The organism is Paenarthrobacter sp. C1 (assembly GCF_049315185.1).
In the GTDB taxonomy this organism is placed as follows: domain Bacteria; phylum Actinomycetota; class Actinomycetes; order Actinomycetales; family Micrococcaceae; genus Arthrobacter; species Arthrobacter nicotinovorans.
In genome coordinates this window covers 389645-443903 of the sequence record NZ_CP186052.1, presented here as the reverse complement: position 1 = coordinate 443903, position 54259 = coordinate 389645, and the positions used below count along the sequence as shown (strand labels likewise).

General features: G+C 63.8%; 61 protein-coding genes, 4 tRNA genes and 1 riboswitch (2 of these 66 cut by a window edge). Of the genes, 32 read left to right on the top strand and 33 right to left on the bottom strand.

What is annotated here, in order from left to right:
- The 6 genes from fdhA to ACNAOU_RS02240 all read left to right on the top strand — a co-directional run.
- Positions 1-983 carry the 3' portion of a formaldehyde dehydrogenase, glutathione-independent gene (fdhA, locus tag ACNAOU_RS02265; RefSeq protein WP_018779503.1) on the top strand. 235 nt of this gene lie to the left of the window's left edge, so the window shows 983 of its 1218 coding nt (coding positions 236-1218); its start codon lies beyond the left edge, outside the window; its stop codon occupies positions 981-983.
- Positions 984-1080: 97 nt separating this feature from the next.
- Entirely contained in the window at positions 1081-2346 is a 1266-nt protein-coding gene (locus ACNAOU_RS02260) for a molybdopterin molybdotransferase MoeA (protein ID WP_422757920.1), read from the top strand.
- A complete protein-coding gene (fdhD, locus tag ACNAOU_RS02255; RefSeq protein ID WP_422757919.1) occupies positions 2334-3212 on the top strand; it encodes a formate dehydrogenase accessory sulfurtransferase FdhD in 879 nt (292 codons plus the stop codon). The genes ACNAOU_RS02260 and fdhD overlap by 13 nt, the downstream gene beginning before the upstream one ends.
- A 128-nt stretch (positions 3213-3340) precedes the next feature.
- Positions 3341-4147 carry an IclR family transcriptional regulator gene (locus tag ACNAOU_RS02250; RefSeq protein ID WP_018779506.1) on the top strand — a complete coding sequence of 269 codons (807 nt, stop codon included), beginning with the start codon at positions 3341-3343 and terminating at the stop codon, positions 4145-4147.
- A gap of 267 nt (positions 4148-4414) precedes the next feature.
- Positions 4415-6433 (top strand): BCCT family transporter, encoded by a 2019-nt coding sequence (locus tag ACNAOU_RS02245; RefSeq protein WP_306879199.1) that lies wholly within the window; start codon positions 4415-4417, stop codon positions 6431-6433.
- A gap of 73 nt (positions 6434-6506) precedes the next feature.
- On the top strand, positions 6507-6683 hold the full coding sequence (locus tag ACNAOU_RS02240; RefSeq protein ID WP_422757918.1) for a hypothetical protein: 177 nt from the start codon (positions 6507-6509) through the stop codon (positions 6681-6683).
- A gap of 97 nt (positions 6684-6780) precedes the next feature.
- Here the strand turns inward: ACNAOU_RS02240 and ACNAOU_RS02235 are convergent, their stop codons facing one another.
- Together ACNAOU_RS02235 and ACNAOU_RS02230 are read right to left on the bottom strand one after the other, a co-directional pair.
- Entirely contained in the window at positions 6781-7473 is a 693-nt protein-coding gene (locus ACNAOU_RS02235) for a fasciclin domain-containing protein (RefSeq protein ID WP_026267414.1), read from the bottom strand.
- 224 nt (positions 7474-7697) lie between these two features.
- The gene (locus ACNAOU_RS02230; protein WP_039239413.1) at positions 7698-8072 is read right to left on the bottom strand and encodes a VOC family protein; all 375 of its coding nucleotides are present in this window, start codon (positions 8070-8072) and stop codon (positions 7698-7700) included.
- A 252-nt stretch (positions 8073-8324) separates the two neighbouring features.
- Between ACNAOU_RS02230 and ACNAOU_RS02225 the strand changes: the two genes are divergently transcribed.
- Entirely contained in the window at positions 8325-8897 is a 573-nt protein-coding gene (locus ACNAOU_RS02225) for a GNAT family N-acetyltransferase (protein WP_422757917.1), read from the top strand.
- 11 nt (positions 8898-8908) lie between these two features.
- On the opposite strand, the gene ACNAOU_RS02220 is transcribed toward ACNAOU_RS02225, so the two are convergent.
- Entirely contained in the window at positions 8909-9673 is a 765-nt protein-coding gene (locus tag ACNAOU_RS02220; RefSeq protein WP_039239412.1) for an IclR family transcriptional regulator, read from the bottom strand.
- Positions 9674-9860: 187 nt separating this feature from the next.
- Here ACNAOU_RS02220 and ACNAOU_RS02215 point away from each other — a divergent pair, with 187 nt between their 5' ends.
- Genes ACNAOU_RS02215 through ACNAOU_RS02205 form a run of 3 tightly spaced genes read left to right on the top strand, consistent with a single transcriptional unit; the run spans position 9861 to position 12504 of the window.
- Positions 9861-10592, top strand: coding sequence for a CoA transferase subunit A (locus tag ACNAOU_RS02215; protein ID WP_422757916.1), 732 nt, complete (start codon positions 9861-9863; stop codon positions 10590-10592).
- 17 nt (positions 10593-10609) lie between these two features.
- Positions 10610-11296, top strand: coding sequence for a CoA transferase subunit B (locus tag ACNAOU_RS02210; RefSeq protein ID WP_422757915.1), 687 nt, complete (start codon positions 10610-10612; stop codon positions 11294-11296).
- The gene (locus ACNAOU_RS02205) at positions 11293-12504 is read left to right on the top strand and encodes an acetyl-CoA acetyltransferase (RefSeq protein ID WP_210078271.1); all 1212 of its coding nucleotides are present in this window, start codon (positions 11293-11295) and stop codon (positions 12502-12504) included. Before ACNAOU_RS02210 ends, ACNAOU_RS02205 begins: the two co-directional genes overlap by 4 nt.
- A 10-nt stretch (positions 12505-12514) precedes the next feature.
- Here the strand turns inward: ACNAOU_RS02205 and ACNAOU_RS02200 are convergent, their stop codons facing one another.
- Positions 12515-13309, bottom strand: a complete 795-nt coding sequence (locus tag ACNAOU_RS02200) for an ankyrin repeat domain-containing protein (RefSeq protein ID WP_422758653.1) — start codon at positions 13307-13309, stop codon at positions 12515-12517.
- A 48-nt stretch (positions 13310-13357) separates the two neighbouring features.
- Positions 13358-13933 (bottom strand): GlcG/HbpS family heme-binding protein, encoded by a 576-nt coding sequence (locus tag ACNAOU_RS02195; protein ID WP_179128474.1) that lies wholly within the window; start codon positions 13931-13933, stop codon positions 13358-13360.
- A 222-nt stretch (positions 13934-14155) separates the two neighbouring features.
- Here ACNAOU_RS02195 and ACNAOU_RS02190 point away from each other — a divergent pair, with 222 nt between their 5' ends.
- The 5 genes from ACNAOU_RS02190 to ACNAOU_RS02170 all read left to right on the top strand — a co-directional run bounded on the left by ACNAOU_RS02190 (position 14156) and on the right by ACNAOU_RS02170 (position 18330).
- A complete protein-coding gene (locus ACNAOU_RS02190; protein WP_422757914.1) occupies positions 14156-15316 on the top strand; it encodes a sensor histidine kinase in 1161 nt (386 codons plus the stop codon).
- Positions 15313-15939, top strand: a complete 627-nt coding sequence (locus ACNAOU_RS02185; RefSeq protein WP_281445375.1) for a response regulator — start codon at positions 15313-15315, stop codon at positions 15937-15939. The genes ACNAOU_RS02190 and ACNAOU_RS02185 overlap by 4 nt, the downstream gene beginning before the upstream one ends.
- Before the next feature lie 27 nt (positions 15940-15966).
- Positions 15967-16533 (top strand): HdeD family acid-resistance protein, encoded by a 567-nt coding sequence (locus ACNAOU_RS02180; RefSeq protein WP_026267417.1) that lies wholly within the window; start codon positions 15967-15969, stop codon positions 16531-16533.
- A gap of 63 nt (positions 16534-16596) precedes the next feature.
- Positions 16597-17403, top strand: coding sequence for an exodeoxyribonuclease III (locus tag ACNAOU_RS02175; protein ID WP_422757913.1), 807 nt, complete (start codon positions 16597-16599; stop codon positions 17401-17403).
- 42 nt (positions 17404-17445) lie between these two features.
- Complete coding sequence (locus tag ACNAOU_RS02170; RefSeq protein WP_018779523.1) at positions 17446-18330, top strand: hypothetical protein; 885 nt, start codon at positions 17446-17448, stop codon at positions 18328-18330.
- Positions 18331-18373: 43 nt separating this feature from the next.
- Here ACNAOU_RS02170 and ACNAOU_RS02165 read toward each other — a convergent pair whose 3' ends face one another.
- The 5 genes from ACNAOU_RS02165 to ACNAOU_RS02145 form a co-directional block, all read right to left on the bottom strand.
- Entirely contained in the window at positions 18374-19447 is a 1074-nt protein-coding gene (locus ACNAOU_RS02165; RefSeq protein WP_018779524.1) for a LacI family DNA-binding transcriptional regulator, read from the bottom strand.
- 146 nt (positions 19448-19593) lie between these two features.
- Positions 19594-19866, bottom strand: a complete 273-nt coding sequence (locus ACNAOU_RS02160) for a hypothetical protein (protein WP_018779525.1) — start codon at positions 19864-19866, stop codon at positions 19594-19596.
- Positions 19863-20747 carry a carbohydrate ABC transporter permease gene (locus tag ACNAOU_RS02155; protein ID WP_018779526.1) on the bottom strand — a complete coding sequence of 295 codons (885 nt, stop codon included), beginning with the start codon at positions 20745-20747 and terminating at the stop codon, positions 19863-19865. The genes ACNAOU_RS02160 and ACNAOU_RS02155 overlap by 4 nt, the downstream gene beginning before the upstream one ends.
- A gap of 1 nt (position 20748) precedes the next feature.
- Positions 20749-21768 carry a carbohydrate ABC transporter permease gene (locus ACNAOU_RS02150; RefSeq protein ID WP_026267419.1) on the bottom strand — a complete coding sequence of 340 codons (1020 nt, stop codon included), beginning with the start codon at positions 21766-21768 and terminating at the stop codon, positions 20749-20751.
- A gap of 88 nt (positions 21769-21856) precedes the next feature.
- Positions 21857-23149: an ABC transporter substrate-binding protein gene (locus tag ACNAOU_RS02145; protein WP_018779528.1), complete on the bottom strand. Its 1293-nt coding sequence runs from the start codon at positions 23147-23149 to the stop codon at positions 21857-21859.
- Between the two features lie 255 nt (positions 23150-23404).
- Between ACNAOU_RS02145 and ACNAOU_RS02140 the strand changes: the two genes are divergently transcribed.
- Positions 23405-23806, top strand: a complete 402-nt coding sequence (locus tag ACNAOU_RS02140) for a helix-turn-helix domain-containing protein (protein ID WP_026267420.1) — start codon at positions 23405-23407, stop codon at positions 23804-23806.
- Between the two features lie 94 nt (positions 23807-23900).
- Here ACNAOU_RS02140 and ACNAOU_RS02135 read toward each other — a convergent pair whose 3' ends face one another.
- On the bottom strand, positions 23901-24869 hold the full coding sequence (locus ACNAOU_RS02135) for a cytochrome c oxidase assembly protein (protein WP_422757912.1): 969 nt from the start codon (positions 24867-24869) through the stop codon (positions 23901-23903).
- A 45-nt stretch (positions 24870-24914) separates the two neighbouring features.
- On the bottom strand, positions 24915-25340 hold the full coding sequence (locus tag ACNAOU_RS02130) for an ArsR/SmtB family transcription factor (RefSeq protein WP_035734213.1): 426 nt from the start codon (positions 25338-25340) through the stop codon (positions 24915-24917).
- Between the two features lie 215 nt (positions 25341-25555).
- On the opposite strand from ACNAOU_RS02130, the gene ACNAOU_RS02125 reads away from it, so the two are divergent.
- The 4 genes from ACNAOU_RS02125 to ACNAOU_RS02110 all read left to right on the top strand — a co-directional run bounded on the left by ACNAOU_RS02125 (position 25556) and on the right by ACNAOU_RS02110 (position 27770).
- Positions 25556-25693: a hypothetical protein gene (locus ACNAOU_RS02125; protein ID WP_156369785.1), complete on the top strand. Its 138-nt coding sequence runs from the start codon at positions 25556-25558 to the stop codon at positions 25691-25693.
- A complete protein-coding gene (locus ACNAOU_RS02120) occupies positions 25690-26601 on the top strand; it encodes a cation diffusion facilitator family transporter (protein WP_018779533.1) in 912 nt (303 codons plus the stop codon). The genes ACNAOU_RS02125 and ACNAOU_RS02120 overlap by 4 nt, the downstream gene beginning before the upstream one ends.
- Positions 26601-27290 carry a DsbA family protein gene (locus ACNAOU_RS02115; RefSeq protein WP_422757911.1) on the top strand — a complete coding sequence of 230 codons (690 nt, stop codon included), beginning with the start codon at positions 26601-26603 and terminating at the stop codon, positions 27288-27290. Before ACNAOU_RS02120 ends, ACNAOU_RS02115 begins: the two co-directional genes overlap by 1 nt.
- Before the next feature lie 117 nt (positions 27291-27407).
- Complete coding sequence (locus ACNAOU_RS02110) at positions 27408-27770, top strand: hypothetical protein (protein WP_275777586.1); 363 nt, start codon at positions 27408-27410, stop codon at positions 27768-27770.
- A gap of 21 nt (positions 27771-27791) precedes the next feature.
- On the opposite strand, the gene ACNAOU_RS02105 is transcribed toward ACNAOU_RS02110, so the two are convergent.
- The 8 genes from ACNAOU_RS02105 to ACNAOU_RS02070 form a co-directional block, all read right to left on the bottom strand.
- Entirely contained in the window at positions 27792-28466 is a 675-nt protein-coding gene (locus tag ACNAOU_RS02105) for a DNA alkylation repair protein (RefSeq protein ID WP_275780032.1), read from the bottom strand.
- Between the two features lie 41 nt (positions 28467-28507).
- Positions 28508-28816 (bottom strand): hypothetical protein, encoded by a 309-nt coding sequence (locus ACNAOU_RS02100; protein ID WP_422757910.1) that lies wholly within the window; start codon positions 28814-28816, stop codon positions 28508-28510.
- Between the two features lie 92 nt (positions 28817-28908).
- A complete protein-coding gene (locus ACNAOU_RS02095; protein ID WP_018779538.1) occupies positions 28909-29520 on the bottom strand; it encodes a hypothetical protein in 612 nt (203 codons plus the stop codon).
- Positions 29517-30164, bottom strand: a complete 648-nt coding sequence (locus ACNAOU_RS02090) for a DUF6286 domain-containing protein (protein ID WP_422757909.1) — start codon at positions 30162-30164, stop codon at positions 29517-29519. The genes ACNAOU_RS02095 and ACNAOU_RS02090 overlap by 4 nt, the downstream gene beginning before the upstream one ends.
- Positions 30161-30544 (bottom strand): hypothetical protein, encoded by a 384-nt coding sequence (locus tag ACNAOU_RS02085; RefSeq protein WP_018779540.1) that lies wholly within the window; start codon positions 30542-30544, stop codon positions 30161-30163. Before ACNAOU_RS02085 ends, ACNAOU_RS02090 begins: the two co-directional genes overlap by 4 nt.
- On the bottom strand, positions 30541-30732 hold the full coding sequence (locus tag ACNAOU_RS02080) for a DUF2273 domain-containing protein (protein WP_018779541.1): 192 nt from the start codon (positions 30730-30732) through the stop codon (positions 30541-30543). The genes ACNAOU_RS02085 and ACNAOU_RS02080 overlap by 4 nt, the downstream gene beginning before the upstream one ends.
- A complete protein-coding gene (locus tag ACNAOU_RS02075; protein ID WP_018779542.1) occupies positions 30729-31175 on the bottom strand; it encodes an Asp23/Gls24 family envelope stress response protein in 447 nt (148 codons plus the stop codon). The genes ACNAOU_RS02080 and ACNAOU_RS02075 overlap by 4 nt, the downstream gene beginning before the upstream one ends.
- An 80-nt stretch (positions 31176-31255) precedes the next feature.
- Entirely contained in the window at positions 31256-31828 is a 573-nt protein-coding gene (locus tag ACNAOU_RS02070) for a hypothetical protein (protein WP_018779543.1), read from the bottom strand.
- 353 nt (positions 31829-32181) lie between these two features.
- Between ACNAOU_RS02070 and ACNAOU_RS02065 the strand changes: the two genes are divergently transcribed.
- The gene (locus ACNAOU_RS02065; protein ID WP_235503047.1) at positions 32182-32613 is read left to right on the top strand and encodes a DUF6318 family protein; all 432 of its coding nucleotides are present in this window, start codon (positions 32182-32184) and stop codon (positions 32611-32613) included.
- The gene (locus ACNAOU_RS02060; protein ID WP_422757908.1) at positions 32613-33563 is read left to right on the top strand and encodes a hypothetical protein; all 951 of its coding nucleotides are present in this window, start codon (positions 32613-32615) and stop codon (positions 33561-33563) included. Before ACNAOU_RS02065 ends, ACNAOU_RS02060 begins: the two co-directional genes overlap by 1 nt.
- Before the next feature lie 323 nt (positions 33564-33886).
- On the opposite strand, the gene ACNAOU_RS02055 is transcribed toward ACNAOU_RS02060, so the two are convergent.
- The 3 genes from ACNAOU_RS02055 to ACNAOU_RS02045 form a co-directional block, all read right to left on the bottom strand.
- Positions 33887-33962 (bottom strand) — tRNA-Phe (locus ACNAOU_RS02055).
- Positions 33963-34008: 46 nt separating this feature from the next.
- Positions 34009-34082 (bottom strand) — tRNA-Asp (locus ACNAOU_RS02050).
- A gap of 84 nt (positions 34083-34166) precedes the next feature.
- Positions 34167-34239, bottom strand: a tRNA-Glu gene (locus ACNAOU_RS02045).
- A 316-nt stretch (positions 34240-34555) separates the two neighbouring features.
- Between ACNAOU_RS02045 and ACNAOU_RS02040 the strand changes: the two genes are divergently transcribed.
- Entirely contained in the window at positions 34556-35497 is a 942-nt protein-coding gene (locus ACNAOU_RS02040; protein WP_039239386.1) for a DMT family transporter, read from the top strand.
- Between the two features lie 8 nt (positions 35498-35505).
- Here ACNAOU_RS02040 and ACNAOU_RS02035 read toward each other — a convergent pair whose 3' ends face one another.
- Positions 35506-36429: a carbohydrate kinase family protein gene (locus tag ACNAOU_RS02035; RefSeq protein WP_422757907.1), complete on the bottom strand. Its 924-nt coding sequence runs from the start codon at positions 36427-36429 to the stop codon at positions 35506-35508.
- 90 nt (positions 36430-36519) lie between these two features.
- Here ACNAOU_RS02035 and ACNAOU_RS02030 point away from each other — a divergent pair, with 90 nt between their 5' ends.
- Together ACNAOU_RS02030 and ACNAOU_RS02025 are read left to right on the top strand one after the other, a co-directional pair.
- A complete protein-coding gene (locus tag ACNAOU_RS02030; RefSeq protein WP_422757906.1) occupies positions 36520-36981 on the top strand; it encodes a metallopeptidase family protein in 462 nt (153 codons plus the stop codon).
- 10 nt (positions 36982-36991) lie between these two features.
- On the top strand, positions 36992-37912 hold the full coding sequence (locus ACNAOU_RS02025) for a cation diffusion facilitator family transporter (protein ID WP_422757905.1): 921 nt from the start codon (positions 36992-36994) through the stop codon (positions 37910-37912).
- Between the two features lie 5 nt (positions 37913-37917).
- Here ACNAOU_RS02025 and ACNAOU_RS02020 read toward each other — a convergent pair whose 3' ends face one another.
- Positions 37918-40635 (bottom strand): PEP/pyruvate-binding domain-containing protein, encoded by a 2718-nt coding sequence (locus ACNAOU_RS02020; protein ID WP_422757904.1) that lies wholly within the window; start codon positions 40633-40635, stop codon positions 37918-37920.
- 20 nt (positions 40636-40655) lie between these two features.
- Positions 40656-41693, bottom strand: coding sequence for a universal stress protein (locus tag ACNAOU_RS02015; protein WP_055973921.1), 1038 nt, complete (start codon positions 41691-41693; stop codon positions 40656-40658).
- A 418-nt stretch (positions 41694-42111) separates the two neighbouring features.
- Between ACNAOU_RS02015 and ACNAOU_RS02010 the strand changes: the two genes are divergently transcribed.
- Positions 42112-42792, top strand: a complete 681-nt coding sequence (locus tag ACNAOU_RS02010; protein WP_018780276.1) for a hypothetical protein — start codon at positions 42112-42114, stop codon at positions 42790-42792.
- 104 nt (positions 42793-42896) lie between these two features.
- Here the strand turns inward: ACNAOU_RS02010 and ACNAOU_RS02005 are convergent, their stop codons facing one another.
- A complete protein-coding gene (locus ACNAOU_RS02005) occupies positions 42897-43688 on the bottom strand; it encodes an NlpC/P60 family protein (protein ID WP_018780277.1) in 792 nt (263 codons plus the stop codon).
- A gap of 3 nt (positions 43689-43691) precedes the next feature.
- A riboswitch (cyclic di-AMP (ydaO/yuaA leader) is annotated at positions 43692-43859 on the bottom strand.
- A gap of 174 nt (positions 43860-44033) precedes the next feature.
- The gene (locus ACNAOU_RS02000; RefSeq protein ID WP_018780278.1) at positions 44034-44666 is read right to left on the bottom strand and encodes a copper resistance CopC family protein; all 633 of its coding nucleotides are present in this window, start codon (positions 44664-44666) and stop codon (positions 44034-44036) included.
- Positions 44667-44780: 114 nt separating this feature from the next.
- On the opposite strand from ACNAOU_RS02000, the gene ACNAOU_RS01995 reads away from it, so the two are divergent.
- From ACNAOU_RS01995 to ACNAOU_RS01980, 4 genes are all read left to right on the top strand, one after another.
- Entirely contained in the window at positions 44781-46223 is a 1443-nt protein-coding gene (locus ACNAOU_RS01995) for an NCS2 family permease (RefSeq protein WP_018780279.1), read from the top strand.
- 73 nt (positions 46224-46296) lie between these two features.
- Positions 46297-47244: a formimidoylglutamase gene (gene hutG / locus ACNAOU_RS01990; protein WP_422757903.1), complete on the top strand. Its 948-nt coding sequence runs from the start codon at positions 46297-46299 to the stop codon at positions 47242-47244.
- Between the two features lie 60 nt (positions 47245-47304).
- Complete coding sequence (locus ACNAOU_RS01985; protein WP_422757902.1) at positions 47305-47766, top strand: hypothetical protein; 462 nt, start codon at positions 47305-47307, stop codon at positions 47764-47766.
- 84 nt (positions 47767-47850) lie between these two features.
- Positions 47851-47924 (top strand) — tRNA-Cys (locus ACNAOU_RS01980).
- 59 nt (positions 47925-47983) lie between these two features.
- On the opposite strand, the gene ACNAOU_RS01975 is transcribed toward ACNAOU_RS01980, so the two are convergent.
- Complete coding sequence (locus tag ACNAOU_RS01975; RefSeq protein ID WP_422757743.1) at positions 47984-49216, bottom strand: IS30 family transposase; 1233 nt, start codon at positions 49214-49216, stop codon at positions 47984-47986.
- A gap of 191 nt (positions 49217-49407) precedes the next feature.
- On the opposite strand from ACNAOU_RS01975, the gene ACNAOU_RS01970 reads away from it, so the two are divergent.
- Entirely contained in the window at positions 49408-49629 is a 222-nt protein-coding gene (locus tag ACNAOU_RS01970; RefSeq protein WP_018780282.1) for a hypothetical protein, read from the top strand.
- 105 nt (positions 49630-49734) lie between these two features.
- Here ACNAOU_RS01970 and ACNAOU_RS01965 read toward each other — a convergent pair whose 3' ends face one another.
- The 3 genes from ACNAOU_RS01965 to ACNAOU_RS01955 form a co-directional block, all read right to left on the bottom strand.
- Positions 49735-49983 (bottom strand): hypothetical protein, encoded by a 249-nt coding sequence (locus ACNAOU_RS01965; RefSeq protein WP_018780283.1) that lies wholly within the window; start codon positions 49981-49983, stop codon positions 49735-49737.
- A gap of 197 nt (positions 49984-50180) precedes the next feature.
- Complete coding sequence (gene hutH / locus ACNAOU_RS01960) at positions 50181-51773, bottom strand: histidine ammonia-lyase (RefSeq protein WP_422757901.1); 1593 nt, start codon at positions 51771-51773, stop codon at positions 50181-50183.
- A 9-nt stretch (positions 51774-51782) separates the two neighbouring features.
- Positions 51783-53510 carry a urocanate hydratase gene (locus ACNAOU_RS01955; protein WP_422757900.1) on the bottom strand — a complete coding sequence of 576 codons (1728 nt, stop codon included), beginning with the start codon at positions 53508-53510 and terminating at the stop codon, positions 51783-51785.
- A 162-nt stretch (positions 53511-53672) separates the two neighbouring features.
- Here ACNAOU_RS01955 and ACNAOU_RS01950 point away from each other — a divergent pair, with 162 nt between their 5' ends.
- On the top strand, positions 53673-54116 hold the full coding sequence (locus tag ACNAOU_RS01950) for an SRPBCC family protein (protein WP_055975533.1): 444 nt from the start codon (positions 53673-53675) through the stop codon (positions 54114-54116).
- A 23-nt stretch (positions 54117-54139) separates the two neighbouring features.
- Here ACNAOU_RS01950 and ACNAOU_RS01945 read toward each other — a convergent pair whose 3' ends face one another.
- Positions 54140-54259: the final stretch of an IclR family transcriptional regulator gene (locus tag ACNAOU_RS01945; protein ID WP_018780287.1), read on the bottom strand. 690 nt of this gene lie beyond the right edge of the window; only the last 120 of its 810 coding nucleotides appear in the window; its start codon lies off the right edge, out of view; its stop codon occupies positions 54140-54142.

The window sequence follows — 54259 nt, the reverse complement described above, 5'->3', positions numbered from 1 at the left end:
TCACCGGTGAAGTGGTGGAGGTGGGACCCGACGTCGAATTCATCAAGGTAGGTGACATCGTCTCGGTACCGTTCAACATCTCCTGTGGCCGCTGCCGGAACTGCAAGGAACAGAAGACCGGCATCTGCCTCAACGTCAACCCCGACCGCCCCGGCAGCGCCTACGGCTACGTGGACATGGGAGGCTGGGTCGGCGGACAGGCGGAGTATGTCCTGGTCCCGTACGCGGACTGGAACCTCCTGCGCTTCCCGGACCGGGACCAGGCCCTGGAGAAGATCATGGACCTGACCATGCTCTCGGACATTTTCCCCACCGGCTTCCACGGCGCAGTCACAGCCGGTGTCGGCGTCGGTTCCACCGTGTACGTTGCCGGTGCCGGTCCCGTGGGCATCGCTGCCGCGGTCGGCGCCCAACTGCTGGGGGCCGCCGTCGTGATTGTGGGCGACATGAACGAGGACCGCCTGGCCCAGGCCCGATCCTTCGGCTGCGAAACCGTCAACGTCTCCCAAGGCGATCCCAAGGACCAGATCGAGCAGATCCTGGGCGTTCCGGAAGTGGACTGCGGCGTTGACGCTGTGGGCTTCGAAGCCCGGGGACACGGAAAGGACGCCTCGCACGAAGCCCCGGCCACCGTGCTGAACTCACTCATGGACATCACCGCGGCCGGCGGCGCCCTGGGCATCCCGGGCCTCTACGTGACCGGCGATCCGGGCGGAATCGACGACGCCGCCAAGCACGGTTCGCTCTCCCTGTCGTTGGGGACGGGCTGGGCCAAGTCCTTGTCCTTCACCACCGGTCAATGCCCCGTGATGAAGTACAACCGCCAATTGATGATGGCCATCCTCCACGACAAGGTCCAGATCGCCAAGGCGGTCAACGCCCAAGCCATCCCGCTCGAAGACGCGCCCCGCGGCTACGCCGAATTCGACGCCGGAGCCGCAACCAAGTTCGTACTGAACCCCAACGGCTACGTGAAGGCCTGACAAAAGCTACCGGGGACTGCGCGGCAGTAATTACGGGAAGGCCGTGCAGTCCCCGGTGCCTTCCACACCGGAAGCACCACCCAGGAAACGGACATCCATGCTTGCACAAGAGGAGTTAACAGCCGGCCTCCAGCGGAACCATGCCATGACGTGGGCCGAAGCCCGGCAACTGGCGTACCACTGCGCAGCTCCCCTCCCCTCCGCACCAACAAGCCTCGACGCGGCGATCGGCTGCACTTTGGCCCGCGATGTTGTTGCCCGGCAGGACCTTCCCCATTACGCGTCATCAGCCATGGACGGCTGGGCCATCAGCGGTGAAGGACCCTGGGCACTCACCGGGCCCGGGCGGCGCCTTTCTGCCGGAGAAGCCAGTGTCATTGCCACCGGAGGCCTTATTCCTGCCGGAGCCACCACCGTGCTCCGCAAGGAAAGCGGACAGCTGTCCGACGACGGGCACCTCACCTTGGGGCCGGAGGTGAAACCGGGCGAAACACTTCCCGGCCGCCACATCCGCCCGGCCGGCGAAGAAGCCACCGCAGGCGACGTCCTCATACCCGCCGGCACCCTCCTCAATCCGGCACACCTTGCCCTGGCCGCGGTGGCCGGCCACGATCAGCTGCAGGTACAGCGCAAGCCGAGGGTCGCCGTCGTCATGACCGGTTCTGAAGTGGTCACCTCAGGTGACCCCGCGCCCGGACAGGTGCGCGATGCTTTTGGTCCGCAGCTCAATGCCGTCATCCCGCAATTGGGCGGAGTGCCGGACGGGCAGCTACGGATCGGCGACTCGTACGGAGAGTGGCTGGCGGCACTGGACGGCGCCGGTGACGGGCGGCGTCCCGAGGTGACGATCACCACCGGAGGCACCGGTAAATCCGGTACAGACCACTTCCGTGCCGCCGTTGCGGCGCTCGGCGGGCGGCTCCTGCTGGACGGGGTAGCCATGCGCCCCGGACATCCCGCCGTCATGGCCGAACTGCCGGACGGTCACTTCATCATCGGGCTGCCGGGCAATCCGCTGGCAGCCATGCTGGCCCTCATGACCCTGGGCGAACCCCTGCTCGCCGCCCTGGGAAACCGCCCCTTCCAGGAGGCCACTCCGCTGCTTTCCGGCGCCGACATCGAACCCGTCCAGGGAAAGACGCGCCTCATACCCTGCCGGCTCATCCACGGGCTGGTGTTCCCGGCCGCCCACGCTGGTCCCGGGATGATGCGCGGGCTCGCGTGGGCCGACGCGTATATGTCGGTGCCTCCGGAAGGAGCAGTGGCCGGCGAGCCGGTTCCCGTGCTGCCCCTGCCATGGACAGCGCCCATCGGTAACCCGGGCCAGAACCAGCCAGGAAGGCCCACCGTATGGCCCGCATGACGCAGCGCAGGAAAATCCACCGCTTCCAACTCGATGGGACGGGCGGCGAGCACCCTGTTCGTCACAAAGAGGACGTCCTGGCTGCCGAGGAGCCACTGGAAATCAGGATCGCTGGGACCTCCTTCGCAGTGACAATGCGGACACCCGGGGACGACTTCGATCTTGTGGCCGGGTTCCTGGTGTCCGAGGGGATCATCCGGAACCCATCGGAACTGCTCTCCCTGCGGTTCTGTGCCGGCGAAAAGGACGGGACACAGACCTTCAATGTCGTCGACGCCCAGCTGCGCCCGGACGTGCCCCTGCCGGACACCAAACGCCACGTCTACACGTCCAGCTCGTGCGGCATCTGCGGAACCGACTCGATCGACGCCGTGCGCAAGACCATCCACTACGACGCGTCCCTGGATGGGCTGCGGGTTTCCGTTGATCTCCTGGCCGGGCTGCCGGACCGCCTCCGCGAGGCCCAGGCCGTTTTCGACAGGACCGGCGGTGTCCATGCTGCGGGACTCTTCAGGGTGGATGGTTCCGAGCCGGAGCTCCTGTGCCTTCGCGAGGACGTGGGGCGCCACAACGCCGTCGATAAGGTGGTGGGGTGGGCACTCCGCCAGGACCTGTTGCCGCTGACGGGCCTGGTCCTGCAGGTCTCCGGCAGGGTATCGTTCGAACTCGTCCAGAAGGCCGCGCTGGCCGGAATACCGGTCTTGTCAGCGGTGAGCGCACCCTCTAGCCTGGCGGCCGATCTTGCAGTGGGGACCGGCCTGACCCTGGTGGGCTTCAGCCGTGGCCACAGCCTGAACGTCTATGCAGGAAGGGAACGACTCATCGATTCTCGGGCCAACGTCCAGGAGGTGGCCGTCAGCGCATAAGTTACGAGTGCCCCATGATGTGAAAGAGTCCGTGTAAAACTCCGTCTAGGATGAGGAAAGACGAGGGTGCAGGCCGTGCAGGGCTACCAGGCCCAGGGCCGCCTGCCTGGACAACGACACGAGGCAGCATGGCCGCACGCAACAACCCGGACTTCGACAAGGACGCGGACGCCCAGGGCGGAGGCGTCCAGTCAGTGGACCGCGCCCTCCAGATCCTGGAAATCCTGGCCCGGGAAGGCGACGCCGGAGTGAGCGAGATCGCCGAGGAGATGGGTGTGCACAAATCCACCGTGTCCCGGCTTGTGGGCTCCCTGGTTGGCCGCGACCTCGTCCGGCAAAACAGCGAACGTGGCAAGTACCAGTTGGGCTTCGGCATCCTCCGCCTGGCGTCATCCATTCCCGGCAGGCTGAGTGTTGTCCACGAGGCACGGGAAGTGCTGGAGGCCCTGGCTCACGAGTACAAGGAGACGGTCAATCTGGCTGTCCTGAGGTCCAACTATGCGGTCAACGTGGACCAGGCGATGGGACCGTCGACGTTGGCCACCTATGACTGGGTGGGGAGCCTGACGCCGTTGCATGCCACGTCGAGCGGCAAGGTTCTCCTGGCAGCACTGACGGCAGACGAACGAACCCAGGTTTTCAAGGCGGTTGGGCTGCCTGCACGAACGCCCCGCACGGTGACGAACCGCGGAGAGCTGGAGAAGCAACTGCTGGACGTGGCCCGCAACGGATACGCCACGGTCCACGAAGAGTTTGAGATCGGCCTCACCGCCGTGGCTGTGCCGATTTTCAACCACACCGGCAGTGTCATTGCCGCCGTGAGCATCTCCGGTCCGGCGTTCCGTTTTTCGCCAGAAGAGCAGCCGGGCCTCATCGATGGACTGCGCGAGGCCGGGCTGAGTATCAGCGCCAGGATGGGCTACAGGCCCCGTTAGTCCGGACCCGTAAACAGCTCTTCCCCCGCGGCGCTCTTGGCGCAACGGTCATCATGGTAGGCAACACCCCACGTCAAGGCCAATTGATATATCAAGTGGCCGTCAAAGACGGGAAAAGCCTTGACTTTGATGTGTGACGGGGCGCACTCTGTTGCTTAGCGCGAATGTTGTTGATTCATGCGGAACGTTCCTAACCTTCTCCGAACGCACAGCCCAAGGCCGTGCATCAACGCAAAACCCATGACTCGCCGAGCAAAGGACCCGCTCATGGCTACAAACAGTGGCATAAAACCGTTAACACCTGAGGAGTTGCCTGCCGACGATCGTCCGGCAGGCAGTCCAGCAACCCGACCCGCCCACGTGGAGCTCCCTGAAGAAGTCATCAGCAGCTCCCCCGATGCAACAAACCCGGCAGCCCTCAACGACGAGGATGGAGGCGCAGAGACTCTCCCCGATTCTGAAGAATACGATCAGATCCTGGTGGAACTGCGCAACGCCAAGACCGAGCAGGCCGTCTCCGCCCGCCGGAACCAGAAACTTACCCTCGACAAAGTCACCTTCGGGATCACAGGCGCCATCGCCGTCGCCTTCGTGGTCTGGGGCTTTGTCGGACGCGACAGCCTTTCGGAAACATCCAAAGGGGCCCTGAACTGGGTCATGGAATACACAGGCTGGCTCTTCATGGTCCTCGCCTCCTTGTTCGTCGTCTTTGTCCTGTGGCTGGCCCTGGGCAAATTCGGCAACATCCCGCTGGGCAAGGACGGCGAGAAGCCCGAATTCCGCACCGTCTCCTGGGTGGCCATGATGTTCGCCGCGGGCATGGGCATCGGCCTCATGTTCTACGGCGTGGCTGAGCCTCTCTACCACTACATCTCGCCCCCGCCAGGAACCGTGGACGGCCGCACGCCCGCCGCCATCCAGACCGCCATGGCCACCTCGATCTTCCACTGGACCCTCCACCCGTGGGCCATGTACGCAGTGGTTGGCATCGCCATGGCCTACGGGACCTACCGCCTCGGCCGCAAACAGCTGGTCTCCGCAGCGTTCACTTCGCTGTTCGGCATCCGGATGGTCGAAGGGCCGATCGGAAAGTTCATCAACATCCTTGCCATCTTTGCCACCCTCTTCGGAACCGCTGCTTCCCTGGGCCTCGGTGCCCTGCAGATCGGCAGCGGCATGACGTCCAACGGCTGGGTGGGTGAGATCGGCACTCCCGTGCTGGTGGTCATCGTGGCCGTCCTGACGTTCTGCTTCGTAGCATCAGCGGTTTCCGGCATCAGCCGCGGAATCCAGTGGCTGTCCAATATCAACATGGTCCTGGCCGTGGTGCTTGCACTCATCGTCTTCGTTGCCGGCCCCACCCTGTTCATCCTCAACCTGATCCCCTCGGCCATCGGCGACTACGCCCGCGACCTCGCGGAGATGTCGTCCAGGACAGAAGCCGTGGGCGACGACGCGTTGCGCAGCTGGATGACCAGCTGGACCATCTTCTACTGGGCCTGGTGGATCTCCTGGACGCCCTTCGTTGGCCTCTTTATCGCGCGCATCAGCCGCGGCCGCACCATCCGCCAATTCGTTACCGGCGTGCTTCTGGTCCCCAGCGTTGTCAGCGTGATCTGGTTCGGCATCTTCGGCGGAGCCGCATTCCACGTCCAGCAGGAAGCGGACAAGGCCGGTACGCCCGGCCTGGTGACCACAACCAACGGGGTCCCTTCAGTCAACTTCGACGGCGCACTCTTCGACCTCGTCAAGAACCTGGGAATGCCCGGCTGGGCCACGGCCGCTGTCATTGTCCTGGCCATGGTGCTCGTGGCGATCTTCTTCATCACCGGTGCCGACGCGGCCTCCATCGTCATGGGCTCACTCAGCTCCAACGGTGCTGAGCACCCCCGCCGTGCCGTGGTCATCTTCTGGGGAAGCCTCACCGGTGCTGTTGCAGCGGTCATGCTGCTGGCTGGTGGTGATGAACCATCCGAAGCCCTGGCCGGATTGCAAAGAGTCACCATCGTGGCGGCGCTGCCGTTCGTGATCGTCATGCTGCTGCTCTGTTTCGCCCTGACCAAGGACCTGCGGCGCGATCCCCTGTCGCTGCATAAGCGACTTGCCACCTCGGTGGTTGAACGAGCCATCCGGACCGGTGTCGAGCAACACGGCGGCGTCCAGTTCGACCTCGTCACCAAGCATGAGTGCGCCGGGAAATGTAACGAGTCCGATTGCCCCGGAGGAACGGCCACAGGGACCATACCGCTCGTCGGCAAACCCCAGCTGAACTCCGAAGACAAGTGACCGGCTCCGCCCCAAGCACTTCACCTGCACAGTTCTTTACCTGCACAGTTCATCCCACATAGTTAGGGCCCGCATGTCTTACATCTCAACCACCGACGGAACCCTCCGGCTCAGCCACCAGGCAAACAACGTGACCCTCACCCTGGACGCCTCCAAGCCCATGACGCTGCGCATCGAGGTTGACCGTTGTCCCTGCGGCTCGGAACACAGCCGCCCCGGTTCCTACGTCGACAGCGACTTGAACAACTAGCACCGCAACTTAACAGCAAAGCAGGCGCCGGATTCTTCCGGCGCCTGCTTTTGTTTGTACCGCTGTGGAGCTGTTTGTACCGCTGTGGGGCCTGGGCCTACTTGGGCATCAGCACCGAGTCAACCAGGTACACCGTCGCGTTGGCGGTCTGGACGCCACCGCAGATGACGTTGGCGCCATTCACGGTGAGGGCGTCCTTGGTGCCTGCAACAGTCACTTCGCCGCCCTCTACAGTCTTGTGGGTGCCTACGATCTTGTCCGGGGACAGCTGGCCGGGGACTACGTGGTAGGTGAGGATCTTGCTCAGCAGGGCGTCATCGGTCTTGAGCGTTTCGATGGTGGCCGGGTCGATCTTGGCGAAAGCGTCATCAACCGGTGCGAAGACCGTGAATTCGCTGCCGTTCAGGGTGGAGACCAGGTCAACCTTGGGGTTGAGCTTGCCCGAGACGGCGGCGGTGAGGGTCTTGAGCAGCGGGTTGTTGGAAGCAGCGGTTGCTACCGGGTCCTTGGCCATTCCTGAGACCGAACCGGCACCGTCCGGAACCTGTGCGGCGTAGCCGGCGCAGCCGGGGCCTACAAGGTTGGCGGCGGGATCCATGGCGGCGCTGCTCATGGGGGACGACGACGGCGACGGTGCCATCGACGACGGAGCCGCGGAGGAACTCATCGGGGCGGGTGACGAAGAAGAGGGCGAGCTGGAGGTGCTGGATCCACCACAGGCAGTGAGCCCGAGAAGGGTGGCTGCAGTGAGGCCAACGAAGGCGAGGGCGGGGCGCTTTGTGGACAACATGTCATTCTCCTTGTTTTTGGAACCAGGGCGTTGGGTCCATTGGGTGGTGGGACACGGGCTGCAGGTACCGCTTTTGCTGTACCTCCGGTTTGTGTCTCACCAACTATTCGGAGGATGGGGCAGGGTGGATGGGTGCGGATTGAAAAAGTTTTTCGAACACTTTGAAACCGAGTCCACTCATGGCCCGCGGTGAGGCCATGCCGGGCCATAAGTGAACCCCGTTTTTACAAGTACGGCCGCGTGATGAGTTCGAGCGCGTGGCCCGAAGGGTCTTTGAAGTAGACCCCCCGGCCGCCGTGCTCGGTGTTCGTCTCACCCGGGCGGGTCATCTGCGGATCGGCCCAATGTTCGACGCCGGCACTCAGCAACCGCTGATAGGCGCGGTCGAAGTGTGCGTCGTCCACCAGGAACGCATAGTGCTGCATCTGGATCTCCACCGGCGGCTCAGCGAACTGGAGCATCACTCCTCCAGCCAAAGTGAGGTTGCTGAATGGCCCCCAGCCGGGAGCTTCGTCGGCTTCGAGGATGGACCGGTAGAACCTGGCAGAAATTTCGCGGTCAAGGGACGCGATGATGGTGTGGTTGAAAAGCGCTGGCATTCATGACTCCTTTTATGTGGGTTCGTTTCGATGGGTTGCTGGGTCATCGATCCACAAGGCGGAGCACGCTGGCGCGTCAGAGGTCGGCCGGATAGCCGATCCGTGCAGGGCAGAAGCCCGATCCGGTCATCACGACCGCAAGCCTACCTGAGCCTCGCGGCAGTCCTGGCAAATTTCCCGCCGTCGCCCCAAAACCCGTCCACCCGCCGTCGTCCGTTGCCCACCACCGGCCCGGGTGACAGGATGGGCGGCATGGCTATCGAGGTGAGACCGGCGACGGTGTTCGATGACGTGAAGACCATGGTCGGTCCCAAGCGCCCCGATTCCAACGTGTGCTGGTGCCTGAGTTACAGGATCCCGTCCAGGCTGAACCAAAGCCTCCAAAAACAGGAGCGCGGGAAGTACGTCGAGAAGCTGGTCGCCGAAGACCCGCCTCCCGGGGTGTTGGCGTACGACGGCGACGAAGTAGTTGGGTGGGCAGCGGTGCACCCGCGCGCGGACACCAGTTTCGCGACGAACCGAAAGATCCCGCAGGTGGACGATGCCAAGGTGTGGTCCGTGTGGTGCATCCGTGTGCGGCCCGGGCATCGCGGCAAGGGCATCTCCCACGAGTTGCTGCGCGGAGCCATCGAATTCGCCAAGAGTCATGGCGCCCCGTTCATTGAGGGCTATCCCGTGGACAACCAGGGCGGCAAAGTGGACCTGACCATGGCTTATGTGGGTACGCGAAAGCTCTTCGAGAAGGCCGGCTTCAAGAAGGTGGCCGAGACGACGTCCGTGCTCAACGGTTTCCCCCGGGTGCTCATGCGCCTGGACCTGCGCTGAAAACCATCCAACTAGGTGCCCTGTAACCGCGCCGTCATCCGGTGCGCTTCCTCGAGCAGCAGCTTGCCCAGGAACTCCTGCCGGTCAGGGCGGAACCGTGGCTCGATCCCCGTCAGGGACAAAGCCCACGCCGGCCGGCCCTGCGGGTCAAACACCGCAGCCCCCATGCCCCAGCTGCCTTCAAGAATCAGGCCGGGATTCACGGAGTAGCCGGTCAAACGGGTCTGCTCCAGGTTTTCCCGCACCACGTCCGCGGGGTGTCCGGAAGCGAAGTCGCCCGCATGTGCCGGCCAATCCGCCAGGAGGGACTCTTGCTCCTCAAGAGGCAGGAAAGCCATGATCGCCGTTCCTGCCGAAGCGATGCCCAGCGGAAAGCGGACGCCCTCGTGCAGCACGAACGACCTCACAGGGAACGAACCTTCTTCACGCAGCACGCACACTGTTTCATTGCCCCGGCGGATGGAGAAGAACGCGCTCTCCCCGGTTTCGGCTGCCAAGCGGCGCAATGACGGGCGGGCAATGTCTTCCATGGGAAAACGGGCCGCCGCCACCGACCCCAACAGGAAGACTTCCGGCCCCAACACCCACTTACCGGAGCTTGAATCGTGTTCCAGCAGGCCCTCCGCAGCCAGCGAGGTCAGTAGCCGGTGCACAGTTGGCCTGGTCAGCCCGGATTCACGAACCAAACCCGCCAACGAGGTGCCCTCGGGCTTCCGTCCCACCAGCCGAAGCAGCAGCGCTACGCGCCCCACCACTTGCGCTCCCTGTACCGCCACTACGGCCTCCCGAAGATTTCATCCACAATATGGACACCACCCACCATAGCGTCCATAGCGTGAGTAGCCAACGGGATGGCCCGTTGACCCACACCCTGAAGAAATCTAGGCTCCAAGGAAAGACCACAATGTCCACAAAGTGGATGTCACTCAACAACACTCAATATCACTCAACGAGGAGTCCACCATGTCCAAGATCCACGCGAGCGCAGCCCAAGCGCTCCATGACCTGATGGCAGACGGCCTGACCATCGCCGTCGGAGGTTTTGGCCTCAGCGGCATCCCCGCCGACCTGATCGACGCCGTTCGCGCGTCGGGCGCCACGGATCTGACCATTGTTTCCAACAACATGGGCGTGGACGGCAAGGGACTGGGCGTGCTGATCGAGGCGGGCCAGGTCCGGAAGGTCATCGCATCCTACGTGGGCGAGAACAAGCTCTTCGCCGAGCAGTATTTGGCCGGCCAGCTGGAGGTCGAGTTCACCCCGCAAGGCACCCTGGCCGAACGCCTTCGTGCCGGCGGCGCCGGAATTCCCGCTTTCTACACGCGGACGGGCGTGGGCACCTTGGTTGCCGAAGGCAAGCCGCTGGAAGAGTTCGACGGCGTCACGTACGTCCGCGAGCGCGCCATCACTGCCGACGTCGCACTGGTCCACGCCCACACCGCGGACACGGACGGCAACCTGGTGTACCGCTACACCGCGCGGAACTTCAACCCGGTGGTGGCCACGGCAGGCACCGTAACTATTGCCGAGGCCGAGGTCATCGTGGAACCGGGCGAGCTGGACCCCAACCAGATCGTCACCCCGGGCGTCTACGTCCAACGGCTTGTCCAGGCAAGCAACAGGGTCAAGGACATCGAACAGCGAACAGTCCGCCAGCGCGCTGAAGCGCACCACGCCGAACCACTTACGGTCTGAAGCAGAAGGAGCAAACCATGGCTTGGACACGAGACCAGATGGCCGCGATTGCGGCAGAAGAACTGAACGACGGCGACTACGTCAACCTCGGTATCGGCATCCCCACACTGGTGGCCAACAACCTGCCCGATGGCGTGCGGGTAGTCCTCCAGAGCGAGAACGGGCTGCTCGGCATGGGTCCGTTCCCTTATGAGGGCGAGGAAGACGCCGACCTTATCAACGCGGGCAAGCAGACCGTCACCATCACCCCCGGCGGGAGCATCTTCGACTCCGCAACCTCGTTCGGCATGATCCGTGGCGGGCACGTGAAGGTTGCCATCCTTGGCGCCATGCAGGTGTCCGGCAGCGGCGACCTCGCCAACTGGACCATCCCCGGCAAGATGGTGAAGGGCATGGGCGGTGCCATGGACCTGGTGGCCGGGACACCGCGCGTCGTCGTCCTGACCGAGCACAACGCCAAGGACGGTTCGGCCAAGATCGTCACCGAATGCACCCTCCCCCTCACGGGACTCCGCTGCGTGGACCGGATCATCACGGACCTGGCCGTTTTCGACATCGAAGAGACGCACGACGGCGGCACCCGCCTGCGGCTGACCCGTCTCGCCCCGGGCGTCACCGTGGAAGAGCTCCGCCACAAGACCGGGGCCGGGTTCGTGGTAGCGCTCGCCTCTGTTGAACACACCCTCGAAGGAGCCAACGCATGAGCCTCAAAGACCAGTTCGGCAAAGACATCCTGCTCACGGGATGGGGACACAGCAAGTTCGGGAAGTTGACCGATGAGACGCTGGAATCCCTGATCGTCCAGGTGGCCGGGGAGGCCATCAGCAACTCCGGGCTGGACCCCAAGGACATCGACGAGATCTACCTCGGCCAGTTCAACTCCGGCATGCAGCCGCTGGGCTTCACGTCGTCCCTGGCGCTCCAGCTCTCCGCGGACCTGGCCAACGTCCCCGCGACCCGGACGGAGAACGCCTGCGCTTCCGGGTCCGCCGCCTTCCAGCAAGGCGTCAAAGCCGTGCTGGCCGGGACTGCCCGGAACGTGCTGGTGATCGGTGCGGAAAAGATGACCGACGCCGGAGCCGACGTCGTGGGGGCAGCGCTGCTCGGCGCTTCCTACGAAATGGCTGGTAAAGCCTCCAGCACCGGATTCACGGGCCTCTTCGCGGAGGTCGCCAAGCATTATGACAAGCGCTACGGCGCAGGCATCACCGGTCCCGGTGTCCAAGGCCTCGGCGATGTCCTGGGTTCCATCGCCGCCAAGAACCACCGCAACGGCATGGACAACCCTTACGCCCAGATGCACCGCGACTTCGGCGAGGAATTCTGCCGGACCATTTCGGACAAGAACCCCATGGTGGCCGAACCCTTGCGCCGCACCGACTGTTCGCCGGTCTCGGACGGAGCTGCCGCCGTCGTGCTGTCAACGTCGGCGACCGGGGGCGTAACTGTTCCCGTGCGCCTGGCCGGGTTCGGCCACGCGAACGATTTCTTCCCCGCAGAACGCCGCGATCCCACCGAATTCGCTGCCACCCGGGCGTCGTGGGAGCGCGCCTTCGCCATGGCCGGGGTCGGCATTGAGGGGCTGGACTTCGCCGAGGTTCACGACTGCTTCACCATCGCCGAGCTCATCATGTACGAGGCCATGGGCCTGGCTCCCCGCGGTGAAGGATCCCGGGCCGTCACGGAGGGTTGGGTCTACAAGGACGGCAAGCTCCCCATCAACGTCTCCGGCGGCCTGAAAGCGAAGGGCCATCCGGTGGGCGCCACCGGTGTGTCGCAGCATGTCATCGCCGCTATGCAGCTCAGCGGAACCGCCGGCGACATGCAGTTGCCCAACGCCCGTCGCGGAGCCGTCCAGAACATGGGCGGCGTGGGCATCGCCAACTATGTGAGCGTGCTGGAAGCCGTCTAGTCCATCTACGTCAGCGGGACCTGATCATTGCCGCGATCTCCGTAAACCCGAGCCGCTCTGCATTTTGCAGGGCCGTTCGGCCTTGTGGATCGCGGATGTCCGGGTTGGCTCCGGCCGCGAGGAGTTGCCGGACCACGTCCTGCTGCTTGGGGCCGCCGTTGTTGAGCAGGATGGCTTCCTGCATAGCGGTCCAGCCCAGGTTGTTGACGTGGTCCACGGGCACACCGGCGGCGATGAGGATCCTCACTGTCTCCGTGTGTCCGTGTTCGCTCGCGGGGATCAGGGCGGTGCCGCCGTAGCGGTTGGTGCTGCGCACGTCCGCCCCTGCAGCCAAGGTCAGCTCCAGGACCTCGTTGAAGCCCTCCGCGCCGGCATACAGGAACGCGGAGTCCTGGATGTCGTCCTTGGCGTTCACGTTTCCGCCGGCCGCGATCAGCTCCCGGACCCTGGCAACGTCGTTGGCCTTCGCGGCGAGGATCAGGAGTCGGTCGGTTTCCATTTGGGCCTCCGGTGTCAGTGTAGGCGGCACGGCAGCCGACGACGTCGGGCCGGGACCCGCGCTCGACGGCGCGGCTGAAGTGGGGGCTGCCTGAGTCGGCGCTTGGTCGGAAGGCGAGGCGCCGGAAGGTGAGGCGGCCGCCGGTGAGGCGGCCGAAGGTGAGGCGGCCGCCGTCGAGCTCTGTGTAGTTGACGGCCCGGGCGACGACGGCGCGCACCCGGCCACGAGCCCGACCAGCACCAACCCCGCCCCCACCACCCGAGTTTTTGTCCAGATATCGCCCTTAAGACGCTCCCATAAGGGCATCACGTGTACAAAAACGCGGGCGCGGGCGCGGGTGGTCATGGGTCGAGGCTACTTCGCCGCTGCGGCCAAGGCTTCTGCACCGGCGGTGGCGCAGGCCTCGTCGAGGGCACCGTCGGGAGCACCGCCAACACCGATGCCGGCAACAGAAACGCCGTTGACCTTCAGCGGAACTCCACCGGCCAGGAACAGTGTGCCGGGGAGGTCGGCGATCGAGGGACCGTTGCCGTTGATGCGCTTGGCCAGCTCGCTGGTGGGAGCACCGAACGCGGCAGCCGTGTAGGCCTTCTGCTTGGCAGCTTCGATGGTGTGTTCGGCGGCGTTGTCACCGCGGAGGACTGCCTGGACGGTGCCGAAGCGGTCCACCAAAGCGACGGTAACGAATGGCAGCTTGTCCGCCTGGCACTTGGCCAGTGCGGCATTCACGGCTTTGCTGGAAGCGCCCACGGTGATGCGGTTCTGCGCCACGACGTTCTCGGGGGCGGGCTGCACATCAGCGGCAACCTTTGCAGGCGCGGCCTCAGGTGCCGCGACAGGTGCCACGGCGTTGGCCACAGCCGTGATTCCGCCGGTGAGCAACAGCGCTCCGGCAGCAGCGGCGGCAATCATCTTGTTGGACTTCTTCACGGGGGTTCTCCTTCGGGACTGCATGGACATTCCGGGTACACATCCATGCTTCCCGGACGGCCCCGTTGCCACATCGGCCCGAAGCAGGCCCCGGGCTCATCCTTTCCGCACGCTGTATCAGCCAAAAGGTGGAGAGACCAATAACCGCCCGGGACCTAGCATGGAAAGATCGCCCGCCACGCACGAAACCGCCACAGCCAGGAACGGAACCGGGAACCATCCATGCCAACTGCTCCTCCACAGCCAGGGCCAAGCAGCCGCTTCGACGGCCGCATCGATGCCGTGGTGCACGTGGGCTTTGCCGTGCTGATGGTGGCCTCCGGGGTCCGGTACGTCATGCGGCATTCCCCCGCGGACAACCTGTGGACGGTGGCTTTGGCGGCGGCAGTGTGCGGGCTCTACGCCGTCACCGCCCTCCTGGCACATCGACGCCCGGCCCGGGGCAGCCACTGGATCCCGTGGATGATTGCCCTTGTGGCAGCGTGGGCCGCCCTGGTGATCGTGGCTCCGAGCTTTGCGTGGTGCTCGTTCGCCATCTTCTTCCTTGCGCGCAGGGCTTTCCGCGGCTGGGCCGGATACGCGGCCAGCAGCGTGACCGCAGCGGCCACCGCCGTCGGGCTCTTCCGGATGAGCGGCTGGACGGACGTTGCCATGCTGCTTGGCCCGCTCGCCGCAGGGGCCCTCCTGACCTTGATCTACGACAAGATCGAACGCGACCAGGAGCAGTTGGCCGCAACCGAACGGCAGGCCGGGATCGCCACCGAACGCGAGCGCGTCTCCCGGGAAATCCACGACACCGTGACCCAGGGCCTGGCAAGCAGCCTGCTTCTGCTGGAGGCGGCGCAGCGCTCCTGGCCGGATGGTTCGGCCCAGCGGGACGTTGCCAAGGCGTCCGGCCTGTTGAGGCGGAACCTCGCCGACACCCGCAGCCTGGTGCACGAACTTTCCGCGCCGGGTCTCGAATCAGGCCCGCTTCCGGAAGCCCTGCAGCACGCCGCGAGCCAATATGTGGATACCATCCAGGTCCACGTCACCGGCGATGAACGGCCGCTCCCCGCAGAGGTCCGCCATGCCCTGATCCGGGTGACCCAAAGCGCAGCGGCCAACATCAAGCTCCACGCGCACGCGGACCACTCCAGCGTGACGCTTGGGTACCTCCCGGAGTCGGTCACCTTGGACGTGTACGACGACGGACGCGGCTTTGATCCCGCAGCGGTACCTGCGCCGTCGGAAACCGGAGGGTACGGCCTGCGGGCCATGCGGCAACGGGTTGAGCAGCTAGGTGGAGAATTGTCAGTGGAGAGCTCGCCGGGTGAAGGCACCATCATCGCGGCGCAGCTGCCGCTCAGCCAGCCTGCCCGGTCGTCCAAGGAGGGCCTGTGATCGCCATTTCCGTTCTGCTCGTTGACGACCACACCGTGGTCCGGAGCGGGCTCAAGGCGCTGTTGGGCACCCAGGCGGATATCGCCGTCGTCGGTGAAGCCTCCTCCGGCGAAGACGCTCTGGAAGCGGCCCGGGTGCACTCGCCGGCGGTTGTGCTGATGGATCTGGCCATGGGAGCCGGGATGGACGGCATCGAAGCCATCAAGCAGCTCCGGCAACGCAACCCGCAGCAAGCGGTGATCGTGTTCACCACCTACGACTCCGACGCCGACATCGTCCGCGCCGTGGACGCCGGAGCCATGGGGTACCTGCTCAAGGATGCCGCGCCGGAGGAAATCTTCGCAGCCGTCCGTGGTGCTGTGCAGGGCAAGAGCGTGATGAGCGCACCGGTCGCCTCACGGCTGTTCCAGCAAATGCGGAATCCGGACGACATCCTGACTCCGAGGGAAGCCGAGCTGCTCAGCCTGCTGACCGAGGGACTCAGCAACCGGGACCTCGGAAAACGCCTCTTCATCTCCGAGGCCACGGTCAAAACACACCTGGCACACATCTACGCCAAACTCGGTGTCGAGACGCGTGCAGCAGCCATCGCAACAGCCATCCGGCGCGAGGGGATGCGGTAAAGGCACACGGTTGGTTACGCTGACCATATGTCGGACACAACGGGTCGCAGAATGTTCACAACTCCAGGGACAGCTTTGTTGGTCCGGGGAGCCCTCGCCATCGTTTTCGGACTGCTGGTCCTGGTCTTGCCCAGCGCCACGGCGTTTGCAGTGGTGGTGGTGTTCGGCTTCTTCGCCATCATCGACGGCATCACCAGCGTGGCCCACTACTTCTACGACCCCGCCGGCCGCTCACGCTGGAGCGTTGTGGGTGGATTCATCTCCATCGCCGCCGGCATACTGGCCATCGCCTGGCCCGGCATTACCGCTGCCGTCATTGGCGTGATCATCGGCCTGTGGGCCCTGGTACTGGGGATCTCGCAGATCATCCTGGCCCTTGCCGCCCGCAGCTTCATCCGCAGCTGGGGACTATGGCTGCTCACCGGCCTCATCACCACGGTGTTCGGAATTGTGGTCCTGGTCAATCCGGGCATCGGGCTCCTCGGCCTGATGGGAATGCTCGCAGCTTTCGCCATTGTGACCGGCCTGCTCCTGATCGCTTCGGGCATCGGTCTCCGCAAGCTGGCCAACACCCAGCCGCTGTATGGCCACTAGCTTCGGCGCGGTAAAAAGCCGTAGGGGGATGCGCTGAGCCCCAAGTTCGGTAAGTTAGTGGCTGTGAAGATAGCTACCTGGAATGTGAACTCCCTCCGTGCCCGAGCCGACCGTGTTGAAGCGTGGCTTGAGCGCAGCGACTGCGATGTCCTGGCCATCCAGGAGACCAAGTGCAAGGACGAGAACTTCCCCTGGGAACTCTTTGAACGCATGGGATACGAGGTAGCGCACTTCGGCGTGAACCAGTGGAACGGCGTGGCCATTGCCTCCCGTGTGGGCCTGGAAGACGTTGAGCGCACCTTCGTGGACCAGCCTGCCTTCGGCAAAGCCGGCAAGGACCCCGCCCAGGAAGCCCGCGCGATCGCTGCCACCTGCGGCGGAATCCGCGTCTGGAGCCTCTACGTTCCGAACGGCCGCTCCCTGGACGACGAACACATGCCCTACAAGATCAAATGGCTCGAAGTCCTGCGGGAGCAGGCAGCCGAATGGGTCAAGGCCGACCCCAACGCGCAGATCGCCCTCATGGGTGACTGGAACATCGCCCCGTTCGACGACGACGTCTGGGACATCCAGCTCTTCCGCGACAACAACTACACGCACGTCAGCGAACCCGAGCGGGCAGCGTTCCACGCGTTCGAAACCGCCGGATTTACCGACGTCGCACGTCCCTATACGCCGGGGCCGGGGGTCTACACGTACTGGGACTACACGCAGCTGCGGTTCCCCAAGAAGGAGGGCATGCGGATCGACTTCTGCCTGGCCTCCCCGGCACTGGCTTCCCGCGTCACGGGTGCGTCCATTGACCGCGAGGAACGCAAGGGGAAGGGCGCCTCGGATCACGCTCCCGTGATCGTGGAGCTCGCCGACTGAGCACTGCACCTGATGACTCATTGACGAAAGGGGTGGCTGGACATGGCGGGTAGTCTGTACCGGGGCCAGGCGGGACTGCCGTTCTCTTCGTCGCTGCGCATTTACGAGCCGCTTGAGGCGTTCCCTCCCGAGCAACAGCGCCAGCTTGTGGCGGAGGGCAGCAAGGCAGGTTCCCGGGCCGCCGTCGAAAATGCGGAGCTCCAGGCCTCGCTGGGACGCATCACCCGCTCCGGCGGCGATCCGTTCCCCACCGGCCGCACCGATCTGGTCCGCATGACGCGGGTCCCCATGGGACGGCACGCCGCTCCCGGCAATGATGAGGACGACGCCGGACGGCTGCTTTACTGCCCCAGCCAACTGGTGATTCGGGCCGGCTTGGCGGCCAACGCGCTCATGGACGGAGTCCACAGTCCGCTGGCCGACCTGCTCATTCCGGTTTCGCAAAGGGACAAACACCAGATGCGGATCGACCGGATCAACGCCCGCGAAGACGCCAAACGCGTCCACACCCGCGCCTCAACCTGGGGTATCCCGTTCAGCTGGTTCTCGCTGTTTGCCGAATCGGACCGCAAAGACGTCGTCGAATCCGACGGCCGCATCCTGACGGTGCGGGTATGGACCCCACTGACTGAAGCCTTGGAAAGGGCCCGGTTTTCCGTGGCCCATCTGGCGCTGGCCGCTCCGGACCTGGACATGCTGGATGACCTGACGCAGCTCACTGAGTGGCTCGAGCTGTTCCACGTCCAGTCGATGGTGGAGCTCGATTACGGCGCCGTTGCAGACAAGGTGTACCCGGACGACTCCCCCATGGATGTCCGCTTGGGCATCGAGTGCCTGGCCGAAGGCGACATGACAGGCGCCGCGGCCGCGTACCGGCGCCTGGCTTCCCGCTGGATTCCCATTCGGCAGTTGGCGCGCGCTTCGTAGCTTCACGGTTTCCAGGTTCCCGCTTGTGCGGGCTCCTGCGTCCTTAGTTGGGGCTGTTGGTGAATTTCCCGTTCGGCGGCGCTGTAGTCTCGCGGACAATCAACTGGTGGGGAGCCACGGCGGAGTGCACCGCTCCGACGTTGCCGTCGAGTTCGTCCAACAGCATCTTGGTCGCAAGTTCGGCTTGGTTGTCCGGGCGCTGGCCGACTGTGGTCAGGCCCAGCGAGGACGAGAAATCGTGGTCATCGATGCCGATCACGGAGAGGTCCTCCGGGACCCTCACCCCGTGGCGGCCGGCTTCAAAAATCACGCCCATCGCCATCTCATCGGAGGAACAGAAGATCGCGGTCGGTTTCCGGCCGGGCTGGCTCCACAGCCGGTTGAAGGCCTGCTGCCCGCTGGCGACGGTGAAGTCACCCCACTGGTCCCACTCAGGGCGGACTTCCAGCCCGGCGTCGGACATGACTTCCTGGAACGCCTGGATCCGCACCCGGGGGACGTCGAAGTTCAGATCCGTTTCGTCATCGCCGTGCAGCAGGGCAATGTCCTTGTGTCCCAGATCCAGCAGGTGCTTCACGGCGGTGGATGCGGCGTCGTAGTCATTGATGCCGATGTAGGGGCAGTCCTCAACGTGGCCACCCACCACCACCAACGGAATGTCGATCTTGTGGAGGTGCTCCAGTTCGTCCTCGGTCAAGGACATGCAGAGCACCAGCAGGGCGTCGATCTGCTTGTACACCATGGTGGAACTGAAGAGGCGTTCACGGTTGCTGCCGTGGCCACCGAGATTGAACAAGGAGAGGTTGTATTTCCTTGAGTGCAGCTCACGGTCGGCGCCTTCGATGGCTTTCGAGAAGAACCACCGGCTAACGAAAGGAGCCAGGACGCCTATGGTCCGGGTGCGGCCCGTCGCCAGCCCGGAGGCTGACGACGACGCCACATATCCCAATGAACTTGCTACTTCGAGGATCTTCTCGCGGGTTGCGGGAGATACCCGCGGCAGTCCCCGCACTGCACGGGAGACGGTCGCCGTCGAGACTCCCGCTGCTGCGGCAACGTCCTCGATGCTGACGCCGGTGTGGCCGCCGCGTTGGGACCGCTCGTTCGTCTTTGCCACTCAAGCCCCCTTTTTTGGTGCATGCCGAAAGCCGAGGGCTCGTTCCCGGACGGCACCTTCCAGCCTATTCCGCCTGCCTGCTGTTCGCCGATTTCGCACAAGTTATTGCGACGCCGGTCAGGTACTGGTGTTCTCCATGGGCCGCCTCAACCAATCCGCCGTGTCGTCCGGCGCGGTAGCTTGCGCCGCAAGCGGAGCATTCCCCAGAGGGCGAGGACAACGGCCAGGAGCCCCAACGCCCAGCCGAGGGCGGGCTGGCCGGTGACCTCCATCGAGATGGTGGCCACCAGGAGCACCAGGCCCCAGAAGGCGAGGAACCCGATGATGATGTCGAAGTCCTCCGCGGACCGTACCCGTTTGGTGCCCGGGTCGGGCTTCGCTGCGGGGGACTCCCGACGTCGATTTCCGTAACTTGTCACTTGACAGCGCCTGCCGTAAGGCCGGCCACGATCTTGCGCTGGAAGATCAGCACAAGGACAACCAGCGGAATGGTCACCACGGTACCTGCGGCCATAACGGCCGTGTACGGTTCCTGGTGCGGCTGCGCACCGGCAAAGTACGCGATGGCTACCGTGACGGTCTTGGTGGCGTCATTCGACAACTGGCTGGCGATGAGGAATTCATTCCAGGAGGCAATGAACGCCAGGATCGCCGTGGTGAACGTTGCCGGGGCTGCCAGCGGAAGGATCACTTTCCGGAACGCCTGTCCCTGCGTGCAGCCATCGATCCTTGCGGCTTCTTCGAGCTCCCACGGCATCTCGCGGAAGAAGGAGGTCAGCGTGTAGACCGTGAGCGGAAGAACGAAGGAAATGTTCGGAATGATCAGCGCCTGGTAGGTGCCGAACCAGCCGATGTTGGTGAACAACTGGAACAGCGGGGTTACCAAGGCAACGCCGGGGAACATCGATGCGCCCAGGATGAAGCCGAGGACCACGAACTTGAACCGGAAATTCAACCGGGCCAGGGCGTAGGCCGCAAACACACCGACCAGCAGCGCTACGACTGTCGTCACGGCGCCAACGATCAGGCTGTTCAACAGGTTGCGGCCGAAGTGGTTGCCAAGGCTCTCGTCGAACACCGTCGCGAAGTTGTCCCACGTGAAGTGGGTGAAGAACGGCGTGGTGTCGAACGTGTATCCGACGTCGCGGAAAGCGGTGACCAGCATCCAGTAGAAGGGTGCCATGCACCAGACGAGGATGATGGCGGCGCTGATGTAGGTGCGCAGCGACCCCCAGTTGAAGGGCCGTTTGGGCCGTTCCACGGAGTCGGCGGAGGTCTTCGAAGCTGTGGCTGTGCTCATCTCACTTGGCCTTTCCGGAAGATGTGGCCGCGTCCACGGCATTCGCCCCGAGGAAGCGGACGAAGATAAACGCCACGAGGAAGATCACCAGGAATGTAATGGTCGATAGCGCCGCCGCTGTATTGAACCCTTGCCTGATTTGTTGGACAACAAGGATGGACAGCGTGGTGGTGCCGTTCGCGCCCTGGGTCATGATGGCGGGGAGATCGTACATGCGCAGTGCGTCGAGGACACGGAACAGGATGGCCACCATCAGCGCCGGCTTCACCAGCGGCAGGGTGATCAGGCGGAACCGCTGCCAGGTGGACGCGCCGTCAACCTTGGCGGCTTCATAGACTTCGTCCGGAATCAGCTGCAGGCCCGCCAGGATCAGGAGGGCCATGAACGGCGTGGTCTTCCAGACGTCGGCAATGATGATTGCCCACTTGGCCGGCCATTCCGAGCCGGTCCACAGGATCTGGGTACCGAACAGCTTGTTGGCGATGCCTTCGAAAGCGAAGATGAAGAACCAGAGCTTGGCGGTAACGGCCGTCGGGATGGCCCACGGAACCAGGACGGCTGCGCGGATCAGGCTGCGTCCGCGGAAGGCGCGGGCCATGATGATTGCCATCCAGAAGCCAAGAACGGTCTCGAAGGCCACGGTAACCACCGTGAAGAAGAAGGTAGTGCCCATGGAGTCCCAGAACTGGGCTCCGAGTGTGCCCGGAGGGCAGGCCAGCGAGCCGCCGCCGGGAGCCGTGCATTGCTGCAGCAGCCAGTGCGTGTAGTTTTCAAAGCCGGCCGGGCCGCCCTCGGAGAAGAACCCCGTGGCCGGGTCGAGGCCGGAGTCCTTCTGGAAGGACATGATGATGGCGTTGAGCACCGGGTAGATGATGACGATCGCCAGCAGGATGAGCGACGGCGCCAGGAGGGTGTATGCCCAACGGCCCTGCGTAAGCTGCTTCCGGTCGGCGCTTTCGCGACTGGGCATCGTGTGTCCGGAAGCCGCCGTCGCGTCTGGTTTTTGTAGTTCTGTTGACATGTCAAGACTCCTGTCAGGGAGAAGGCCGTGGCCGGCAGTCCGGCTGCCCGCCCCTCAGGGACAGGCAGCCGGACTGTAGCCCGGGTGGTTACTTAGCTCCGGCCGACTCAATAGCCGCTTGCATGTCGGAGATTGCCGCATCCACGGTCTTCTCTCCCTTGAGGGCAGCGTAGGCGTTGTCCTGCACAGCCTTGGTGACGGCGGGGTAGAACGGCGTCACGGGACGCGGAACCGCGTTCTCGATGGACGTCTTCAGCACCGGGAGGTACGGCAGCTTGGTCACGAGTTCCTGATCGTCATACAGCTTGGTCAGGACCGGGGCCAGCGAACCCTGGGTAGCGTAGAAGCGCTGGGTTTCCTCGCTGGTGATGTACTTGATGAAGTCCGCAACAGTTGCCTTGTTCTTGGAGTAGACGCTCATGGCGATGTTGTGGCCACCAAGCGAGGAGGCACCGGGGCCGTCCTTGCCCGGGAGGGGTGCCATCTTGAACGTGTCCTTCACAGTGGAGGAACCGTCGGTCTTGGCCAGGTTGTACACGTAAGGCCAGTTGCGGTGGAACAGCAGCTTGCCGGCTTCGAAGGCCTGGCGTCCCTGCTCTTCCTGGAAGGTGATTGCTTCGGTGGGGATGTTGCCATCCTTGTAGGCGTTCACCAGGTTGGTGAGGCCGGCCTTTGCTTCGCTGGAGTTCACGGCAGCCTTGCCGGAATCATCAACGATCTTGCCGCCTGCCGAGTTGATGGCTTCAGCAGCGTTGACCGTCAGGCCCTCATACTTCTGGAACTGGCCTGCGTAGCAGCCGATGTTGTTCTGCTTGGCGATCTCGCACATTCCCATCATCTCGTCCCAGGTCTTGGGCGGGTTGGGAACAAGGTCACCACGGTAGTAGAGGATGCCGCCATCCGAGCTCTGGGGGGCTGCATACAGGGTGTTGTTGTAGGTTGCGCTCTTGACGGTGGACTCGAGCATCCCGTCCGTGGAGATTGCGGTCTTGTCCTTGAGCGGCTGCAGCCAGCCCTTGGCAGCGAACTCAGCAACCCAAATGAGGTCGACGCTCATGACGTCGTAGTTGGCGTTCTTGGCCTGGAAGTTCTGGACCAGGTCATCGTGCTGCTGGTCGGCCTGGTCCGACTGCTCCTTGAACGTTACTTTCTCGTCCGGATGGGCGGCGTTCCACTTTTCGATGAGGGGCCGGACAACGTTGCTGTTGTCCTTGCCCTGGACGTAGGTGATCGGCCCGCGGCCGTCAAGGTTGTTGGCTGCGTCGCCGCTGGCACCTCCGGAACTGGTGCCGCCGCCACCCCCGCCGCCACCACAGGCGGTCAGGGACAGAGCCAGGACTCCGGCTACAGCTGCCGGAAGCAGGAACTTTTTGGATTTCATGCTGGGAACTCCTCGGTGAGTGGACCAGGTTTTTCCGCGGTGCGGTTGATGTGGTGAGGCTCACAATAGTCACGGGAGGAAGCAAAATGCAAGCGCTTACACGCGTCGTGACCACAACGATACAAAGTAGCCTGATTATTCACGCCCACCACCCTGGAAGCGGGGGCTCTTTCCGCCGACATGGATGCGTTTTGGGATGGTCGCGGCCTTGAGTCGATTTGATTGCCCACTATTGCCTATGGAACAGTGGGAAGCGTGGATGAACTCGAAGCACTGCAGACCATTGGACGGCTCATCAAGGAAGAGCGTCTCGCGCAAGGTCTCAGTCAGGTGCAGCTGGCCAAACAAGCAGGAACCGCCATCAAGACAGTGCGGACACTGGAGTCGGGCACGCGACGCACGCAGGAAATCAACCAACGCAAACTCGAGCATGCCCTGGGTTGGCGTGCAGGATCGGTGTCCGAAGTCCTCAAGGGCAAATCGAACTTCGCACCGGACATGATCACGCCGGACGACATGCGCTCCGGGGACGACTCACGGCAAGGACCACCCCGCATTGCCGTTCCCGCGGCACCCGTCGCCCGGGCCTCACATCTTTCCGACGAGGAACTCCTCGCAGAGCTCACCTACCGGATGATGCACCGCAACAGGGGCTGAATGCCCTGTTCTTCGCCGGCGCTCCTTCATTCCGGCGGATCTTTCTCTGCCGGCGCTCCTTCAGTGTCGGCGCTCCTTCAGTTCCGGCGCTCCTTCAGTTCCGGCGCATCGGACGGTTGGCCAGTTGCTGCAGATATTCGTTGTAGGCGTCCAGCTCAGGGTCGCCGGCCACGGCGGACTTATGGGCGGCCGCAGCCCATCCCCGGGCCTCGTCCCGCTGCCAGCGCACCAGAATGAACATGAGCAGCAGCACTCCCGGCAGTTCCCCGTATGACCAGGCCAAGCCTCCGGCCATGCCCTGGTCCGCCATGGGGTCGAGGCTCCAACTTGCCGGTGGGGTGGCGAAGAATCTGACCATCGGAGCCGTTGCCATCATGATGACCACGCCGAAAAAGGCGTGCAGCGGCATCTCGGCAAAGATGTCGAGCATACGACCGAAGTGCGTCTGCCGGGTGGGCAGCGGGTCTGCCGAGATCAGCGGCACGGTGAACAGGACGCCCGCAGCGAGGAACAGCAGTTCCAGCCCCACGTGCCCGTACCAATTCGGCAGCAGCAGGTCCGCGAGGCCGGAAAAATAGACGCCGTAGAAGCTCAGCAGGAACAGGGGCACCATGAAAGCCGGGTGGATGGCCAATCTGCCCCAGCGTGAACGCAGCCCCCACATGGCCATCCTCAAGACGGGCCGGCCGAAGCGGCCATGAGGGGTTGCCCGCAACAGCAAGGTGCCCGGAGAGCCGATGACCAGCAGCGGAGGCACGGCCATCATCAGGGTCAGCTGTTGGAACATGAAGACGGAGAACATCCGCAGTCCGTAGCCCTCGATCCCGGCGCCCATCACAACCATAATGGCCACGCAGCCGAGCAGGAACGACGCCGTCCTGACCGGCGACCAGTGCCGGCCCTTGCGCCAGAGGCTGATGGCACCGGCGAGGTAGAACACCGCCGCCAGCAGTGCCATGGCTGGAATCAGCGGAACCGGCTGAAGGTTCGGCGCGAGGTACTCACCCAGCGAGGGTGGCAGCGAGGGAAGCCAGACGGGGCCCTCGATTCCAGGCTCGCCCATCTCAGCACGCCCACTTGGTGAACGCGCCGTGTACCGGGGTGCTGTTTAGCCGTTGCTGACCGCTTGGAGCCTGTCCTGGCCCGCGTGTCCGACGTGCGTGAGCCCGAGGTCGAGCAACATCCGCACATGCGAATCCGCCAGGGAGTAATACGCCATCCGGCCGGCCCGACGGACCTGCACTACACGCGGTCCGCGCAGCAGCCGCAGCGCATGGGAGACTCCTGATTCGCTCAGCCCGGTGGTGGCAGCAAGATCGCACACGCACATTTCCCCGTCGAGGAGGGCAATGAGGATCCGCACCCGGCCCGGGTCCGAAAGCAGCCCGAAGATCACGGCCAGATCGTTCACGTCCGACTCGGCAGGCATCCGCGCCCTGACCTCCTCGACCCGGTCGGCGTCGACCACACGGACTGCGCAATCGCTGCCGGCCCGACGTGGCGTCGCCTGCCGTGCCCGTGCTGTTCCAGTCATCCATCAAGACTACCCCTACCTGCGAATGCGTCGCATTTGTCCCGCCCTAAGCGGCCGTCGAAAGGATGACGGACACAGAGTCCGGCCGTGCTTGGTGTGGCCACAAATTAACGTCTGAACAACTCTACATATATTCTGAAGAGGTGCCGGAATGCCTGGCACCTCCCGGCCCCGGGCTGAGGGACCGGGCCGGGGATCAGCACCTAGGAGCCATCGTGACTTTGAAAGCCGCACTTGCAGGAGGCAGCCCGGCCATTTCCCCGGGACTGCCGTTCCTGATCGCGTCGGGCGGGACGGGTGTGATGGCGGACGGTGCTGCTGTCCTGCCCGCCGTCCGGCAGGCCCGCGCATGAGCGGTCACGATCACGCTTCCGAAGCGACTGTTCGGCGCAGCAAACTCATCACGGTCTTCGCCATCACCTTCACTGTGATGATTGCCGAAATCATCGGCTCCGCACTCACTGGGAGCCTGGCGCTGCTGGCGGATGCCGGGCACATGTTCACCGATTCCGCCGGGCTGTTGATAGCGCTCGTCGCCGCGTCGCTGGCCATGAAGCCCGCCACGCTGAAACGGACCTGGGGCTATAAACGCGCCGAGATCATCGCCGCGGCCGGACAGGCGGCATTGCTGCTCGCCGTCGGCGGCTTCGTCATCGTCGAGGGCATCCGCAGGCTCTTCGAACCACCCGAAATCGGCGGGTCCACGATGCTCTGGTTCGGCGTCATTGGCCTGGCCGGCAACGCCGTAGGCCTGGTCATTCTGGCCTCCGGCCGGAACCACAACTTCAACATGAAGGCCGCCTTTCTTGAGGTCCTCAACGACGCCCTCGGATCGGTAGCGGTCATCACGGCGGCCATCGTCATAGCCGTCACCGGCTGGCTTCAGGCCGACGCCGTCGTGTCCTTGATCATCGGCGTCCTGATCATCCCGCGGACCCTGAAGCTGCTCCGCGACACCGTGAACGTGCTGATGGAATCCACTCCCGAAGGACTGGACCTGGCCAAGGTGCGCGACCACATCCTGGCTCTCCCGCACGTCATCGATGTTCACGACCTTCATGCTTCGCTTGTGGCCTCCGGAACTCCGGTGCTCTCGGCGCACGTTGCAGTGGAAGACAGCTGCATGACCGACGGCCACGCGGCCGGCATCCTCGCTCAGCTGCAGGCATGCCTCGCCCAGGACTTCGACATCAGCGTCGAACATTCCACCTTCCAGATCGAACCAGCATCCCACCGCGACCAGGAAAGCATCCACCACTGATGACGCACAGCAAAACACTGCCCCAGCCCATGGACAAGGCAAAGAAGGTCCGGGTATTCATCTGGGTCCTGCTGGCTGTCCTCGTCGCCGTTGGAGTGATCTGGTACACCGTATTTACGCTGAACAAACCCGCTCCGACAGAACCTACGCCTGCTGCTGAAGCCCAAGTGGTCCGTGACGACAGCCATCGAGTCACCTCACCGGCTGTCGAAAAGGCACAACTGGTGGAGTTCCTGGACTTCGAGTGCGAAGCCTGCCTCGCCGCGCAGCCGGTGGTCGAGGAACTGAAGAAGGAATTCGGAGACCGCGTCACCTTCGTCCACCGCTACTTCCCATTGCCGGCACACCGCAATTCGGCCACGGCAGCCCTCGCTGTAGAAGCAGCCGCCCAGCAGGGCAAATATGAGCAAATGTACGCAAAAATGTTCGAAACCCAGGCGCAGTGGGGCGAGAAGACGGAGTCCCAAGCACCCCTGTTCCGCACATTCGCCGGGGAACTGGGCCTCGATCTGAGTGCCTACGACGCTGCTGTGGCGGACGACAAGACCAAGCAACGGATCAAGAAGGACATCGCGGACGGTACAACCCTGGGAGTGAAAGGAACACCGACGTTCTTCCTCAACGGTGAGATGCTCACCCTGGACACCGAGGCACAATTCCGTCAGCTCGTAGCCGATGCCGTGAAATAGCTGACCACCCGCCAAGCGGCCCGTTATCATTGCCCCGGACTGCCCCGGGCAGACGCCCGGGAGCGGCTTAGGCGCCTACCTGTCCCTGGCCAACCAGCAGAATTGCAGAACACTTCGATGAAACTCTTTACAACGCGACTCCTGCGCATCCGCTTGGTGATTGCCGCCGTCGTCCTTTCCCCTGCGGTCGCCGCAGCTCCGGCGCAGGCACACGCCGCCGCGGAAGCGATGTTTCCGGCCAAGGAGACCACCACCGTCCAAAACCCTGCCCAAGCCCGCACCGCGACACCATCGCCGACGCCCGAAGCGACTTCGCCGTCCAGCACCCCTGCCCCGGCGACTGAAACCACACCGGAACAGGTCAAACCCAACGATGACAACGCTCCCCTGGCCGTAGGCATTGCTGCCGCGATCCTGGTTGTCGCCGCCCTTGTCCTCTACATCGCCCAAAAGCGCAGGGACAAGACATCCGCGGCATAGGCACCCGAAGCTGCCCGGGCATTAGTTTCCGGCTTGGCGCCTGACCATTTCATTGATCCAGGCCGGGGCGAACGGAGAAGTGCAGTTGGGTGGCGTTGGATAGTCCTTCAGCACTTCCAACCGCTCGCCGATGTACAGGGCACGCGGACGGTACTCCGGGTGTTCAATCCCAATTTGCGCCAGACAGTTATTCATTGCCCACTGCAGGCGGTCCGGGGCGTCCTTCATTTCTGCTTCGATAATGTCCAGCAGTTTTCCGAGGTCCAGGCCTTCGGGGCGTTTGACCACACGTTCGGCGGTCAGTGCCCAGCCAGCACTGGACACCACAGGATCAGGGTCGGCAAACCATGCCACCCTCAAATCCTCAGCAAACGGGCTTTTCTTGATGACGTAATTGACGAACCAGTCATGTACTTTGGGTCGCTTGGCTTCCCGGAGCATGGCGTCGAGTTCGTTCTTTCCGAAGTCCCTGGGACGGCAGATCAGAAGTGACAGAAGACGCGCAGCGGTGTCGCCCGTGGACCACAGTTCGCGGGACAGATCCTGCTGGATTTTGAGCCTCTTGGCTACAGCACGAAGCTTGCTGAGATTCACCCCGTGATCGTCGCCGTGCTTCTCATTGACCTCGCGGGCCCGGGGATCCTCCAAGGCGGCAAGCTCCGCCAGGACCGCGTCCAGGGAAGATTCGGGCGCCATTGATCCTGCCACTGCTGTCTCCTGTCCTCCGATGGCAGAAACTACTGCTGCTTGCCGTCCTTGAACAGTCCGGCAATCTTAGCGCCGAGGTCCTTCACGTTTTCGGCTACGTCCCCGGCAATTTCCTTTGACTTCTCCGCGACGTCACCGGCCAATTCCTTGGCATTCTCTCCAACGTCACCGGAGAAGAACTCCTTCACGTTCTCTGCGGCTTCACCAGCGAATTCCTTGACATTCTCCACAGCGTCACCAGCAAATTCCTTGGCATTTTCAAGTGCGTCGCCTGTGGCGTTCTTCGCGTTCGATGCCCCGTCATTCACGGCGTCGGCTCCAGTGTTTTCCTCAGTCATGACGAACTCCTCTGTCGGGTTGTGGCTTTGCGCATCAAAGGAGGTTTCCCCCTCTGGCTTCAAACTATTTGCAGCAGCGGAATTACGCAACGTCAGCGCACCCGTTCGGCTTTCGTGAATCTTGAGCGCGCCCCCGAAACCATGTGCACCAGCACCGGTGTCTTCTGTCCGATGACGAGGTCCAGTGCTTCGACCAGTTGTGAGACCTCCGCAGCCAGGAGGTGGGGTGCCACGCCCTGGCGCGGTTGGATGCGTATCCGCAGACCCGGTTGACCCTTGAACTCATAGGTTGCCACTGACACCCCGGCAAGGTCGGTTCTTTCCGTCAACGCAGCCCTCAGTGCCTGTTCGGCGACGCCACCGCCAATCCTGACTTCGCCGTCGACATTGCTGTCATCATCACTGGCGACCAGGAGGTTGGCCCGTCCTTTGCCCTGCTGTGACAGCCACGCAATCATGGCGACGATGAGGGCCACCAGGACCACACCCGCCACAATCCACAGCCAGCTCTCTTCGCGTCCGGGAAACCGCGTCTGCCGGAAGGCATTCTCAGCTCCGGCCCAGACGCCGGCAGCCCATCCATGCCACCAGGCGGCCACTGCAGGGACAGTCGCCAGCAGCAGGAGCAGAAGACCCACCGCCAGGAGTTTGATCCCGATGATGAAGAGCAAGACGCGGTTGAGTGCCCGGGGTGTTCCGTTCACGCCCCAATCACCCCCGACGACGCCAGGTTGACCCGGACCGTGGGCATGGGAACCGGCGACATCTCCTCAAGTTCAGCCTGCACAGCCGCGAGCACGGCGTCGTGGCTCACGCGGCTCCCGGATGTTGGCCGCACATTGACCACCACTGTCTGTCTGGAAACCACCACCATCACCTGCTCCTGGGTAACATTCGCTGCCATCCGGGCACGACGGGCAAGTGCGGAGGCCAGGACTTCGTCGTCAACCACGACGGCGGTCCGCGGGTCCCGGAGCAGATGGCGGGCCCGCCTGCCAGGCAGCACTGCGTGGAGCAGGAAGAACAGCCCTACCATGGCGACCACGGCAGCGCTCGCTCCCAGCAGGAGGGGTGAAATGCCCTCAGGTAGGGCGATGATGCGTTCGGCAGCAGTGGTGGGATCAACCAGCCAAGGAGGCTGGCCGACCGCACGGACTCCGGCTTCCAGCAACGCGTATACGCAGAGAATAATGACGAGCACCGCAGCAATGACGGCGGCGCCGGCCCGTGATGAATGGGTCTCGCGACGGAGGATACGGCTCATCGCGGGGTCCTCCCCCGCCACCGGCGCGGCGTCGTTGTCCAGGCCCACGGCCATGAACTTCCCGGTTTCCTGGTCCTGTGTCATTGAACGCGGCCTCCCTCCCTGACCTGGGCCCCACTGATCCTGATATCCACCCTGCTCAGCTGGGAACCACTGAGCCGGGTCACCGTCTCGAGGACTCTGGATTTGGCAGCTACGGTGCGATCCCAGATGGAGCCCCCGAAACCCTGGACACGCCTGGGATCCCGGAGTACTTCCGTCAAAGCCGGAACGCTGATGGGTGCGACAATCGACAAAGCCAGCAGGCCGTCGTCGTCCGCCCAATCCGCGCGGATGTCGCTGGCCTCAACGCCGAGCGCCTCGGCGGCAGCGGCGCGGGCCAGGGAAGTCAAAGCCTGGGTACTGATCCGGTTATGGCCGGCCAGGCTGGTGGTGGTGTACTCCACAGCCTCAGCCACGCTCATGACGAAGAGCGCCGGCCCGTAATGGCGTCAAGGACACTTCTAAGATCCAGTTTCCCTTCGGCGGCCCGCCCCAACAACGCTCCGATTCCCATGAAAAGCAGTGAGATGAGGAAACCCCACAGCCCGAACGAGAACGACATGAACGCCACGAAGGCTCCGATCGCGATTCCCACTACGGTCATGCTCACTGGAGTGCCTCCCTTTCCACCACGACGGTCTTGGCCCCGGGCTGTTTTGCCGGCGGCGCGATGAAAACGTCGGTAATCTCTATGTTTACTTCGATTACCTGAAGGCCAACCAGTTCTTCGACAGCGCGGTACACCGCCGCCCGGACCTGATTGGCGACGCCATGCAAAGGATGGCCGTAGAGGGCAACCAAGGTGATGTCCACTGCCACTTGGGTTTCGCCCACCTCGGCGCGGACGCCCGCTGCGTGGTCTGAACTGCCGACAGCGTCACGGATCGCGCCAAGAGCGCGGGAAGGACCTGAACCAAGAGAGTAGACACCGGGCACTGTGCGGGCAGCGATACCTGCCACCTTCGCCACCGCGGCCTCGGAGATGATGGTGCGTCCGGTACCGGGAATCTCGCCCCCAGGCACAGGATCCGGCTGCACGTTCTGGACTTCCATGGAGCACTCCCCTTCTCTTGAGTACCACCCTAGCGTCTAGCTACGACGCTTTGGAGACAAGGGGTGCGCGCGGCGGTGCCCTAGGAGCAGTTCTTCTCTGTCCACGTCTGGATGGGCTTCATGAGTTCCTCGAACTGGCCATCGCCGTACTTGCTGAAATCCGACCCCGCGGACTCAGTGAAGGCCCGCAGTTTCTCGAACGACGGCTTCAGCTCTTCCGGCACCTTGCCCTGCATTTTCGACAACTCATCCTTGGCCTTCTGGATGTCCTCAGCATTTCCGCCGGTCATGGCTGCCAGGGGGAGAATGGTGACGCTCAGCATGGTGGCGCTGACAGACAGGCAAGCCTCTGACATTGAGGTGAATTGGCCGTATACACCGTCGGTTCCTGCCGAGCCGTCCGGGCTGGGCGCGCTGGCGGAAGCGGAGCTTGAACCCACTTCCGCGGCGGGGGTTTCGGACGCCGCCGCCGGGGTGTTTTGAGCTGCCGGCGATGGTGAGGAGCAGGCGCTGAGCGTCAGCATTGCGACGAGACCGGCAGCTGCTGCCAGGCGGCCGGAAAAGGACAGGCGTGAACGTTCGATGGCGACCATGAATTCCCCCAAAAAGATGCGTGCGATGACAAGCTGGCAGGCCAAGAATACTTCGGCCATCGCCCCGAGGCCAGAGACGAGTTATCCACAAGGCCCGTTTCCAGACTGGGAGGCGACTGGAAACCCTGCCTAGACTGGCCGACACATCACCTGAAACAGCTGCTGGGGAGCTCGCCATGCCACGCCTTACGTATGCCGCTTTGTTGCCTCTCCGTGCGCGAACGGCGGCAATCGTCGTTGTTGCAGCGGTGCTTCTCAGCGGCTGCCAGGGCGGGTCACCCACTGCGGGCACCTCGGAAACACACACGACGACGGCGTCGCCCACCTCAAGTGTTTCGTCGCCTGTTGCTTCGGCTGCTCCGCCTTCGTCGGGTGCGTACAAGCCGGCGGATGCTAGCGGGAAGGCGCAGAACGTGCCGGTGCCCGTGATGCCCGAGTTGGCGAAGGAGAACTCCAAGGCGGGGCTGGAGGCGTTTATTCGGTACTGGTACGCGACGTACTCTTATGCCACTGAGACCGGTGACCTGGGTCCATGGCTACAGACCACCGATACCTCCAACACGCTCGCAGCCGCTTATAAGAGAGCTCTTGAGGGCAACCACTCGGACGGAAGATGGATGGTTGGCGGGCAAATTTCCGTTCCAGCCGTCGACATCATCTGGACCGCAGGGGCAAGTACCCAAGAGGCCAGAGCCCAGGTCATTCAAGAAGAAATTCACTACCTCAACCCCGACGGCACTGAGGGCAGGGAATCTACACCGGCATCGAACATCGCCGAGGCGGTTTTTCTGGAATTCAGGAGTGGTACGTGGAGAGTCATTAACAACGGCTTGATTGTTGGTTGATGGTGAAGATCCTTCGCGTTGGGGTTCTTCTCCTGGTCCTCTCGGCTATCTGGGCAACCCCGGCTCCCGCGCATTCTTCAAACGACGACGGACGCCAACTAAGTGTCGGCCGAGGTGAGACGGCACTGACCGTCGGGGCCACATTTATCTTCAACCCCGAGACCGGCAAATCTGAGCCGAGGCCTGGAGCGTCCCCGGCCGACGAGGACCCCAACCAGTACATGGCCGATACCCACTGCCGTGCCGACGGACCCGACACCAAAGACCCCGGCTGCGACGCCCTCGACTGCCCCGCCACCACACCCGGTGGCCCAGAAGGCACCCCCGTCATCTGGAAAGAAGCCCCCAAAGCCATCACCAACCCCGGCTGGACCAACTGGATCCCCATCACCGGCCCCACCTGTCTCTATGACGCAGAGCCGCAAAACGTCCTGGCCGACATCGCCGCCCGCATCCTCAACGACTTCCGCCAACTCCCCATCAACCCAGGAAACCTCCAAGCCCAACCCTTCCCCCACACCCTCAAAGGCGGACCCACCAACTTCTACACCACCGCCACCGAACAAACCTTCGACGTCACCATCCTCGGCCAAGCCATCCACCTCACCGCCACCCCCGCCAACCACACCTACACCTTCGGAGACGGCACCACCCTGGGCCCCACCCCCGCCGCCGGCTACCCCATCCCCGAAGCCGAATGGCTCACCACCGAAACCCGCACCAGCCACAGCTACACCCAAACCGGCAACTACCCCGCCACCATCACCACCAGCTTCACCGGCACCTACTCCGTCAACAACGGCCCACCACTACCCATCAACGGAACCCTCAACATCACCACACCAGCCACAACCATCCACGTCTGGAAAACACAAAGAGCACTCGTCGCCGACACCTGCCAACAAAACCCCAACTCCTGGGGCTGCCCCGGCACAGAACCAACGCACTAAGGCCTCGGAACAGTAGCTTCCTGACCCGTTTTGAACCCGAAACAGCTCGAAACCGCGGGAAAAGCGCACTCAACGGCCTCAAACAAGGTCACAAAGCCACACCACCCAGGTGCCGACGTCGAAGTTTTGGGAAAGACCCGTGCCGCCACCATCCAATTCGAGGGCGGACAGCCCGGCAACACATCCAACACGGTGTATTGGATCCCTCACAGTGTCAAAGTGGGTGGCGGCGGTACGCGGGGACGGAGAAGCCGCGTCTTCAACGGAGATCCTGGGCCTTAAAAGAAGAAAAGCACCAGTTCCAAAGAACTGATGCTTCCCAGTGGTGGCTCCGACCGGCGTCGATCCGGTGACCTTTCGATTTTCAGTCGAACGCTCTACCAACTGAGCTACAGAGCCTAGGTGACATGTCACCTTGAGAACCGAATTTCTTCGGCGCTCAGAGCGACCCTGACGGGACTTGAACCCGCGACCTCCGCCGTGACAGGGCGGCGCGCTAACCAACTGCGCTACAGGGCCTTGCGTTTGCAGTATCTCTACCGCGTTTTTTTCAAGGCTTCTAGCTTACCAGACTTTTTCAGTCCGATTTACCACTTCCTTGCGTACCCCCAACGGGATTCGAACCCGTGCCGCCGCCGTGAAAGGGCGGTGTCCTAGGCCGCTAGACGATGGGGGCCTGAACTCAATTCGGATTTTGCAAAGAAAAGGGACGCTTTACGCGTTCTTTCCGTGTCTCGCTCGTCCGAACTGGACTCTAAAACTTTAGAGCATAGATGCCGATATTCCCAAATCGAGGTTGGAGGACCATCCCGGACCCCCGCTCGCGAGCGCGCCGAGGGGTTGGATCCCACCCTTTTGGAGGCTTCCTAAGAGTCGAAAGGTAACCCCTCGCGAGACCCGAGAAGGGAAGCCCGCGAACATTGGCAGGATCTTGCCCTGACGCGTCCGAAAACCGCCAGCCGTCCCGGCCGATGCCCCGATAGATTTGGCACATGACAACCACTTCCCCGGCCGAACCCGGCCAGCCATCCCCGAGCCTCCCCCCGCGCACCACCCCCGCGCCGGGAGCGGCCATCAGCAAACTGGGCATCGCTGCGGTCATCGTTACCGTTGTCCTGTGGGCATCCGCGTTCGTGGGCATCCGGGCGGTCGGCCCCAGCTTCTCCCCCGGGTCGTTGACGCTCGGGCGTTTGGCGGTTGCCGCCGTCGTTCTTGGCATTGTGGTGCTGCCGACGCTGAAGGTCTGGCCGAAAGGCCGGGAGTGGCTTCCGATCGTGGCCTACGGGGTGATGTGGTTCGGCGGCTACAACGTCGCCCTGAACGCCGCGGAACACATGCTCGACGCCGGCACCAGCGCCATGCTGATCAACGTCTCGCCCATCCTCATCGCCATCCTGGCGGGAATCTTCCTCAAGGAGGGCTTCCCGCGGTGGCTGCTGATCGGCAGCGGGGTGGCTTTCTGCGGTGTGGCGATGATCGCCTTGGGTTCGGGGCAACGTTCGACGGCGGATGTCGCCGGAGTGCTGTTGTGCCTCCTCGCCGCTGTGCTCGCCTCAGTGAGCGCAATCCTGCAAAAGCCCGTGCTCCGGAAATTCTCAGCAGGCCAGGCAACGTGGTTCGGCATCATGGTCGGAGCGCTTTGCTGCCTGCCGTGGGCAGGTCAGTTGGTGACCGAAGTCCAGGCAGCGCCTCTTCCGGCCACGCTCGGCCTGGTGTACTTGGGCATCTTCCCCACCGCCATCGCCTTCACCACGTGGGCGTACGCCCTCTCGCTGATCTCGGCCGGCAAACTCGCTGCCACGACATACCTGGTGCCGGGAACAACGATCCTGATCTCTTGGGCCGTCCTTCAGGAAGTACCAACCATCTGGGGCTTGATCGGTGGAGTGGTGTGCCTGGTGGGCGTTGGGCTCACACGGCGTCGGACCAGCTGAACCTGCCGCTAGCGGGCCATCTCTGCCAGGAGTTCACGGTGCGTGGGCGGGTTGGCCCCCGGACGCCCGACAGTGATGGCGGCTGCCATCGACGCGATGCTGCCGATCCGCTCCAGCACGGTTGGCGCCAGCCCGTCGCTGCCACGCAACAAAAGGCCCATGATGAGCGCCGACATGTAGGAATCGCCCGCGCCAATGGTGTCCGCCACGGTGGACGGCACGGCGCGGACCCGGAGCTGAAAGTTGCGCGTGGCCATCAATGAGCCCTTCGCACCCTCGGTCATGACCGCCAGGGTGGTACCCAGCGTCAGAAGATGGCTCGCGATATCCTCCAGTGCCTTGCCCGGGTAGAGCCAGTGGGCGTCCGAGGCACTCATCCTCACGACATCCGTCAGCGGCACAATTTCCTCAAAGAGGGCAAGTGCTTCGTGATGGCTGCCCAGGAGATCGGTGCGGATGTTGGGATCGTAGGTGACCATGCAGCCTCCCTGCGCCTGCTCCAACAAGCTCCGGACCACTCCCGCGCCGGGCTCAAGGAACGTAGCAATGGAACCGGTGTGCAGGATGCGCGGCGCATACGGCAGTGCCAAAGGGGCCAGCGCCCACTCAATGTCGAAGGTGTAAGCGGCCGAACCGTCGGCAGCGATCCTGGCTGTCGCCGTCGCGGTCTTTCCCATGGACTGGGACCCGGGCAGCAGCACCACCCCCGCGCTCTGGAGGTGCGCTGCGATGGCGTCACCCCGGGGATCCCGGCCGATCGCCGTCAAAAGACCGGCTTTCACATCCAGCCGGCCCAACCCGTAAGCAACGTTGGTCGGCGAACCGCCGGGGTATTCGGCCTGGCCGTCGGGCGACTGCACGATGTCGATCAGCGCCTCGCCCACAACGACGACGTCGAGGGGTTCAGACATGGGGGAAGCGGTGGAAGTCATGCGGTTCCTGTGTCTATCGGAAAGGGACTGAGATCAGTATCCCTCATGACATGGGGCGCCAATACAGCCGTGGCGGACTAAAGTCGAGTCATGCCCGCGAATCTTCCTCCCGGACTTCCCATCGTTCCCGACGGCGAGCGTCCCTCTTCGCCGCTGCCGGACCGGAACGCGCCGCACAGGCCGCCCTTCCAAATGTCCCCCGAGGAGTTTGAAGAAGCCGTCAGCGACGCCCTGCAGCTGATTCCGGCCAAAGCCGCCCGTGCCATGGACAACGTGGCAATTTTCATTGAGGACGACTACACCCCGCAGCCGGGGGAAGACCCGGGCACAGTGTTGTTGGGACTGTACGAGGGCGTGCCGCTGACGGAACGGGATTCCTGGTGGGATGCGGGCTCCCTGCCCGACCGCATCACCATCTTCCGCCAGCCCATCCTGGATATCTGCGGCAGCCGCCAGGAAGTCATCGATGAGGTTGCCATCACCGTGGTTCACGAGATCGCACACCACTTCGGGATAGATGACGATCGCTTGCACGAGCTCGGCTGGGGCTAGCCTTGTATGCATGGGGCATGATCACAACCACTCGCACGGCGTTACCGCAACCGGAAAGCACCGCAAACGCCTGATCGCCGTCCTGGGCATCACCATGGGCGTCGTGGGCATCCAAGTGGTCGGTGCCGTCGTTTCCGGTTCCCTGGCGCTGCTGGCGGATGCCGGGCACATGCTCTCCGACGCTGCAGGTGTCTTCATTGCGCTCATGGCCGCATGGATCGCCACCCGCCCGGCCAGCGATCTGCGGACCTACGGATACCAGCGCGCAGAGGTTTTGGCTGCCTTGGCCAACGCTCTGATCCTCATTGTGATCGCCGTAGTGATCATGATCGAAGCGATCCGTCGGTTCGGCGAAGCCACCGAAATCCAGACCGGCGTAATGCTGTGGGCTGCAGTCCTGGGCGCCGTCGCCAACCTGGTTTCCCTCCTCATCCTGCAGGGGGCGCAAAAGGAAAGCCTCAACGTCCGCGGCGCCTACCTTGAGGTGCTGGGCGACCTCCTGGGCTCCATCGCGGTCATCGTGGCAGCAATCGTGATCATGACCACCGGGTTCTCGGCTGCCGACCCCATCGCCTCGGTCCTCATCGCCCTGATGATCATTCCCCGTGCATGGCATCTGCTCCGCGACGTGGTGGACGTACTTCTTGAAGCCACCCCCAAGGGCGTGGACGTGAACATGATCCGCGAGCACATCATGGCCGTGGACGGTGTGGTGGAAGCACACGACATCCACATCTGGACCATCACTTCCGGCGTACCGGTGTTCTCCGCCCACGTGGTGGTGCAGGACGAGGTGCTCAATGCCACCGGGGCGGACAGCATCCTGGACCAGCTTGGCTCCTGCCTTGGCCGGCACTTCGACACCGAGCACTGCACGTTCCAACTGGAGCCCGTCAGCCATTCCGAGCACGAATCGCACCAGCACGCCTGAAAAGCTCAGCCGTCAGGGTCTTCCGTACTGACTGTCCCCGCTGCACCGTCCACGGTGATGCGCTGGCCCGTACGTAGCCGGATGGTTGCGTCCGGGACGCCGACGACCGCAGGGATCCCGTACTCGCGTGCCACCACGGCGCCGTGCGAGTTTGGCCCGCCCATCTCCATGACCAGGCCTCCCGCTGTGAGGAACAGCGGAGTCCACCCGGGATCCGTGGACGGAGCCACGAGGATCTCACCCGGCTCCAGATGTGCCCCGACCGGGTCCATGATGACGCGCGCAGGCGCGCTCACCAGACCCGTCGACGCCGGGCTGCCGGACAATGTTCCGGGGCGCGGATCGGCGTCGCCCGCAGCCGTCGCTTCCGGCTCCGTGCCGTCGGAGAGCAGCACCCGGGGAATGTGCCTGCGCCGGAGTTCGTGTTCGTAGGCCGCCCTGTATTGTGCAATTTCCTCGCGGAAATCCTGCCCCGCAAGCGCATTTTCCACCCCGTCCAGATCCAGGAAGAAGATGTCCTCTGGGCGCTCGATCCGATGTGATGCTGCCAGTTCGCTTCCCACCAAAAGCAGTTGTTGCCGGGCCACGGCGAGGCCCAGCACGAGGTTGTATTTGGGCAACTCGCGCAGACCAGCGAACCTGCGCGTTCGGTCCAGCGCTGCGCGGACCACCACCGCGTGGAGCGGACTGATGGCCCGGGCCCGGGCGATGAACTTCGCCACCTGTTCTTCGGCCTCTTCCGCTGCCCTGCGGAACTGCTCGTCGGGAGCCCCCGCACCGGGCTGCAGTCTCAGGTAATTGGCCAGGACGCCAAGAATGTGGGTGGGATCGTCTCCCCACCGGGGCATGCCAAGGTCGATTTCAGCCACGGCCCGGTGCCCGTAGGCGCGCAGGAACCCATCGAGGCCGGATTGTGCAATGGCAGGCAACCCCTCGTCCCTGTACCGTTCCAGCAGCGCTTCCGCCGTTTGGCCAGCCATGGAGGCAGCGGCGTCGTCATCTTCCCTGATCTGCGAGGCGAGCTGCCACAGGGCCAGGTCCATTTCAGTGGTGACGTTGTTGGGCAGCCCGCGGATCACGGTCTGCAGTTCAGCGTAGGATGCCTGGTCGCCGAGTATCCGGCCTACGAGCGCCAGCAGGGCAAAGCCGAGCGCCGGCAACGGCAGGATTTGCGGGACGGTGGCGAAGAGCTCCGAACCCAGGATTCTTTGCACGTGGGCTACCCGTTGATGGGCGGTGGCTTCCCCTGGGACGGCTATGGCTTTGCGGAGTTCAGAACTGTGGCGCTCTACCCGTTCCAAGGCCGCCTCCGGACGGAACAGACCCCGGAGCAACGACTCGGGGACGCGGTATTTTGCAGCCACTGGAGCCACGTGGCGGATGAGTTTCAGCGGCGTTTTGATGGTCACCGAAAAGCGGGGGTCATCGAACAAACTCCGCATCAGCATGGCGGACCGGGCTTCCATGACATCGAAGACCCGGGGCACGATCTTCCGCCCGATCCGGCTCCGCAATACCGGGGTGAGATCAAAGAAGATGCGCTGGCCGGCCTCGTAATAGGGTGACGGTCCTGACCGGGGATCCGGGACGGCAAAGCCCGCCGTTTTGGCAACACAGGAGGCTATGAGGCGGATCCCGGCCAAACCCATGGGCGTCAGTGGCCGTGTGAGGCCCTGCGCGAGGCTGAAATTCAGAAAGGCGTGGATGCCAGGGACCGGTGGGGTGCGGGTGGTTTGCGGGTAAAGGGTGGTGATGGGCCTGGCCTGGGTCAGCCACAGTTTTCCGTTGGGATCCATGGCCCACTCGGTGTCCTGTGGAGCTCCATAGTGTCTCTCCACCAAGCGGCCAAGTTCGGCCAGCTCCTTGATCTGCCGGTCACTAAGACACGGTTGAACAGCTGCATCCCGGGCGCCTTCCGGGTCCCCCGGACTTTCGTTGCGTGACCGTTGGGTCCGTTGCGTGCCGCCGCCCGGCACGGCATGGATCTCCACCCGCCGGTCCCCCAGGGTGCGTTTCACGATTGCACCGCCGGCCATATCAACATCGTACTGATCCGGATTCACGGCGCCGGACACCACGGCCTCCCCCAGACCGGGGCTCGCGTCGATCACTGTCTCGTGCCTCTTGCCCGTCACGGGATTGGCCGTGAACATAACACCGGCAGCCGTCGAATCGACCATCTCCTGGACAACGACAGCCAGGGCGGCACCAGCATGCTCAATGCCGTTGGTAGCCCGGTAAGTCACCGCCCTGTCAGTCCATAAGGAAGCCCAGCAGCGGCTCACGGCATCCAGGACAGAGTCCGCGCCCACCACGTTCAGGAAAGTGTCCTGTTGGCCGGCGAAACTCGCGAAGGGAAGGTCTTCGGCTGTTGCCGAAGACCTGACAGCGACGGGGACGTTGCTGCCCAGAGCTTCATAGGCGGACCGCACTGCTTCAGCGACGTCGGCCGGGACCCCGGCGTCGAGGACCAGGGAACGGGCCCGCCCGGCCAACCGGTTCAGCCCTGTAAGGTCAACCGTGCTTGTCGATTCCAGGGCCGCACAAATGTCATCCAGGCCGCTCGATGACAGCGCACGCCGATATGCATCCGTGGTCAGGCAAAAGCCTGGCGGCACGGGTAAGCCGGCGCCTGCAAGCTCGCCGAGGTTCGCTGCTTTGCCGCCCACCTCGGGAAGCATGGGTCCACGAATATCCGTGAGCTGCAGCGTGAACACCGGCATCCCTTTTCCTGCGCCTTTTCCTACACCGCGCCGAGCATCGGACCAAACTTGTCGCGGTCTGCCAGACGGGGATCCTCGCGGTCCGGAACAACCAACACGGGTCCTTTCGCATGGTGCAGGACGCCATCCGATGTGGATCCCAACAGCATGCCCGCAAACCCACCGCGGCCACGGGTGCCCAAAACCACCAATTCCACGCTGCGGCTGGTTTCCACCAGAACGTCAACAGGCGAGCCGTCCCTGAGGTCCGTCTCGATGGTCAGTTGCGGGAAATGGCTCTGCAGCCAGGCAACCCCCGCGTCCAGCTGAACCTTGATATCGGCAAACAAGGCGTCCCGGTCCAAGGGAGCGGGGACCCAGGCCAGGGAACCGCTGTACTGCGGGACAGCGCAAATGACACGGAGCTTGGCTCCCATGCGTTGGGCCTGCTCAGCTGCTTCGAGCACAGCGACCCGCGCCTGCTCCGAGCCGTCCACGCCCACTGCAACCACGTTTTCCACGATGCGGGGGCCGGCCTTGGCGTGCTCGGCCTTGATGTGTTTGTCCTCGGTATTCTCGCCGAGGCGGTCAGCACAATAGAGCGGGACAGTTACTGTGGGGCACTTGGCATGGGCGGGCAAGGCGCTGCTGACTGAGCCCAGCAGACGACCTACGAAACCGCCGCGGCCACGGCTTCCGAAAACCAGGAGCGCTGCCTCTGCGGAAAGATCCAGCAGCACGCCTGCTGCGTCACCGTTTTCGACGGAAGCATCAACGTCGATGGAGTATCGGGCGACCTTGTCCATGGCCTGCTTGACAATGGCTTCCGCGCCCTCGCGAATGACCGAATCGTCCACGGTGGCGTATCCGCCGTCGAGTCCTGAGGCGGCGAAAATAGGAACCGAGTACGCCGTGACGATGTGCAGCGGAAGCTGCCTGCGTTCGGCCTCACGTGCTGCCCACACCAGGGCGCACTGCCCGTGTTCCGAGCCGTCCACTCCCACGACGATGCCGCCCGGTGCCACTGCCAGGCCCTCGCCGTCCTGTGGCTCTTCACTGTGTCTGCCGTGCTGGTCCATTTGGGGGCCCGCCTCTCCACCTACTGCTTGATGTTCCGGCCATTCTGCCAGAGGTTTTCCGCATCGGATTCCTCGAGGGCTCGATTGTCAATGGCCAGGGGCAGGGAAATCCGGAATTTCCCTGTCCAATGCCCACTATTCTCGGTCGGCAGGGCCGAATCAAGGTGGCTCGGCTGTATGTGTATAACGGTCGGGGCTCGGTTTCCGGACCCCGCTTTTGTGCTGCTGATGAACACACGGAACACGCTGTCAGGGAAGGCTATCCATGCGCGAAAAAGTTCGGTAGTGTTCGAGTCACCGAATGGCCGGCGAACGTGTCCTACAGCACACTCCGGCCATTTATTTGCGGCCGCTTGGGGAACTCGGACGCGATCCCACGCGATGCCGCAAGGCACACACGTCAAGGAGGAACCAAGCAGTGTCACACGCGCCTGATTCCGGCACGGAACGCACAACCACCGTGGTCATAGGAACCGGCTTGTCCGGCCTGGCAGTTGCCAGTGAACTCAGCCGCTACGGCGTGGGCTCCATAGTGGTGGATGGTTTCGGTGCCCTGTCAGCCACCGGCCCGGCGGTCCACACAGGCATGCTTCAACGCTGCGAGGTCACCGATCCCGCGTCCATCCAGGAACGCAACGAAATCCTCCGCCACTTACGCAATTACGCGGCCAGCCACCATCTGGACGTACGCAGCACCACCAGGGCCGTCCGCCTGGATTTCCTGGGCGCGGACCCAACCCAGCACATCGGGTACGGGCTCGCCGCAAGCATGACCCGGAGCGGTCTCCATGCCTCCGGCCCCCTCGAATCCGCCCCGCGCCAGTGGGCAGTCCACACCGCCAACGGGATTCTCCTGGCAGACCATATTGTGGTCACACGCTGCGCCCAGAGCCAGCTGCGCCGCATGCTGGCCGAACTTGGAATCGCCGTCGGACAGAACCTGGTCTCCGCGATGCGGGCAGTGGGAATGCACCTGGTGGGCGTGGGCGAGCTCATTACGCCCAGCCCCAAGGAAGTCCTGCGGCAAGCCAAGGCAGTGGGTCAGGCAATCTCCACCAAGGTGGCGCTCCCGGGCGGCCCGGGTATCGCCATCGCCTAGCCGGCATCATTCACGGCAGCCGCAACACGAATTTTAAACGCCAAAGGCCGGTGTCCTCGAAGATGATCTTCGGAGACACCGGCCCTTGCGTTGAAGCGTGAGGCTTATGCGCCAGCGCGTACGTACGTGATGGGACCAGTAGCGGTCAACCAGCTGATCGGGTGGATGCCCGTCTGGTTGCCGTTGATTCCACCGCTGATTGCCTGGCCGTTGCCGATGTAGATGGCGACGTGGCCGGACTGGACGATCATGTCGCCCGGCTGCGGGTCGCTGACAACCTTGCCGTAGTTCATGAACTGCATGGGAGCGAGGTCGCCAACCGGAATGCCGGCGGAACCGAGGGCCCGCTCAACCATGGCGGTGCAGTCCTGCATGATGCCGATCTGGGCGTAAGCCGAGGCAACCATGGCAGCGTTGACGCCACCGGCAGCGGGAGCAGCAGCTACAGGAGCAGCAGCAGGTGCAACAGCGGCCGGAGCTGCAACTGCAGCCTGGGCAGCTACGGGAGCCGCCGCTGCAGCAGCGGTAACGGCAGCCGGCTTGGCAGCGGGGGCTTCAACTACAGGAGCCGGCTTTTCGATGACCGGAGCTGCAACAGAAGCAACAGCCGGACGCTCGAAGTTGACGGTAGCCGTAGAAAGAGCGGTAACAACCTTGGTGGGGGCCTCGGAAGCGGTCTCGGCGACCGTAGCGGGGCTGGCATCGCGCTGGACCGGAGCCTCTGCAGCGTGTGCAGCGACAGATCCGGTCAGAACGAGTCCGGAAGCTGCTGCGATAACAGCTGCCTGGCGGCCAGCGCCGGAAGCGTTGCTGGCAACTGCCTTGGAGATGGAGATGAACGGATTAGGACGTACGCTGTCCGCCTTACGACGGCCGCGAAGAATGCGTGAAGACATGAAAGAGCCTCTCCCGATGCCTGCGAGGTTAGCTGTCGGATTCGGATGGGAGTCACCCGGCCACTATCCCCCGCTGTTCAGCGGAAGTTTCGTGACTTCACCCCAAGGCACGCTCGAAAGCGGCCCAAAATGGGTTCCCCGTCTCTGCCGTAGGTTTGTCTGCGAACGGATTCCGGACTGCGGCAGAGCTAGGCAATCAGGCCGGAAGTGCCCGCTACGTGGAACAGGCACAGGTACTACCGTACGCGATGATCCCGCCGAAGTCACATTTAAGTAACGAGGACTGCAGCTTTGGCGTGTCGCGGTAACCGAACCGAGATATTCGCAGCTACGTAGAAAAGCCCGCTATTCCGCGGCTTCCGGGCGGTTTTCGTCATCCGATCCGGCAAGTTTCCTGCGGGCTGTAACGGCGAGGAAGATCACGAGCGCAACCGCAACAACCGCAATGACAACAATGCTCCAGGGGAACGGCTGGGACGCATCTGCCGCGGGCGAACTGCCAACTGTTCCCGGAGGAGCCGTACCTGCGGACGGCACCGATCCCGAGGTGGCCGAAGCGGACGCCGAGGGGGCGGCCGAGCCGCTTGCCGCCGTCGTGCTTCCCGCTGTGGCCGTGAACTTGAAGGTGCCCTCGATGGGGTGCGAATCGGAGCTGACAACGCGCCACACCACCGTGTACTCCCCCGCCGGCGCGCCGGCCCGGAGCTTCTGCACGGCCTGGCTGTCGATGATCTCGACCGGCCCGTCTGCCCAGTTCTCGCCGCCGGAGGTTACGGAGACGCCCGATCCGATGGCCAGCGGCCGGTTGTTGAACGTAATGGAGACCGACGCCGGCACTTCAGCCACGGTTGCACCGTTCGCCGGCGCTGTGGATTCCGCGACGTCGTGCGCGGACGCCGGAGCCGCGGAAAACAGCAGGGCAGACGCGAAGGCAAGGGCGGCGACGACGGCGGCCAGAAGCGGGCGGATGGTACGCATGGGGCGGTTTCTCCTAGTGTTGGCTTCCTTACAGACTAGGGGAATGGTCCGAAGCTCCCACATTCAACGGCATAGGATTTGAGAGCACACTCCCCCCAATACCCGGAGACCTTCATGCTTAAACAAGGTTCTGCAGTGGACCGCTATTTCAAGATTTCCGAACGTGGCTCCACGTACTCAAGGGAAATCCGTGGCGGCTTCGCGACATTCTTCGCCATGAGCTACATCGTTGTGCTGAACCCGCTGATCCTCTCGGGGGCAGACTCCAGCGGAGCTTCCCTGGGCTTCACCGCGGTCGCAGCCACCACGGCGTTCGTCGCCGGCATCCTGACCATCCTCATGGGCGCCTGGGCCAAGCACCCCTTCGCTGTGGCCACTGGGCTGGGCGTGAATGCGTTCGTCGCGGTTACCGTGGCCTCGCACCCGCAGCTGACCTGGCCGGACATGATGGGCCTTGTTGTCCTCTCCGGCGTCACGATGCTCATCCTGGTGCTCACCGGCTTCCGCACCGCGGTTTTCAAGGCTGTGCCGGAGGCGTTGAAGACGGCGATCGTGGTGGGCATCGGCTTGTTCATTGCCCTGATCGGCCTGGTGAACGCCGGTTTCGTCCGGCGCATCCCGGACGCTGCGGGCACGACTGTTCCGCTGGGCCTCGGTGTTGACGGGAAGCTCATGGGCTGGCCCACTCTGGTGTTTGCCGTCGGTCTGATCCTGACCATCGCCCTGGTGGTCCGCAAGGTCCGTGGTGCGATCCTGATCGGCATCGTGGTCTCCACTGCGCTGGCTGCGATCCTCGAGTTCACCCTCCACATCGGCCCCAGCTTCGATGGCAAGAACGTCAACCCCCGCGGCTGGTCCCTGGTGGCCCCCACTTTGTCGGAGTGGGGCGCTCCGGACCTCTCCCTGATCGGCAAGGCCAACCCCTTCGGGGCCTTCGAACACCTCGGCTTCATCGCCGCGGCGCTGCTGGCATTCGTGATCCTGCTGAGCATCTTCTTCGACGCCATGGGCACCATGGTGGGCCTGGCCAATGAGGCCGGAACGGTGGACAAGGACGGCAACATCCCGAACGTGGACCGCGTGCTGCAGGTGGACGCCCTTGGTGCCATCGTCGGCGGCGGGGCCTCGGTTTCCTCCAACCAGATCTTCGTTGAATCCGGCGCGGGCATCGGCGAAGGTGCCCGCACCGGCCTGGCCTCGATCGTGACCGGCGTGCTCTTCCTCATTGCCATGTTCTTCACACCGCTGATCAACCTGGTGCCATTCGAAGCCGTGGCCCCCGCGCTGGTGGTTGTGGGCTTCATGATGGTGTCCCAGGTGGGGAAGATCGACTGGCAGGACTGGGGAGTCGGGATTCCCGCGTTCCTGACCATCGCCTTGATGCCGTTCACGTACTCCATCGCCAACGGCCTGGGTGCCGGGTTCATCTCGTTCGTGCTGATCCGCACCTTCCAGGGCCGCGCCCGCGAAGTCCACCCCTTGATGTGGGCTGTGGCCGCTGCGTTCCTGCTCTTCTTCGGCATCGGAACCGTTGAGGAACTCCTGGGCGTCAAGTAGGCATTCCGGTATTTCAGACACCCCGGACCCGGAACTGCTGGTATTGGCAGTCCGGGTCCGGTCTGCTTAAAGCATGGAAACACGCGCCGTAATTGTAGATGTCAGCCCCGCCCCGTGGACCGGCCGTTTCGACGGCGACGGCGTTGCGCACCGCCGCTGGTGGCAGGCCGTCACCCCGCACACGCCCGCAGCGGCCAGCACCGCCTCGCGTCCCGCCGTCGTGCTTGGATTCTGCAGTGACGCCGGCGTTCGACGCAACAAGGGCCGCACGGGTGCCGCCGCGGCGCCGGCCGCCATCCGTTCGGTACTGGGACCGCTGGCTTACCACCTGGAACGGGACGTGTTCGACGCCGGCGATGTTGTGGTGGAAGGCGACGCGCTGGAGGCGGGCCAGGAGCGCGCCGGCCGCGCCATTTCGGGATTGCTCGACGCCGGTAACCTCACCGTGGTGCTGGGCGGAGGCCACGAGACCGCGTTTGCCAGCTACTTGGGCGTCGCCGGCTCGGACGTGGTCCAGGGCAAGCGGCTGGGTGTGCTGAACCTTGATGCCCACTTTGACCTGAGGGATGAGCCCACACCGAGCTCGGGCACGCCGTTCCTTCAGATGGCCCGGGCTGAGTCCGCCGCCGGACGCGAACTGCAGTACGCCGTCGTCGGAATTTCCGAGCCCAACAACACCCGGACCCTTTTTGACACGGCGCAACGCCTGGGCGTGAAGTATCTGCTGGACGAGCAATGCTCACCGGAAGCCGTGGAGGTTTTTGTAGCGGATTTCCTGGCTGGCGTGGATGTCCTGTACCTCACGATCGACCTCGACGTGATGCCGGCCTCGGTGGCACCCGGGGTGAGCGCTCCTGCGGCCTATGGCGTCCCGCTGCCCGTGATCAGCGCGGTTTGCCGGCAGGTTGCCGCCAGCGGGAAGTTGCTGCACGTTGATGTCGCCGAACTGAATCCGGAATTCGACGTTGATTCCCGGACTGCGAAAGTTGCAGCACGTTTGGTGAACACGCTCCTGGGATAGTCGCCCGCCCCTTTTCCCTCCGGCCTCCGCCGCTTAGCCTGTGTGGAGGGAAGGATGGCGATGCGCGCAGTTCCTGTGCAGGACAAGTGGGCCTGGGTCTCCGGGCTGCTGGCCGTCGGCCTGGGACTGGCGGCGCACCTTACGGCGGGCGGCAGCGCTCCGGCCCTTCCCGTTCTGCTTGGCTTCGCCGCGCTGTGCTGCCTGGGGGCCCAACTCCTGGCCCGCTGGGTCCACGGGCCATTGATCCTGCTGCTGGTGTCAGGTGTGGCGCAGCAACTGCTGCACTTTGGGTTCGCTGCATTCGGCGGTTACTACCCCGGGAGTGGATGGGCGGAGCACCTCCACAGCGCCGCACCAGGTCCAGGTGATCCACCGGCAGCGGCTGGCTTCAGCGGTGGTTCGCCGCACATCATGCTCTATACGCACATGGCCGCAGCCATCCTGACTCTCGTGGTTGCTGCCGGGGTCACAGGACTACTCAAACGCGTGTCATTGACGGCAACCAAGGGCAATACTGCGTAGCCGCGCGAAAGCCCGCGTAGCCCTGCGAAAGCCTGCGCAACGAATGTTGAAAGCCCTTCGCCCGGGCACCTAGTGTCGATTGCACGTGGTGTACCCAAGAGGCCAGGGAGCTGCCTGCAAAGCAGCGTACGCGGGTTCGAATCCCGCCACCACGTCCAATCGGTCCCGGCGATCGTCCGCCGAGTTGGCAGTTAATGAGGGTGTTTAGTCGGCGGTTTCAGCTTGCTAGTGCAACACCATCGATTATTTTGGTCAGTCTTTCAGTTGGGGTGTCCCATTGGAGTGTTTGACGCGGTCGGATGTTGAGCAGGTGCTGGGTGTGGGCGAGTTCTTCGTCGCTGACCTGGTTGAAGTTCGTGCCTTTGGGGTGGATATCGCGGACCAGTCCGTTGGTGTTCTCGTTCGTGCCGCGTTGCCAGGGTGAGTGCGGGTCACAGAAGAACAGCTGGCAGCCGGTCGCTACTGTGAACTTGGCGTGTTGAGCCATTTCCGTGCCTTGGTCCCAGGTGATCGTTTTAAGGATCGCCTGGGGCAGGGTGTGGATCATTTTCTGCATGACCTCGATGACCGTCGCGCTGTCCCTGGCTCCCGGCAGCCGGCCCAGCAAAGTGAACCGTGAGGAGCGCTCGACCAAGGTGACGATCCCGGAGTTACCGGGACCCACGACCAAATCACCTTCCCAATGGCCGGGCACGGCCCGGTCCTGGACTTCGGCGGGCCGGTCGCTCAGCCGGGCCCCTTCAAGCCAGGGCCTTACGTTCCTGGCAGGCAGCTTTGATTGGGGCTTACGACCGGTCCGGCCCGAACGTAGGGCCTTCTCCACGGCAAGTTCATGCCGCAAGGCACCCCGGCCCTGCACGTAAAGGGCTTGGTAAATTGACTCGTGGGACACGTGCATCTCCGGCTGCTCGGGGAACGTCTTCTTCAGGTCCGCAGCGCTCTGTTGAGGTGAGAAACGCTGGTTCAAGCGTGCCACGACCTCCTTCCACACCGCCGTTCCCGCAGAGAGCTTCACGGGCCGGTTCCGTCTACGGCGGACCAGTGCCCGGTGTTGGGCAACCCCGGCGTCGTAATAGCGCCGGGCCCAATGCTCGATACTGTGTCGGCGGATCTCCCGGGACACCGTTGATGGATGCACGCCCAACTCCTTGGCGATCTGTCGCATGGAACGCGGCTCCGGCAAGCCCAGACAGGCCTTGATATAAGCCCGGTCCTCCAAAGTCAGCCGCCGGTACCTTCGCTCCTTATCCCGCGAAAGCACCTCCGAAGCCATCGGAAGACGCACGCCACCACCAGGGCCGGAGATAAGTTCCATGCCCGCTAGTTTCGCCCAATGCGACACCGCTTGCCGGGACACCCCAGCCGCGGCAGCACTTCGTCCCGTGTCCTCACCCGCCAGCAAGTGCTCATACGCACACGCACGAACCGACCACGGCAACTTCTTGACCATGACACCCCTCCAACTACAGGGGTGTTGCACTAGCCACCTGAAGACGCCGTCCAAACATTGGCATTAACTGCCACCTCGGCACGCCTGAGACCCGGGTCACTCCGTTGCCAGTCATCTTACAAATAATCGGCAAGCTCCGACTATGATTGATGGGTCGCCCTCGCATGCGGCAAGTAATAGGAGGCCCCCAAATGACCCCTGCAATGACTGCAGAACGCGAAATCCGCCTGTCCTTTTCCAGGGCGGACGAAATCCACGACGGACTCGAGCAGGCCGTGGATGCATTGATCAAGAACGCAGCGGCAGACGCCAACTGCGGCATTCTGGTGACCAGGCACGAGCCCGGCACCTACACCGTGGCGCTGGACGAATCCGTTCCCTTCGGTCAGACCCACGAAGTACTCGCTGCCTGATTGCCACCCCTGACGGCATCACTGGCAGCGACGCCAAAAACCGGGGCCCGTCCCCTTCCGCACCTACTAGCCGCGGAAGGGGACGAGCCCCGGTTTCTGTTTAAGCTACGCCCGGCGGAGAGTGACGCCGTCGGACTTCATGAACAATTCCTTGCCCTCTTCGGTGACGCCGGGCCCTGAGTGCTCAAGCCACACAACGTTTCCGCTGCTGGAAACCTCCTCAACCCGACCGGCTGCGATGACGTGGGCGTACTTGACCACTTCCACCGTGTCGCCGGCCTTCAGCGTCTTCCAATCGGAAACCGTAGCCGAGTGAGCGTTTCGCCTGGACAGGACTGCTCCGCGTGCCTTCATTGAACTTCTACCCCTTTGTGGATGTTCTCTGTTGTGTATTGAGTTGTGAACGGTTGACCGTCAAGCCCACGACATCTTCGGCGTGGACGTGACGTACACCATAAGTTCTACTACATTTGCCACGCCCCGGTGCCTGCGTTGCGAACAAAGACCGGGGCGTGACAAATCTGCCCATGAAATGAGCGTTTTATTCGACGTCAGGCCAAAATCCCGACGGCGGATTCGGCGGCCGCACGGACCGCGCCGGAGCCAACCAAACGGTCAGCCGCTTCGAGTTCGGGCGACAGGAACCGGTCGGTTCCCGGTCCCTGCACCACTTCGCGAAGCACCTCAAGTACTGCCGTGCCGGCAGGACCCGGGGTGAGTTCGCCGTCGGACATCTGCGTACGCATATCAATGGCGCGTGCGCTGGTGACGAGTTCGACGGCGAGCACGCGGCGAAGGTTCTCAACGGCCTTGCGAAGCTTCCGGGCTGCGTGCCAGCCCATGGACACGTGGTCTTCCTGCATGGCGGAGCTCGGGATGGAGTCCACCGATGCCGGAACGGCCAGGCGCTTGTTGTCCGAGACCAGGCCTGCCTGCGTGTACTGGGCGATCATCAGGCCGGAGTCCACGCCGGGGTCTCCGGCGAGGAAGGCCGGGAGTCCGTGCGAGCGGGCCGGGTCCAGCATGCGGTCCGTGCGGCGCTCGGCGATGGAGCTGAGGTCCGCAACGGCGATGGCCAGGAAGTCCAGGACGTACGCCACGGGGGCGCCGTGGAAGTTGCCGTTGGAGGTGACGCGGCCGTCGGGCAGGACCACGGGGTTGTCGATGGCGGCAGCAAGTTCGCGGGACGCCACCAGCGCGGCGTGGTCCACGGTGTCGCGGACGGCGCCGGCAACCTGTGGGGCGCAACGAAGCGAGTAGGCGTCCTGCACCTTGGTGTCGTTGATCCTGTGGGAGGCAACGATCGGCGAGTTGGACAGCACACGGAGCATGTTGTCGGCGCTGGCGGCTTGGCCGGGGTGCGGACGCAGGGCTGCGTGGAGTTCCGGCAGGAACACCTGGTCGGTGCCCAGCAGTGCCTCGACGCTGAGCGCTGCGGTGACGTCCGCCGTCGCGAGCAACAGGCGGATGTCGGCGATGGCCATCAGCAGCATGCCAAGCATGCCTTCGGTGCCGTTGACGAGGGCCAGGCCCTCCTTCTCAGCCAGCGTGACGGGCTCGATGCCGTGCTGGGCGAGCAGCTCAGCAACGGGCGCCTTTCCGGCAACGCCGTAGAGCTCGCCGTCGGGACCCGTTGCTTCACCTTCACCCATGAGGACCAGCGCGCAGTGGGACAGCGGTGCGAGGTCGCCGGAGCAACCGAGCGAACCGAACTCGCGGACCAGCGGGGTGATGCCTGCATTGAGGACGTCCACCATGGTCTGCAGGACCACCGGACGGACGCCGGTGCGGCCCGATGCCAGGGTCTTGGCGCGGAGGAACATGATGCCGCGGACCACTTCCCGTTCCACGGCCGGGCCCATGCCGGCGGCGTGGCTGCGGATCAGCGACTTCTGCAGCTGCGTGCGGAGGTCGTTGGGGATGTGGCGGTTAGCCAGGGCGCCGAAGCCCGTGGAAATGCCGTAGGCGGGGACATCGCTGGTAGCGAGGTCATCGATGTGGGCGCGGACCTTGGCGACGTTGTCCCAGGCTTCCTGGGAGATGGTCACCTTGGCGTCGTGGCGCGCGACGGCGACCACGTCTTCCGGGGTCACGCCGCTGGAGCCGAGGGTGACGGTCAGGGGTTCGTGGGTAGTAATAGTCACTTTTGTTGCCTACTTCTCGTTCATGGGGATGCGGACGCCGCGTTCGTTGGCGACCTCGATGGCGCGGTCGTAGCCGGCGTCGACGTGGCGGATGACGCCCATGCCGGGATCGTTGGTCAGGAGCCGTTCCAGTTTCTGGGCTGCCAGCTCCGTGCCGTCAGCGACGGAAACCTGGCCAGTGTGGATGGACCGGCCAATACCGACACCACCACCGTGGTGGATGGACACCCAGGTAGCGCCCGAGGATGCAGCAGTCAGTGCGTTCAGCAGCGGCCAGTCAGCGACCGCGTCCGAGCCATCCTTCATCGACTCGGTCTCACGGTACGGGGACGCCACGGACCCTGAATCCAGGTGGTCACGGCCGATCACGATCGGGGCCTTGACCTTGCCCTCGGCGACGAGCTGGTTGAACAACAACCCGGCCTTGGCACGTTCGCCGTACCCGAGCCAGCAAATACGTGCCGGCAGGCCCTCGAACTCCACCCGCTCCGCGGCAGCGTCGATCCACTTGTGGAGGTGCTTGTTCTCCGGGAACAACTCCTTGATCGCAGCGTCCGTCACCGCGATGTCTTCCGGATCGCCCGAGAGCGCGACCCAGCGGAACGGGCCCAAGCCCTCGCAGAACAACGGACGAATGTACGCCGGGACGAAGCCAGGGAATTCGAACGCCCGATCGTACCCGCCCTTACGGGCCTCGTCACGGATCGAGTTTCCGTAATCAAAGACCTCAGCTCCGGCGTCCTGGAACTCCACCATCGCCTGCACATGGCGGGCCATGGAAGCCTGGGCCTTCTTGGTGAACCCTTCCGGATCCGCTTCGGCTTCGGTGTGCCACTCGGCCACGGTGATGCCCTCCGGCAGGTAGGACAACGGGTCGTGCGCACTGGTCTGGTCCGTGACCACGTCAAAAGTGACTTCGCCGGCCTTGTGGCGGCGCAGCAATTCGGGGAAGACTTCAGCGGCGTTGCCCACGTAACCGACGGACCAGCCGCGGCGCTCGTCCTTGGCGGCCTGGACTTTGGCGATCGCGGTGTCCAGATCGGTTTCGACCTCGTCCAGGTACCGCTTACCCACACGCCGACGCAGGCGGGACTCGTCCACATCAACAATCAAGCACGCACCGTCATTCAACGTCACGGCCAGCGGCTGCGCACCGCCCATGCCACCGCAGCCACCGGTCAGGGTCAAGGTACCGGCGAGCGGCCCTTCCGTGGAACCTTCAGCGGCAGGCGCGGGGTGGCGGCCCTCCGCAGCGAGCTTATTTCCGACGGCGGCAAAGGTTTCGTAGGTGCCCTGCAGGATGCCCTGGGTGCCGATGTAGATCCAGGACCCGGCCGTCATCTGGCCGTACATCATCAGGCCCTCAGCCTCGAGCCGGCGGAACTCAGGCCACGTAGCCCAATCACCGACGAGGTTGGAGTTGGCGAGGAGAACACGGGGCGCCCACTCATTCGTGCGGAAGACACCTACCGGCTTACCCGACTGCACCAGTAGGGTCTCGTCCTTCTCCATGGTTTCCAGGGTCCGGGTGATCGCATCGAACGCAGCCCAGGAACGCGCTGCGCGTCCGGTGCCACCGTAGACCACCAGATCATCCGGACGCTCGGCGACCTCGGGGTCGAGGTTGTTCATCAGCATGCGCAACGGCGCCTCGGTCTGCCACGACTTGGCAGTAAGCTCAGTACCCCGGGCGGCCTTGACCGGACGGGCACCAGTAGTGAAATCGGCGGGTGCCATGGTGACTCCTTCGTCTGTGGGAAGTGTGTGGTGGAAAGATCTTCTGCTTCTACTAAAGCCCCTTTACCAAGCGGCCGGAACGGCTTTTCGGGCGGTGCTGTCCGGGATTACAGACATGCGGATGCTCTCGCTTTCGCGCCCGGATGCGCGCATGCTGGACCCATGGCAACGTATCGAGTGTCCACCTTGGTCGCCGCGCCGCCGGAGCGGGTTTTCGACACCTGGACGGATCCTGACAGGTTTACTGAGTGGATCGGCGGCGTCACAAGCGTGACCGATCTCGTTGGCTCCACCGACCAGGCCGGCAGCAGCTATACGGTGTGGTTCGGCCGGATGGCGAGTCCCACGGAAGTCATCGCTGCGGAACGGCCGCGGCACATCCGCACCCGCTTCGGCAACGCGATCCTCAAAGGGGAATCGGATGTCACGTTCACCCCGGAAAGTGGTGGCACGCGCATCCAGCAGCTGTTCGAAACACGCGGACTGGTGTCCACGGTGGTGGGACGACTCTTCGCCACGGGATCCTACCGGGGGAGTTTCCGGGGCGAGCTGGAAGCTTTCCGCGCCATGGTTGAACGCGACTCCCCCGGGCCGGGCAGCCGCTAGGGTGCATCGGCGCTTACTAAGCGTCAGCCCGCCGTCGGGCGACCATGGATCCGGACCGACAGTTCGTCGGCGGCTTTCCTGATCCGCGCGGCCAGTACGGGCCATTGCTCAGCCGGCACTTTGTCCTCCAGGAACGTGACGGC

Bases quoted from the DNA above. Each gene is read 5' to 3' on its own strand.
- ACNAOU_RS02260 (WP_422757920.1), top strand. From the start codon at position 1,081: ATGCTTGCACAAGAGGAGTTAACAGCCGGCCTCCAGCGGAACCATGCC.
- fdhD (WP_422757919.1), top strand. From the start codon at position 2,334: ATGGCCCGCATGACGCAGCGCAGGAAAATCCACCGCTTCCAACTCGAT.
- ACNAOU_RS02250 (WP_018779506.1), top strand. From the start codon at position 3,341: ATGGCCGCACGCAACAACCCGGACTTCGACAAGGACGCGGACGCCCAG.
- ACNAOU_RS02245 (WP_306879199.1), top strand. From the start codon at position 4,415: ATGGCTACAAACAGTGGCATAAAACCGTTAACACCTGAGGAGTTGCCT.
- ACNAOU_RS02240 (WP_422757918.1), top strand. From the start codon at position 6,507: ATGTCTTACATCTCAACCACCGACGGAACCCTCCGGCTCAGCCACCAG.
- ACNAOU_RS02235 (WP_026267414.1), bottom strand. From the start codon at position 7,473: ATGTTGTCCACAAAGCGCCCCGCCCTCGCCTTCGTTGGCCTCACTGCA.
- ACNAOU_RS02230 (WP_039239413.1), bottom strand. From the start codon at position 8,072: ATGCCAGCGCTTTTCAACCACACCATCATCGCGTCCCTTGACCGCGAA.
- ACNAOU_RS02225 (WP_422757917.1), top strand. From the start codon at position 8,325: ATGGCTATCGAGGTGAGACCGGCGACGGTGTTCGATGACGTGAAGACC.
- ACNAOU_RS02215 (WP_422757916.1), top strand. From the start codon at position 9,861: ATGTCCAAGATCCACGCGAGCGCAGCCCAAGCGCTCCATGACCTGATG.
- ACNAOU_RS02210 (WP_422757915.1), top strand. From the start codon at position 10,610: ATGGCTTGGACACGAGACCAGATGGCCGCGATTGCGGCAGAAGAACTG.
- ACNAOU_RS02205 (WP_210078271.1), top strand. From the start codon at position 11,293: ATGAGCCTCAAAGACCAGTTCGGCAAAGACATCCTGCTCACGGGATGG.
- ACNAOU_RS02200 (WP_422758653.1), bottom strand. From the start codon at position 13,309: ATGCCCTTATGGGAGCGTCTTAAGGGCGATATCTGGACAAAAACTCGG.
- ACNAOU_RS02190 (WP_422757914.1), top strand. From the start codon at position 14,156: ATGCCAACTGCTCCTCCACAGCCAGGGCCAAGCAGCCGCTTCGACGGC.
- ACNAOU_RS02180 (WP_026267417.1), top strand. From the start codon at position 15,967: ATGTCGGACACAACGGGTCGCAGAATGTTCACAACTCCAGGGACAGCT.
- ACNAOU_RS02170 (WP_018779523.1), top strand. From the start codon at position 17,446: ATGGCGGGTAGTCTGTACCGGGGCCAGGCGGGACTGCCGTTCTCTTCG.
- ACNAOU_RS02155 (WP_018779526.1), bottom strand. From the start codon at position 20,747: ATGAGCACAGCCACAGCTTCGAAGACCTCCGCCGACTCCGTGGAACGG.
- ACNAOU_RS02150 (WP_026267419.1), bottom strand. From the start codon at position 21,768: ATGTCAACAGAACTACAAAAACCAGACGCGACGGCGGCTTCCGGACAC.
- ACNAOU_RS02145 (WP_018779528.1), bottom strand. From the start codon at position 23,149: ATGAAATCCAAAAAGTTCCTGCTTCCGGCAGCTGTAGCCGGAGTCCTG.
- ACNAOU_RS02135 (WP_422757912.1), bottom strand. From the start codon at position 24,869: ATGGGCGAGCCTGGAATCGAGGGCCCCGTCTGGCTTCCCTCGCTGCCA.
- ACNAOU_RS02130 (WP_035734213.1), bottom strand. From the start codon at position 25,340: ATGACTGGAACAGCACGGGCACGGCAGGCGACGCCACGTCGGGCCGGC.
- ACNAOU_RS02120 (WP_018779533.1), top strand. From the start codon at position 25,690: ATGAGCGGTCACGATCACGCTTCCGAAGCGACTGTTCGGCGCAGCAAA.
- ACNAOU_RS02115 (WP_422757911.1), top strand. From the start codon at position 26,601: ATGACGCACAGCAAAACACTGCCCCAGCCCATGGACAAGGCAAAGAAG.
- ACNAOU_RS02110 (WP_275777586.1), top strand. From the start codon at position 27,408: ATGAAACTCTTTACAACGCGACTCCTGCGCATCCGCTTGGTGATTGCC.
- ACNAOU_RS02105 (WP_275780032.1), bottom strand. From the start codon at position 28,466: ATGGCGCCCGAATCTTCCCTGGACGCGGTCCTGGCGGAGCTTGCCGCC.
- ACNAOU_RS02100 (WP_422757910.1), bottom strand. From the start codon at position 28,816: ATGACTGAGGAAAACACTGGAGCCGACGCCGTGAATGACGGGGCATCG.
- ACNAOU_RS02090 (WP_422757909.1), bottom strand. From the start codon at position 30,164: ATGACACAGGACCAGGAAACCGGGAAGTTCATGGCCGTGGGCCTGGAC.
- ACNAOU_RS02085 (WP_018779540.1), bottom strand. From the start codon at position 30,544: ATGAGCGTGGCTGAGGCTGTGGAGTACACCACCACCAGCCTGGCCGGC.
- ACNAOU_RS02075 (WP_018779542.1), bottom strand. From the start codon at position 31,175: ATGGAAGTCCAGAACGTGCAGCCGGATCCTGTGCCTGGGGGCGAGATT.
- ACNAOU_RS02070 (WP_018779543.1), bottom strand. From the start codon at position 31,828: ATGGCCGAAGTATTCTTGGCCTGCCAGCTTGTCATCGCACGCATCTTT.
- ACNAOU_RS02060 (WP_422757908.1), top strand. From the start codon at position 32,613: ATGGTGAAGATCCTTCGCGTTGGGGTTCTTCTCCTGGTCCTCTCGGCT.
- ACNAOU_RS02040 (WP_039239386.1), top strand. From the start codon at position 34,556: ATGACAACCACTTCCCCGGCCGAACCCGGCCAGCCATCCCCGAGCCTC.
- ACNAOU_RS02035 (WP_422757907.1), bottom strand. From the start codon at position 36,429: ATGACTTCCACCGCTTCCCCCATGTCTGAACCCCTCGACGTCGTCGTT.
- ACNAOU_RS02030 (WP_422757906.1), top strand. From the start codon at position 36,520: ATGCCCGCGAATCTTCCTCCCGGACTTCCCATCGTTCCCGACGGCGAG.
- ACNAOU_RS02025 (WP_422757905.1), top strand. From the start codon at position 36,992: ATGGGGCATGATCACAACCACTCGCACGGCGTTACCGCAACCGGAAAG.
- ACNAOU_RS02020 (WP_422757904.1), bottom strand. From the start codon at position 40,635: ATGCCGGTGTTCACGCTGCAGCTCACGGATATTCGTGGACCCATGCTT.
- ACNAOU_RS02015 (WP_055973921.1), bottom strand. From the start codon at position 41,693: ATGGACCAGCACGGCAGACACAGTGAAGAGCCACAGGACGGCGAGGGC.
- ACNAOU_RS02005 (WP_018780277.1), bottom strand. From the start codon at position 43,688: ATGTCTTCACGCATTCTTCGCGGCCGTCGTAAGGCGGACAGCGTACGT.
- ACNAOU_RS02000 (WP_018780278.1), bottom strand. From the start codon at position 44,666: ATGCGTACCATCCGCCCGCTTCTGGCCGCCGTCGTCGCCGCCCTTGCC.
- ACNAOU_RS01995 (WP_018780279.1), top strand. From the start codon at position 44,781: ATGCTTAAACAAGGTTCTGCAGTGGACCGCTATTTCAAGATTTCCGAA.
- hutG (WP_422757903.1), top strand. From the start codon at position 46,297: ATGGAAACACGCGCCGTAATTGTAGATGTCAGCCCCGCCCCGTGGACC.
- ACNAOU_RS01985 (WP_422757902.1), top strand. From the start codon at position 47,305: ATGCGCGCAGTTCCTGTGCAGGACAAGTGGGCCTGGGTCTCCGGGCTG.
- ACNAOU_RS01975 (WP_422757743.1), bottom strand. From the start codon at position 49,216: ATGGTCAAGAAGTTGCCGTGGTCGGTTCGTGCGTGTGCGTATGAGCAC.
- ACNAOU_RS01970 (WP_018780282.1), top strand. From the start codon at position 49,408: ATGACCCCTGCAATGACTGCAGAACGCGAAATCCGCCTGTCCTTTTCC.
- ACNAOU_RS01965 (WP_018780283.1), bottom strand. From the start codon at position 49,983: ATGAAGGCACGCGGAGCAGTCCTGTCCAGGCGAAACGCTCACTCGGCT.
- ACNAOU_RS01955 (WP_422757900.1), bottom strand. From the start codon at position 53,510: ATGGCACCCGCCGATTTCACTACTGGTGCCCGTCCGGTCAAGGCCGCC.
- ACNAOU_RS01950 (WP_055975533.1), top strand. From the start codon at position 53,673: ATGGCAACGTATCGAGTGTCCACCTTGGTCGCCGCGCCGCCGGAGCGG.